Raw genomic sequence first — 48,237 nt, 5'->3', positions numbered from 1 at the left:
TACTTGGCCGCCCTCCATCTCCGCGCCTCCATCATCTGGATCAAGGACCTCGCACGGGCCACTCAATGATCACGACCCGATACACGCCCTAGGGGGCTCACGCCCACTTCTGGTTCGCGGAGCCGCCGCAGGTCTGCAGGCGGAGCGGTTCCTTGGCCGCCGCGTGGGTCAGGCACAGGGCGGTGGCCCCGGCGGGGCGGATCGTGGCGCCGGTGCGGACGAACTTCTGGTTCGTGCCGCCGTGGCAGTTCCAGATCTCCAGGGCGGTACCCGCCTTGTAGGTGCTCGCGGGCACGTCGAGGCAGCGGTCCTGGGTGAGGCCGGTGATCAGGGTCTGCCGGGTGGAGTCGTACCACCAGGTCTGGTTGCGGGTGCCCCCGCAGGTCCAGCCGAGCACGCTGGTGCCGTTGGCGCTGGCGGAGCTGTCGACGTCCAGGCAGTTGCCGGTCGCCGCGTTCGTCAGCGGACGGTACGCGTCGTCCCAGGCGAGCGGGAACAGGGTAGGCGTGCCCGAGGAGTTGACGTCCGCGCAGCTCGCCTCGCGCAGGCCCGAGTTGTAGAGCTGGGTCAGGCAGGACGCGAAGGCGGCGTGGCCGCGGGCGTTGGGGTGGAAGGACTGGCGCACCGAGTTCTCGTCCGGCGTACCGGGCTTGGTGACGTCGATGAACAGGCCGCGGGCCCAGGTGTCCTCCATGCAGACCTCGTGGCCCTGGAACAGCCGCGAGTTGTCCAGGTAGCTCGCGCCGGTGTCCTCGGCGGCCTTGCGCATGCCGCGTTCGAAGGCGGGGACGGCGGTGTTACGGCCCCACGCGGTGTCGGAGTCGTAGCCCAGGCCGCCGCAGACGAGCTTGCCGGGGAAACTCGGGTTGTCGTGGAAGTCCGGGCCGATCGGGCTCGGGTAGCCCATCACGACGAGCTTGTAGTCGCCGTCCGCGTACCCGGCGCCGCGCATCACGGTGCGCAGGTCGCGCACGCTCTGCTCGACCTTGGGGACGAGGCCGTCGACACGGGCCTGCCAGCCGCCGGAGTACTTGGGCTCGCAGGCGCCCTGGGAGAGCAGATAGCGCTCGACGCAGTCGGTCATGACCGGGCCGAACTGGAGGTCGTCGTTGGCGCCGGCGACCAGCAGCACCATCTTGATACGGGTGTTGCGGGCCTTGACGGCGAGGCTGTCGCTCTGGACGAGTTCGTCGGCGTACTGCTTGCTGCCGCCGATGCGGATGTTGCCGGTGTAGGCGCCGGAACAGGCGACGTTGTACGTCTCGTCGGCCGGGATGCCGGTGCGGTGGATGGCCGAGTCGGGTGACCGGTGGCACCAGTTGTCGGGGCCGTTGGTGCCCGGCTCGTAGGTGCCGACGCCCTCGCCGGAGATCTCGCTGTCGCCGAGGGAGATCAGGGCGGTCTTGCGGTCGGCGAGGGGCCGCTCGGCCGGGTCGCCGTACAGGGCGGTGCCCTCCGCGGCCCGGATGCGTTCCAGGTCGGGCGAAAGGGGTGTGGAGGCCAGGGGCTGACGGCCGGTCGGAGCCGCGTGGGCGGCGGGGGCCGCAAGGCCCGCGAACACGGTGGCGGCTGCCGCGACCGCGACGGCCGTGCCTGTGAACCTGGATCTGAACCGGTGCATGACGCCTCCCCGAAGCAGGTGTTACCCACGGTTTTACTGGCGAGTAGTCCAATGCGAAAGAGGCGTACATGAGAAATGTTCATCTTTTCTGGGAGCCTCCGCGAGGCGTCCCCAAGAGGCGTCTTCGTGAAGCGCCTTGGCGACGGGCGCGGGACGCGGGTCGCCCGTGAACGGCGTGCGAACGTTTCCGGCCACGTGCCCGGAACCGTGACCGGCATCGCAGCGTCGTATGTCCACGGCACCTAAAATCTGTCCATGACGGACGACGGAGCGGTGAAACGAGTGGACGCGAGCCCTGCGACGTACTGGACCCCCGGGAGCCGGATCCTGTGGCGGTACCGGGAGAACGCGGGTGAACACGTCCACATCGCACGGCCCGTCACCGTGGTCCGCGACGACGCCGAGCTGCTCGCCGTATGGCTCGCGCCCGGCACCGAATGCGTCAAGCCCGTCCTCGCCGACGGCACCTCCGTGCACGGGGAGCCGCTGGAGTCCCGCTACACCAAGCCCCGTACGGTGCAGAGGGACCGCTGGTTCGGCACCGGCGTGCTCAAGCTGGCGCGGCCCGGCGAGCCCTGGTCGGTCTGGCTGTTCTGGGAGCCGGGCTGGCGGTTCAAGAACTGGTACGTCAACCTTGAGCAGCCGTTGGTCCGTTGGGCTCACGGTGTGGACTCCGAGGATCACTTCCTGGACATCTCCGTACATCCGGACCGCAGTTGGCACTGGCGCGACGAGGACGAGTTCGCGCAGGCCCAGCGGGACGGGCTGATGGACGCGGAGACGGCCGAGCAGGTCCGGGCGGCCGGCCGGGCCGCCGTGGAGGCGATCCTGGCCTGGGGTCCGCCGTACGCGGACGGCTGGCAGCACTGGCGCCCCGACCCGTCCTGGCCGGTACCGCCGCTCCCCGAGGACTGGGACCGTACGCCCGCGCACATGTCCTCATGAGACCCTTGATGCGCCCCCGGACCACAACCGTAGGATCGTCCTCCGCAAGGGCGCCGAGCCGTAACTTCCGGACCATGCGCCGGGCTTGACCGAACGTCACCGAGGGGCGGCAGGACGTGAGCGAGGGGTACGAGGGCAACACCACGGCGGACCCCGAGGGGTTCGGCACCGGCACAGGAACAACCTCTGACCACGCGGGAATTCCGTTCCTGGGGCACGTATTCCGGGTATCGGGATTTCGGCGGGACCAACTGCGCGCCGGGCGCGCAGACCCGGACGGACGGATGCGACTCGCGTGACGGAGCAGCCCACCTCCTACGAACGCCCCCAGCCGGGCGTCGACCCCGCGGATGCCCGCGGGGCGCTCCTGCGTACCCCGAAACCGCTCGGCCCCCCGGGCCTGCCGGCCCAGGCCCGCGCGGACGGCACTCCCTCAGGCCCGGGGACCACCACCCCCTGCGGCAAGGGGAACAAGGGGAAGGAGCCCCAAGTCAACGGCCCCGAGCACTCCCAGCCGGCCGCCGCGGAGCCGGGCACGCACCGCCCGCGCCCGGCAGAGGCCATTCCACCGCAGCCGGGCGCCGAGGAACGGACGCCGGACGGCCAGGAGCGCCGTACCGGGCGGGGCCTGCCGCCGGGGCGGCCGATGCCGATGCGCCGGGACGGGGACCGGCTCAGATTCGTGGGCGCGGCGACCCGCCGGATCGCCCGCGGTCTGGATCTGGACGAGATCGTGATGGGACTGTGCCGGGCCACCGTGCCGACGTTCTCGGACGCGATCCTGGTCTATCTGCGCGACCCGCTCCCGGTCGGTGACGAGCGGCCCACCGGCCCGGTGGTGCTGCGGCTGCGCCGCGCCGACCGGATACCCGACGAGCGGGACACCGAGGGCCTGTTGCCGCCGCCGTTCCCCGAGCCGGAGCCGGATCCCGACGGCCTGCCCGCATTCTCCGGGCCCTCGGTGCTGACCGCGGAGCTGTGCGAGGTGCGGCCCGGCGGCGCGCTCAACGAGGTGCTGCGCGGGGTGCGGCCGGTGTTCGCCGACGCACCCGGGGCCCGTGCCGCGCTGCCCGAACTCCTCGGCGAGAACGGCGAGACGCTGGTGCCGGACGGACAGCACGCGATCCTCGCGCCGCTGCGCGGCCGGCGCCGGGTGATCGGCGCGGCGCTGTTCCTGCGCCGTCCGGAGCGGCTCGCCTTCGAGGCGGACGACCTGCTGGTGGCGGCCCAGTTGGCCACGCACAGCGCGCTCGGCATCGACAAGGCGGTGCTGTACGGCCGCGAGGCGTACATCGCGGACGAGTTGCAGCGCACCATGCTGCCCGAGACGCTGCCCCGGCCGACGGGCGTGCGGCTGGCCTCGCGCTATCTGCCGGCCGCGGAGACCGCGCGGGTGGGCGGCGACTGGTACGACGCGATCCCGCTGCCCGGCAGCAGGGTGGCGCTGGTCGTCGGTGACGTCATGGGGCACTCCATGACGTCGGCGGCCATCATGGGCCAGCTGCGCACGACCGCGCAGACCCTGGCCGGGCTCGACCTGCCTCCGCAGGAGGTGCTGCACCACCTGGACGAGCAGGCGCAACGGCTCGGCACCGACCGCATGGCGACCTGCCTGTACGCGGTGTACGACCCGGTCACGCACCGGATCACCATCGCCAACGCCGGTCATCCACCGCCGGTCCTGCTGCATCTGGGCGGCCGGGCCGAGGTGCTGCGGGTCCCGCCGGGCGCGCCCATCGGGGTCGGCGGGGTCGACTTCGAGGCGGTCGAGCTGGACGCGCCCGCCGGGGCCACGCTGCTTCTGTACACCGACGGTCTGGTGGAGTCCCGGCTGCGGGACGTGTGGACCGGCATAGAGCAGTTGCGGGAGAAGCTGGCCGCCACCGCCCAGTTGACCGGCCCGGACCATCCGCCGCCGCTGGAGGCCCTCTGCGACGAGGTGCTGGACATGCTCGGGCCGGGCGACCGGGACGACGACATCGCGCTGCTCGCGGCCCGCTTCGACGGGATCGCGCCGAGCGATGTGGCGTACTGGACGCTGGAGCCGGAGGACTTGGCCCCCGGCCGGGCCCGCAGGCTGGCCCGCGGCGCGCTGTCCCGCTGGGGTCTGGAGGAGCTGTCGGACTCGGTGGAGCTGCTGGTCAGCGAGGTGGTCACGAACGCGGTGCGGTACGCCTCACGGCCGGTGACGCTACGGCTGCTGCGCACGGACGTGCTGCGCTGCGAGGTCGGCGACGACGTGCCCCAGCTGCCGCGGCTGCGGCAGGCCCGCGCCACCGACGAGGGCGGCCGGGGCCTGTACCTGGTCAACAAGATGGCCCGGCGCTGGGGTGCGACGCGGCTGAGCACCGGCAAGGTGGTCTGGTTCGAGCTGCACCGAGGCTGAGGCGACGGCCCGCTGGGCGGTCCGGCTCCGGCAGACGTGAAGGGCGCCCGGCGTGTGCGGGCGCCCTTCACGTGTGGGCCCTTCAGGTGCGTGCCTTTCAGATGCCCGGTGTTCCCGTGCCCGGTGTTCCCGTGCCCGGTGTTCCCGTGCCCGGTGTTCCCGTGCCCGGTGTTCCCGTGCGCGGTGTCACTGACCGGTGGGGGCGAGCGGGTTCTGCGGTGTGGTGTCCGTCTTCGGCACCTCGGTGGTCGGCGTCTGGGTCGGTGTCTGCGTGGGCGGGGTCGGACTTGACGGTGTCCCGGTCGGAGTCCCGCTCGGTGTCTCGGTCGGGGTGCCGGACGGGGTCTCGGACGTCGGCGGTTCGCTGGTCGGCGTCTGCGACGGCGTCTCGGTCGGCGACTGGCTCTGCGTCGGCGTGTCCGTCGGGGCGACGGCGGCACCCTGCCGGGTGTCCAGGTCGAAGCGGGCCGCGGAGGTCACGCCGAAGGTGTAGGCCGCCCAGATCTTCGCGGGCGGGCCACCGCCGTTGACACGGCCGCCGCCCATCGCGCCGGAGAGCGAGACATGGGCGTACTTCTTGATCGGCGTGCCGTCGCAGTCGGTGCCGCCGGCCTTGGCCGCCTCGCCGAACAGGCCGACGGAGGTGACCAGGTCCGGGGTGTAGCCGGTGAACCAGGCCGAGCGGTTGCAGTCGGAGGTACCCGTCTTGCCGGCCACCTGCTGGCCGTTGCGCAGCGGGTTGTGCGCCACGGACACACTGGCCGTACCGTCGTCGACCACGCCGGTCAGCACGGAGGTCACGGTGTCGGCGGCCGTGCGGCTGATCACCTGGTCGCCGACCGGGTCGGACATCTCGACACTGCGGTCCTTCTGCTCCGCCGACTTCACGATGCCGGGAGTCACCTTGTCGCCGTGGTTGTCGAAGGTGGCGTAGATGCCGGCCATCTCCAGCGGGCTGGCCCCCATCGAGCCCAGGGTCTGCGCGGGCACCGCCTGCATGCCCGCGGTGTCCATGCCGAGCTGCTTGGCCGTCCCCATGACCTGGTCCATGCCCACGTCCACGCCCATCTGCGCGAAGACGGAGTTGACGGAGTTGTTCATCGCCCTCTGGACGGTGACCTTCCCGTAGTCGTGGCCGTCCTCGTTGGGCGGGGCGAAGCCGACCTTGGTGCCGTGGTCGACGACCGGCCGGCCGCTGGTGCCGTCGTAGACGGTGTCGGCGCCGATGACCTGGCCGTTCTGCGTGGTGGCCTGGTGCTCCAGCGCGGCGGCGAGGATGACCGGCTTGAACGTGGAGGCGGGCTGGTAGTCCCGGCGGGTGGCGTTGTTCGTGTAGTGGGAGAAGTAGTCCTTGCCGCCGTACAGGGCGAGGATCCTGCCCGTCTTCGGGTCGACGGACACGGCGCCGGCCTGGACGTCGGCGTCGACCTTGCGGTTCTTCGGATCGAGCCTGCTGGTCAGTTCGGCCTTGACGGCCTTCTCCAGCGCCGCCTGCTTCTTGCGGTCGATGTTCAGGGTGATGGTCCAGCCCTGGTCCTCGACCTTGGCCTCGGCCTCGGACCTGGACAGGCCCTCGTCCTTCATCAGCTGCTGTTCCAGCTGGGCGTTGGCGAGGGAGACCAGGTAGCCCTTCTGGCCCTCCATGCCGGGGGCGCCCTTGGGCTCCTTGGGGTAGGGGAACCGCAGGCCCTGGCGCTCGGTCGCGTCGAGCCAGCCCTCCTTGACCATGTTGTCCAGGACGTAGTTCCAGCGGGCCTTGACCAGGCGCTTGCCGACCGGGCCGGCGGCGGACCAGTCGTACTGGCTCGGTGCCTGGAGCAGTGCGGCCAGGTAGGCGCCCTGCTGGACGCTGAGGTCCTGGGCGTCGACGTGGTAGTAGGCCTGGGCGGCGGCCTGGATGCCGTAGGCGCCGCGGCCGTAGTAGCTGGTGTTGATGTAGCCCGCGAGGATCTCGTCCTTGGACTTCTCCCGCTCCACCTTGAGCGAGATGACCAGTTCCTTCAGCTTGCGGGTGACGGTCTGGTCCTGGTTCAGGTAGTAGTTCTTGACGTACTGCTGGGTGATCGTCGAGCCGCCCTGGGTGCCCTTGCCCGACAGGGTGTTGACCAGGCCGCGGGCCATGCCCTTGAAGTCGACGCCGGGGTCGCTGTAGAAGGACTTGTTCTCGGCGGCGACGAAGGTCAGCTGGACCTTGCGCGGCACCTTCGACAGGTCGACGATCTCCCGGTTGACCGTGCCGGCGCGGGCGAGGAGCGTGCCGTCGCTGTACTTGTAGACGTTGCTCTGGCGCTGGGCGGCCACGTTGCCGGCCGGGACGTCGACCGTCATGTACAGGACGATGAAGCCGCCTATGCCGAGCAGGCAGAAGCCGAAGAACGTGCCGAGGATCTTCTTCCAGGTGAAGAGCCGGCGTATTCGGCCCTTGGCAGGCCTCGCGGGCGCCGCGCGGTGGCCGCCGCGCCGGCGCGCTCGTCTCTCGTCCGCTCGTCCCATGGGTCCTGTGGCTCCGCTTCCGTCTCGGGGTCGGCTCCGAAAACTAACACCCGGCACCGTGACAAAGACTGTCCGATCCGCTCTTTTACGGACGTGAGAATGAGCACCCGTCCTAAGGGAACCGACCGATCCGGAGGGCTCCGGGTTGCCTGACGCGAGGATTCCGGTTGGCCGCGCAGGAGCCGTACCCGATCCGGCCGGCTGTTGCGGAGCCATGACACCGGGACCTATACACACCGCGTATACACCGTGTGTAGAGTGCCGTCATGTCCATCGGTCACACCCTTCTAGGACTCCTGGAGTCCGGCCCCCGGCACGGCTACGACCTGAAGCGGGCCTTCGACGAGAAGTTCGGTCACGACCGGCCGCTGCACTACGGCCAGGTCTACTCGACGATGTCCCGGCTGCTGAAGCACGGCCTCGTGGAAGTCGACGGCATCGAGGCGGGCGGCGGTCCCGAGCGCAAGCGCTACGCCGTCACCGACGCCGGTGTCACGGACGTCGACCGCTGGCTCGCCACCCCGGAGAAGCCCGAGGAGTACCTCCAGTCGGCCCTGTACACCAAGGTCGTCCTCGCGCTGCTCACCCACCGCGACGCGGCCGACATCCTCGACACCCAGCGCTCCGCGCACCTGCGCAGCATGCGCGTCCTGACCGACCGCAAGCGCAAGGGCGACCTCGCGGACCAGCTGATCTGCGACCACGCCCTGTTCCACCTGGAGGCGGACGTGCGCTGGCTGGAACTCACCGCGGCACGGCTCGACAAGCTGCGCACGGAGGTGACCGCATGACTCCGCCGCCCAGGACTCCCCCTCCCACGGCTCTCCCTCCCACGCCTCCCCCGCCCGGCTCCCTGCTCGCGGCAAAGGACCTGCGCAAGGCCTACGGCCCCACGCCCGCCCTCGACGGCGCCGCGTTCTCCATCCACCCCGGCGAGATCGTCGCCGTGATGGGCCCCTCCGGGTCCGGCAAGTCCACCCTGCTGCACTGCCTCGCCGGGATCGTGCGCCCCGACTCCGGCTCGATCACCTACGCCGGACGCGAGCTGGCCGGCATGAGCGACGCCGAGCGCAGCGCGCTGCGGCGCGGCGAGTTCGGCTTCGTCTTCCAGTTCGGGCAGCTCGTGCCGGAACTGACCTGCGTGGAGAACGTCGCGCTGCCGCTGCGGCTGAACGGCGCCTCCCGCAAGGACGCCGAGCACACGGCACTGGGCTGGATGGAGCGCCTGGAGGTCGACGACCTGCGGCGCAAGCGGCCCGGCGAGGTCTCCGGCGGCCAGGGGCAGCGCGTCGCGGTGGCGCGGGCGCTGGCCACCGGGCCCCGGGTGCTGTTCGCCGACGAGCCGACCGGCGCGCTCGACTCCCTCAACGGCGAGCGCGTGATGGAGCTGCTGACCGACGCGGCCCGCTCGACCAACGCGGCCGTCGTCCTCGTCACGCACGAGGCCCGGGTCGCCGCCTACTCCGACCGCGAGATCGTCGTACGCGACGGGAAGTCCCGGGACATGGAGCACGCCGTATGACCCCGCGCCAGTGGGGCCGGGATCTGGCCATGGGGGCCCGGTTCGCCGTCACCGGCGGGCGCGAGGGCTGGATCCGTACGATCCTGACGGCGGTCGGCGTCGGCCTCGGCGTGGCCCTGCTGCTGCTGACGACCGCGCTGCCGAACATGCTGACGGCACGCCACCACCGCGAGCAGCAGCGCCAGGACCTCACCTTCGGCGTGGCCGTGCCGCCCAGGGGCGAGAACACCGTGCTGGTCGGCCAGAGCGACACCATGTGGCACGGCCGGGACGTCCGGGGCCGGCTGCTCCAGCCCGAGGGGCCGCGGGCGCCGCTGCCGCCGGGCGTCGGCCACATGCCGGCCAAGGGCGAGATGGTGGTCTCGCCCGCGCTGAAGGAGCTGCTCTCCTCGGACGGGGCGAAGCTGCTGCGCGAACGCCTCCCGGACCGGATCACCGGCACGATCGGCGAGGCCGGACTGGTCGGCTCGCACGAGCTGGCCTACTACGCGGGCGCCGAGGACATGGCGGTGTCCCGGAGCAGCACACGTGTGGTGCGCATCACCGCGTTCGGGGACCCGCACCCGACGGCCGAGCAGTCCGACCCGGTGCTCGTCCTGCTGGCCCTGGTCCTGTTCGTGGCACTGCTGATGCCGGTGGCCGTGTTCATCGCGGCGGCCGTACGGTTCGGCGGCGAGCGGCGCGACCGCCGGCTGGCCGCGCTGCGCCTGGTGGGCGCCGACAGCGCGACGACCCACCGGATCGCGGCCGGCGAGGCACTGTCCGGCGCACTGCTCGGGCTGCTCGTCGGCGCGGTGCTCTTCCTGCTCGGGCGCGAGGCGGCGGGCTCGGTCGAGGTCATGGGCGTGAGCTTCTTCCCGAGCTACGTGAACCCCTCCCCCGCGCTGGTCGCCCTGGTCGCCCTCGCCGTGCCGGCCGCCGCCGTGCTGGTGACGCTGCTCGCGATGCGCGGGGTGGTCGTCGAACCGCTCGGCGTGATGCGCACCGCCAAACAGCCCCGCAGGCGCCTGTGGTGGCGGCTGCTGCTGCCCCTCCTGGGACTCGCGATGCTCTATCCGATGACCGGGAAGGGCCGCTCCCACGGGTACTTCAACCAGAACCTGGTCGTCGGCGGCGTGCTGCTGCTGCTCGTCGGCGTGACCGCGCTGCTGCCCTGGCTCGTCGAGGCGGTCGTCGCCCGGCTCGGCGCGGGCGCGGTCTCCTGGCAACTGGCCGTGCGGCGGCTCCAGGTGAGCAGCGGTACGGCGGCCCGCACGGTCAACGGCATCGCGGTGGCGGTGGCCGGGGCGATCGCGCTGCAGATGCTGTTCGCCGGGGTGGACAGCCAGTACACGAAGGACACCGGCAGGGACCCGGACCGGGCGCAGATGCAGATCGACCTCCCCGACCGCGCCCACACCCCGGCCGCGGGGCGGGAGTTCGACCGCACCAGGGGCGTACGGGCCGCGGTGGCGATCTCCACCGGCTCGCTCGGCGACCGGCGCGTCGAACCCGCCGCCCGGACGGACGTCACCATGGGCGACTGCGCCGCGCTGCGCGAGCTGGCCCACTTGCCCTCGTGCCGGGACGGCGACGCGTTCCTCGTCCCCTTCACGGCCGACGACGCCGCCGTGCGCGCCTTCCTGCGGCCGGGCCGGCACGGCTTCATCGACCCCAGCGACGAGGGCGCCGGCCGCGGGCGCGAGATCCCCTGGACGGTGCCGGCCGGTCTGCGGACGGTGACCGCCCGCAAGGACGCGCTGCAGAGCGGGATCCAGGGCCTGCTCGTCACCCCCTCCGTCCTGCCCGCCTCGGCCGGCCCGACGATGTACGGCCACGTCTTCGTCCGTCTCGACCCGTCGGTGCCGGACGCCGAGGAGTACGTACGGAACACGGCCGCGCGCCTCGACCCCCTCGCCAGCCCGTGGAAGTGGTCGGCGACCGAGCAGACCGACAGGTACGCCTCGCTGCGCACCGGTCTGTTCGTCGGCGCGGCCTGTGTGCTGGCGCTGATCGGAGTGAGCCTGCTGGTCTCCCAGCTGGAGCAGTTGCGCGAACGGCGCAAGCTGCTGTCGGCGCTGGTCGCCTTCGGCACCCGGCGCCGCACGCTGGGCCTGTCGATGCTGTGGCAGACGGCCCTGCCGATCGCCCTGGGTCTGCTGCTGGCGTCGGCGGTGGGCGTCACCCTCGGCGCGGTGCTGCTGCGGATGACGGCGACACCGGTGACCGTCGACTGGGCGAGCGTGCTGTCGCTGACCGGCGCGGGCGCGGCGGTGGTCCTCGCCGTGACCCTGCTCAGCCTGCCGCCGCTGCTGCGGCTGATGCGTCCGGAGGGGCTGCGCACGGAGTAGCCCGTCCGCGCACCGGGCAGTGCACCGGGCAGGGCGTGAAGGGCTCCGAGGGCGTCATGGGCCCCTCCCCGCAGGTCAGGCGTCCAGGTCGAGCACGCGCACCGGCAGCGCGCGCATGGCCTCGCGCAGGGCTGCCGCCAGTTCCCGGTACTCCGCGCCGCGGGCGGCGCCGGTGCGCATGGCGAGGGCGATCCGGCGGCTCGGGGCGGGTTCGGCGAAGGAACCGGTGAGGAGCTGGCTGCTGCGGGTGGTCTCCAGCTTGAGGGCGGTGCGCGGCAGCAGCGTGCAGCCGAGGTCACCGGCCACGAGCTGGACCAGCGTGGAGAGTCCGGCGGCCGTGGTGGTGACGGGCGCGTCCGCCCGGCCGGCCTCCCGGCAGATCTCCAGGGCCTGGTCGCGCAGGCAGTGCCCCTCGTCCAGGAGCAGCAGGTTCAGTTCCTTCAGCGCCTCGCGCGGGATGCCCTCGCGCCCGCCGAGCCAGTGGTCCAGCGGCGTGACGAGCACGAAGTCCTCGTCGAACAGCGGGAGTTCGACGACCCCGGGCACCCCGAGCGGCACGGCCAGCAGGAGCAGGTCGAGCCGGCCGGCGCCGAGGCCCTCGACGAGGCGCGCGGTCTGTTCCTCGTGCACCTGGAGGTCGAGGTGCGGGTAGCGGTCGTGGACGAGGCGCAGCACGGTGGGCAGGAGGTAGGGCGCGACGGTCGGGATGACGCCGAGCCGCAGCGCTCCGGTGAACGGCGCGCGGACCGCCTCGGCCTCCTCCATGAGCGCCCCGACCTCGTCCAGCACCGCCCTGGCCCGCACCGCCAGCCGTTCGCCGGCGGGCGAGAGCAGCACCTTGCGCGTCGTACGCTCGATGAGGGTGACGCCCAGGACCTCTTCCAGAGCCGAGACCGCGCCGGACAGTGCGGGCTGGCTCATGCCGATGGCGGAGGCCGCGTCCCGGAAGTGCAGATGCTCGGCCACGGCCACGAAGGCCCGCAGCTGGGAGAGGCTCGGCTGCCTCCGGGTTCCACTACTGACAGTCACTGATAGCTACCTCCGATCAACGCGACCTAGTGTAGCTATTTCACTAATCAATGCACCTTGTGCCAGCATCAACAGCGTCCAACCCAAGGGAAGCACCCTCAAAAGGGGTTCTTCCTCGCTGCAAGGAGAGCACGTGCTCACTGTCGGTGACAAGTTCCCCGAGTTCGAACTGACCGCCTGCGTCTCGCTGGAGAAGGGCAAGGAGTTCGACACGATCAACCACAAGACCTACGAGGGTCAGTGGAAGGTCGTCTTCGCGTGGCCCAAGGACTTCACCTTCGTGTGCCCGACCGAGATCGCCGCGTTCGGCAAGCTGAACGACGAGTTCGCCGACCGCGACGCCCAGGTCCTCGGCTTCTCCGGTGACTCCGAGTTCGTCCACCACGCCTGGCGCAAGGACCACGACGACCTGCGTGACCTGCCCTTCCCGATGATGGCCGACTCCAAGCACGAGCTGATGCGCGACCTGGGCATCGAGGGCGAGGACGGCTTCGCCAAGCGCGCCGTCTTCATCGTCGACCAGAACAACGAGATCCAGTTCTCCATGGTGACCGCCGGTTCCGTCGGCCGTAACCCCAAGGAGGTCCTGCGGGTCCTGGACGCCCTGCAGACGGACGAGCTGTGCCCGTGCAACTGGAGCAAGGGCGACGAGACGCTGGACCCGGTCGCGCTGCTGGCCGGTGAGTGACCCATGTCGCTCGACTCGCTGAAGTCCCGCGTCCCGGACTACGCCAAGGACCTGAAGCTCAACCTGGGTTCGGTCATCGGCAACTCCGACCTGCCCGCGCAGCAGCTGTGGGGCACGGTGCTGGCGACCGCGATCGCCTCCCGCTCCCCGATCGTGCTGCGTGAGCTGGAGCCGGAGGCGAAGGCGAACCTCACGCCGCAGGCGTACACCGCGGCGAAGTCCGCCGCCGCGATCATGGCGATGAACAACGTCTTCTACCGCACCCGGCACCTGCTGTCCGACCACGAGTACGGCACGCTGCGCGCCGGCCTGCGGATGAACGTCATCGGCAACCCGGGCGTCGAGAAGGTCGACTTCGAGCTGTGGTCGTTCGCGGTCTCCGCGATCAACGGCTGCGGGCTGTGCCTGGACTCGCACGAGCAGGTGCTGCGCAAGGCCGGCGTCGAGCGCGACGTGATCCAGGAGGCGTTCAAGATCGCTTCCGTGGTGCAGGCCGTGGGCGTCACGCTGGAGGCAGAGGCCATCCTCGCCGAGTAGGAGTACGGCCCTGCCGAGTCGTCCGGCCGTATCGAGTCGTCCGGCCCCACCGAGCAGTCCGGCCGTGTCGTACGGGAACCCCGCTCACCCTCCGTGGGCGGGGTTCTCGGCGTTCACGGGGCCCTCGCCGAGGACCGCGTCCCCGGATCCCGTACCGTCGCGGACGGTCTCGTCCTCCGGCGCACCCGCGGGGGGCGCCACGACCGGGGCCGGCTGCCGCTGCACGCCCGCGGCGAGGAGTTGCCGCTCCAGCGAGTACTGCCGCAGATAGCCGACCACCGAGTTCGTCACCGCCACCAGCGGCACCGCGACCACCGCGCCGCCGATGCCGGCCACCAGGCCGCCGGTGGCGACGGTGAGGACCACCGCGAGCGGATGGACGCGCACCGCACGGCCGAGGATGAACGGCTGCAGGACATGCCCCTCGATCTGCTGGACCAGCAGGACCACCGCGAGGGTCATGACCGCCGTGAACACACCCTGCGTCACCAGCGCCACGATCACCGCGAGCGCACCGGAGGCGACCGCGCCGACGAGCGGGATGAACGAGAACAGGAAGATGAACACGGCCAGCGGGACGGCCATCGGCACATCCAGCAAGTAGATGCCGACACCGATGCATATGGCGTCGATCAGGGCCACCAGCACCGTGCCGCGGACGTACGCCGTCAGCGTGCCCCAGGCACGCGGTCCGGCGCCGGCCACCCCCGGGCGGGCGGCGGCGGGCACCAGCTTGAGGAACCACTGCCAGATGCGCTTGCCGTCGTAGAGCAGGAACAGCGTCGAGAAGAACACCAGCAGGATGCCGGTCAGGGCCTCGACGACGACCTGAACTCCCTCCAGGCCCGCGGACGTTATCTGGTCGGTGTTGGCGCCGATCGCCTCGCGCAGATTCTTCGCTATCTGGTTGATCTGCTTGTCGGTGACGTGGAAGGGGCTCTTCAGCAGCCAGCTGCGCAGGTCGTCGATGCCGCTCTGGATCTGGGTGGAGAGGCTGTCGATGTTCTCCATGACCTGCCAGGTCACGAACCAGCCCATCAGCCCGATGACCACGAACCCGGAGATCGCGGTGAGCGCGGTGGCCGGACCGCGCGGCACACCGTACCGGCACAGCCGGGCGACGGTCGGCTGGAGCAGCGCGGTGATCAGCAGGGCGATGACGAAGGCGAACACCACCAGTTGGACGGCGCTGATGACCCGCATCAGGACCCAGACGGTGCCGGCGAGCACCAGCAGACGCCAGCCGGCCTCGGCGGCGACGCGCACACCCCAGGGAATGGCCTGCGCGGGGTCCGGCCGGGTACCGGGCGGCGCGGGCGGCGATGCGACGGCGGCCACGGGCTCGCCGGCCAGGTCGGCGGCGACCGGCTCCGGAGGGCCGTGCTCCTTCTCGACCTCCGCACGCCGCTCGTCAAGGCGCGCGCTGACCTCGGTCAGCCCGGCACCGATCCGGCCGAGCCACCCTGGCAGTCGCGACATGATCCGTCCTCTTCCCCCGCGTCCCCGGGTGTTCGCCACCACTCCCCCCTGGAGTCGTTCGCGTACGACCGTACAGGGCGAAAGCCCCTCCCCCTAGGACGGGGAGGGGCTGCGCGAGGTTGAGTCGGCCAACCGGCGGATCTAGTACCAGTGGTTGGCCTGCCAGAACGACCACGCCTCACAGGGGCTGCCGTACCGGCTGTCCATGTAGTTGAGGCCCCACTTGATCTGGGTGGCCGGGTTGGTCTGCCAGTCGGCGCCGACGGACGACATCTTGGAGCCCGGCAGGGCCTGGAAGAGGCCGTAGGCGCCGGAGGAGGCGTTGACGGCCCGGTAGTTCCAGCTGGACTCGTGGTCCACGATGTTGCTGAAGCACTGGAACTGGCCGGAGGCCACCATCTGACGCGCCATCGCCTGGATCTGCCCGACCGAGTAGCTGCTCTGGGTGGGGAAGCTGGAGGAGTCGCGGATGCTGTCACGGCTCGCCGCGGCAGCCTTCGCCTCGGCACGCGCCTTGGCGTCCTTGACGGCCTGCTCGGCGGCGGCCTTCTTGGCGATCGCGGTCTCCGCGGCGGCCTTGCGGGCGGCTGCCTCGGCGTCCTTCTTGGCGCTCGCGTCGGCGGCGATGGCCTGCGCGTCGGCCTGCTGCGTCAGGGACGCGGTCTGGACCTGGGCCTGCTGACCCGCGGGTATGTCCGCGAGGAGCGTGGTGTCGGCTGCCGTCGCCTCGGCGTCGGGGTTGTTCTGCGCAACGCTGCCCGAGGCAACGCCGACGACGCTTCCGACGGCGGTGACCGCGGTGGCCGAGACCACTGCGAATCCCCGGACCGAAATCCGGCTCACACGATTTCCTTCCAGCATCGCCCGCTTCGGTGACCCTGGCGGACGCAATCGTGCCCCTGGCACTGGCCTCCCAACTGCGGGGTCACGGGAGGCACGGGCCCGGTGGGCAACTCCCCCGAAGGGAGCGCCGCGTGGTGCTCGGGCGGCATACGACGTCAGCTATGGAGTTTGCTGTGATGCTTGTTGTTCTATACCGCTGGGGGTACAGGTGTGTCGTATGCGGGGCCTGACAGGAGTGAGACTCTGCCGCAACTGGACGCCGCGTGGCAATTCTGCGTTGCGTGTGAAAGCTCACATCCCTTTTGTCCCTGGGGATTTCAGGAAAGCTGCACATGCCGAGGCGCCGCCCGGTTAGGCTCTTGGCCTTTACCGGACGGCGCCCAAGAAGCGCCATATCAAGGGCAGATACTACGGATGGCGCGGATACCGCGGAACCCGTAGATACCGCGGATGCCATAGATGCCGTAGATACCGCGGATGCCGTAGATACCGCAGTTTCGGCTGATGCCCGTCAGATGTGGCCGTCCTCCAGCATTTCGGTCACAAGCGCCGCGATCTGGGACCTCTCGGAGCGCGTCAGGGTGACGTGCGCGAAGAGCGGATGTCCCTTCAGTTTCTCCACGACGGCGACGACACCGTCGTAGCGACCCACGCGCAGATTGTCCCGTTGCGCCACGTCGTGCGTGAGAACCACCCGTGAATTGGCGCCGATCCGGGACAGAACGGTCAGCAGGACGTTCCGTTCCAGGGACTGCGCCTCGTCCACGATCACGAACGCGTCGTGCAGCGAGCGACCGCGGATGTGGGTGAGCGGCAGGACCTCCAGCATCCCGCGCGCGGTGACCTCCTCGATGACCTCGCGGCTGGTGACCGCGGACAGCGTGTCGAAGACCGCCTGGGCCCAAGGGCTCATCTTCTCGGCCTCGCTGCCCGGCAGATAGCCCAGTTCCTGCCCGCCGACCGCGTACAGCGGCCGGAAGACCATCACCTTCTGGTGCTGGCGGCGCTCCAGGACCGCCTCCAGGCCCGCGCACAGGGCGAGCGCCGACTTGCCGGTGCCGGCCCGGCCGCCCATGGAGACGATCCCGACGTCCGGATCGAGCAGCAGGTCCAGCGCGACGCGCTGCTCGGCGCTGCGGCCCTTGATACCGAACGCCTCCCGGTCGCCGCGCACCAGACGGACGTTCCCGTCCGCGGTGACACGGCCGAGCGCCTTGCCGCGCTCGGACTGGATGGTCAGTCCCGTGTGCACGGGGAGGTCGGAGACCTCCGGGACGTACACGTGCCCCACCTCGAAGAGGATGTCCACCTGTTCGCCGGAGAGCGCCAGTTCGGACATTCCGGTCCAGCCGGAGTTGCCCGTGATGGCGAGTTCGGCGCGGTACTCCTCGGCCAGCAGGCCGACGGAGGAGGCCTTGATTCTGAGCGGAAGATCCTTCGAGACGACGGTGACGTCGTACCCCTCGGCCTGCAGGTTGCGGGCCACCGCGAGGATGCGGGAATCGTTGTCCCCCAGGCGGTAGCCGGTGGGCAGAACGCTGGGGTCCGAGTGGTTGAGCTCGACACGGAGGGTCCCGCCGAGTTCCCCGATCGGGATGGGGGCGTCGAGGCGACCGTGCTTCACCCGGTAGTCGTCCAGCAGGCGCAGGGCCTGGCGGGCGAAGTAGCCGAGTTCAGGATGGTGCCGTTTGGCCTCCAGTTCCGTGACCACGACGACGGGGAGCACGACCTCGTGCTCGTCGAACCGGGTCAGGGCGTTCGGGTCGGCCAGCAGGACGCTGGTGTCGAGAACATAGGTGCGCCGGTCGGGCTTGTGGCGCTTTGTGCTGGTCACCACGGAAGGACGTACCCCCTCGGATGAGGTCGGGGAGCGACGAAGTGGAAGCCGGGCCGGGAGGGTCGAGGCATTGCGGCCGGTCCCTGGCCCCCGCGTAGGGCGGGCCGGACACCGGCCCTCCGCGGCTGCTTCCGTGCAGTGACCGCACGGTCGGGCTGGTGCAAAGGGCCTCCCGGGCGGACGGCCACGTGCCGCCCGCTGAGATCCGACGCCCGTGGTTCGGGCGTCGACCTGCTTGGCTTATGCCCTCGAACATGCACCGCCATGCAAAAGCAGCCATCGGCGCCCCGGTGAACTCCTGGTGACATCCGCCCCAGGAGAGCCGCACGGAACGCCCCGCCTCAGGAGTGAGCGACGGGGCGTCCGGATGGGTGACGGCATGGGCATACGACCTGGCGTACGGCGTGGGTGTACGGCGTGATGTACGGCGTGGGTGTACCGAGCGGGTGTACGGCGTGGGTGTACCGGGCGGGCGTACGGAGCGGGCGTGCGGAGTTGGTTCAGCCTCCGAAGCGGCGGTGGCGGGCCGCGTAGTCACGCAGGGCGCGCAGGAAGTCGACCTTGCGGAAGGCCGGCCAGAAGACCTCGCAGAAGTAGTACTCGGAGTGGGCCGTCTGCCAGAGCATGAACCCGGACAGCCGCTGCTCGCCGCTGGTGCGGATGACCAGGTCCGGGTCGGGCTGGTCACCGGTGTAGAGGTGACGGCCGATCATGTCGACGTCGACGGAGTCGGCGAGGTCCTCCATCGGGACACCCTTGTCCCGGGCGTCGAGGAGCATGGAGCGCACGGCGTCGGCGATCTCCTGGCGACCGCCGTACCCGATGGCCACGTTGACGAGTATGCCGTCGACGTGGGCGGTCTCCTCCTCGGCCTCCTTGAGGGTGCGCTGCATCCCGGACGGCAGCAGGTCCCGGGTGCCGACGTGGTGCACCCGCCAGCGGCCGTCGGAGGCGAGGGTACGGACGACGTCCTCGATGATGCCGAGGAGCGGGCCCAGCTCGTCCTGCGGCCGGTCGAAGTTGTCCGTGGACAGCAGCCACAGGGTGACGACCTCGACGTCGGTCTCGGAGCACCAGCCGAGGAATTCCTCGATCTTCTCGGCACCGGCGCGGTGGCCGTGCACCGTGGTGGAGCCGGCGGCCTTCGCCCAGCGGCGGTTGCCGTCCATGATGACGCCGATGTGCTTGGGCACCTGAGCGTGGTCCAGGTGGCCTTCCACCCGGCGTGCGTAGAGCCTGACGAGCAGGCCGCGCAGCTTGTCGCGCAGGTTCACGGGACCCTCCGGGGGTTGAGCGGCGGTTGAAGCGTACCCCTGCCAGGGGTGTGGCCGGGGTAGGAGTTCGGGGAGCTGTTCGGGTGTTCGTGCGGGCGCCGTGGGGACCGGCGGGGGACCGAGGGCGCGCGGTGCGGGCCGGTCGTACCCACGCGACGGAGGCCGGGCGCCGGGCGCCGCCTCGCGCCCCTTCGGGCGGGGACAGCGCCCCTTCGGATGGGGACGACCGACGGGTGCGCGGCGGTTCCGCATGATGCGCGCTTCTCGGCCCCAAGAAAAAACGGGCCGGTCCGTGGGGGGGGAGACGGACCGGCCCGAGGGGGGGTTTCCACCATAACCCTTCGTAAGTGATGGTGCGTGCACCGGCGCGGCACAACTACGCAGCGCAGTCGCCCGACGACGCCAGGGTGGGAGCGGAACGATGCATTCAGGGGCGTTTCATGGCTTGTTCACAGCGGATTCTCAGGTAATCCGGGCGGAACAGGATGCATTAAGAGGGTTTGGGCCGTCTTGGTGATCGCTCGGCGAGTTGTCCGCGCGTCCCTCTGGTGGGCGACCCGGCGGGTGAACGGTGACTTGACCGCCCCGTCACGAGAGTTCACTGAGATCACAGCACCGCGCAGCCCCCTCCACTGCGCGGTGCCGCCCGCACAGCTTTGCTGACGCGAATTACCTTGGTCTGAACTTACGTGACGGGTGGGGCGCATGTGAACCGCGGAGGATAACAATGTGGAAACTCCAGGGAAACGGCGAGTGAACACGAAATCAGTTCAATCGCATTTGCCCACATTCACCCCATTCGGCAGACAGGTGGCTTCATTCGTCAGGCGGCCGGTTCCGGGATGTCGTCAGGCGGCCGGTTTCCGGATGTCGTCAGGCGGCCGGTTTCCGGATGTCGAAGAGATGCCGGGTGCTGTGCGCCACGAAAGCGCCCTCCTTCTCGATCCGCTCGTGCAGATCGCGCAGTTGGGGCTCGTACGCCTCGACGGTGAAGCCGGGGACCATCCAGATCACCTTGCGCAGGAAGTGGACGACGGCGGCGATGTCGTGGAACTCCATCCGCAGCCGCTCCGCCCGCAGGTCCACGACCTCAAGGCCGACCGCCTCCGCCCCGGCGCGCTCACGGTCGGGGTGCCGGACGGTGCGCCGTTCGTCCGTCTGGGGGCCGACGAACCGCTCGACCAGCTCGTACGCGCTGCTCGGCCCCACGTGCTGGGCGAAGTACGTGCCGCCCGGCCCCAGCACCCGCGCGATCTCCGTCCAGTGCGCGCTCACCGGGTGCCGGCTGAGCACCAGGTCGAAGGCCTCGTCCGCGAAGGGCAGCGGCGCGTCGTCCGGAGCCGCGACGACCACGACGGCGCGGGGCCGCAGCAGCGCGGTGGCCTTGGCCACGTTCGGCGGCCAGCCCTCGGTGGCGGCGAGCAGCGGCGGGCGGGACGGGGCGGCCGTGGCCAGCGCGAAGTCGAACACCTCACCGCCCCCGGTCTGGATGTCGAGCGCGGCCTCGGCACGGGCCAGCCGCTCCCCCGCCGACCGGGCGTACCCCCATGAGGGCCGCTCCTCGGTGGCCCGCCCCTCGAACCACGAGAAGTCCCACCCCTCGGTGGGCACGGCGGCCCCCTCGGCCACCAGGTCCTCGAACGTGCGCTCATCGGCCATGCGCACCATGGTTCCAGGACGTTGTCAGCGGCTCCTGCTAATTTCCGCGGCCATGACGAACCCCGAGGCCGGCGGCACCGCCGACGCCGAGAAGGACATCCTGCACGCGAGCCTGAACCGCCACCGGGACGCCGTGCTGTGGAAGCTGAACGGACTGGACGACGAACAACTGCGCCGGCCGCTGACCCCGACCGGGACGAGCCTGCTCGGCCTGGTGAAGCACCTCGCCTCGGTCGAGTACGGCTGGTTCGTCCAGACCTTCGGCCGCGAACCGGAACCGCTGTGGTTCGACCCGTACGAGGGCGAGGACATGTCCGTCACCGTCGACGAGACGACCGAGCAGATCATCGCCTTCTACGGCCGTGCCCGCGCAGCCGCGGACCGCACGATCAGCGAGCTGCCCCTGGACGCGAGCGGTCGCCCCGCGTGGCGGGAGAACACGGTGTCCCTGCGCTGGACCCTGGTCCACATGCTCACGGAGACCGCGCGGCACGCCGGCCATATGGACATCGTGCGCGAACTGATCGACGGCGCGACGGGCGATCCGCCGCCCACGGTCGCCGGCTGAGGGCCGGTCACCTGGAACCCTCCCGTGCCCGGGGGCTCTCCTGCGCCCGGGAATCCTCCTATGCCGCGGAGCTCTCCTGGGGGAGCATCAGCAGCACGTGCCCGTCCTCGTCCAGGCCGAGGCGCTCGAAGCCGTGTCTCTCCAGCAGGGCGACGGACGCGGCGTTCCCGGCGTGCGGGTCGGCGTACAGGGGGCGGACCGGATCCAGCTCCAGGAAGAGGCCCAGGGCCCGGGTGCCGACGCCCCGGCCCCAGTACGCGCGCCCCAGCCAGTACCCGACGAACCGCCGCCCGTCCTCCGCCGTCCACGACCCGACGTTCCCGGCCACGGCCCCGTCCACGGTGACCGTCCGCGACAGACAGTCGGGGTCGGGCAGCACCCGCTCCCGCCAGTGCGAGAGGAAGGCCGCCTTCGGCCGGGGGGTGAACTTCGACCGGCGGACGGCTTCCTCGTCCTGTTCGTAGGCGTGGAGGACGAGAAGGTCGTCCTCCACCACGTCCCGCAGACTCACATCACTGGGTGTTCGGGTCATACGGGGAGTGTGGCATCCGCCACTGACAACGCCCCGGCGCCGGACCCTGCGCCCGGACCCGGCCCACGGCACGGCGGGCGCTGCCGCACTGCGGGCGCTGCGGCACGGCGGGTGCTACGGCACCAGGGGCCGGACCTCCTCGGCGGCGAAGCGCACGAAGCCCTCCATGTCGGGCTCGTCCGCGGTCGGCTGGAGGACGACCGTGTCGGCGCCCGCGTCGGCCATCCGCCGCACCGCGTCCGCCACGGCGCCCGCGTCCCCCGCGACACCGAGGCCGGACACCGACTCCAGCCCCTCGGCGACGAGTTCGGCCCGCAGCCGGACAGCCGCGTCGGGTCCCGTGGCGGCCAGGAGATAGACGACGACCCGGTGCGGCTCGCTCCGCCCCGCCTCCGCCCGCGCCTCCTCGATGATCCGGCGGGCCTGCCGTACGCCGTCCGGCGGGGTGGCGGCGGTCAGCAGGGTGCCGTCGGCGCGGGCACCGGAGAGGGCGAGGGTACGGGGGCCCGTGGCGCCGGCGAGGACCGGCAGCGGGGCGGCCGGGGCCGGTCGAGGCCGACGTCGTCGAGGGTGACGTACCGGCCGCGCACGCTGAGCCGCTCACCGCGCAACAGGGCGCGCAGCGCGTCGAGATACTCACCGAGCAGGGTCAGCGGCGAGGCGGCCCGTACGCCGACCTGTCCCATCCAGTCCTGGACGCCGTGCCCGACGGTCAGCACGGCCCGCCCGGGGAACATCCGCTCCAGCGCGGCGGCCTCCATCGCGGCGACGGCGACATTCCTGAGCGGCACGGGCAGCAGCCCGATCCCGACCCGCACCCGCTCGGTCCAGGCGAGCGCGGCTGCGGCCGTCGACACCCCGCCCTCCAGGAAACAGTCCTCCCACAACCACAACTCCTCCAGCCCCACCGCGTCCGCGACCCTGGCGACGGCACGAAGCCGCTCGGGAGGAAGCTGCGGACGGAAGACGACACCGAGTCCAGTCATGGGGCCTTCCTAGTGCGCCGGGAGGGGTGGGACAACACGCTGACGTTTACGTGGGTGCGTGTCGGGACACTGCGAAGGCTGGGGCGGAGTGGAAGTCCGGGGCGGGAACGGAAGTCTGGGGGCGTCGGGGATGACTCGGTGGCGGGACGGGCGCGGAAGGCTGATGGTCCGCCATGCCGGCGAGGGGGCGCAGGAGGCGCAGGACGTCGCGGTGGTCCCCCTGGAGATCGCGGCGTCGTATCGGGCGCGTACCAAGGGGCTGTTGGGCCGTGACGGGATCGACGGAGCGATGCTCCTCTCCCCCGCGAACAGCGTGCACACCTTCCGTATGCGTATCCCCATCGACGTCGCGTACCTCGACCGCCGCCTCACCGTGATCGCCGTCCGCACGATGAGGCCGGGCCGCCTCGGCCTGCCCCGGATCCGCGCCCGCCATGTGCTGGAGGCGGAGGCCGGTGCGATGGCGGGGTGGGGGCTGGTCGCGGGGGCGCGGGTCGTGGTGGAAGGGTCGTAGGGGCTGGGTTGTAGAGGCTGGGTCGTAGGGGCTGGGTCGTAGGGGCTGGGTTGTCCGGCTGGTGGGTGTTGGGTTGCCGGCTCACTGCCCGGTGCGCGGGAAGGTGACCTCGACCCGGCGGTTCTTCTTCCGGCCCGCTTCCGTGGAGTTGTCGGCGATCGGGTACTGCTCGCCGTAGCCGCGTACCTCGAAGGTGATGTCCGGGTCGTTCAGGTCCTGGTCGAGGACGGCCTGTACGGCGTTGGCGCGTTGCTTGGAGAGGATGTCGCCGTGGGCCGAGGTGCCGAGGTCGTCGGTGAAGCCGAAGACGCGGATCTGGGTCGCGTGCTGCTTCCTGATCTCCTCGGCGATCGTCGCGATACGGGCCTTCGCGGCTCCGCCGAGCTTGGCGCTGTCCTTCCCGAAGAGGACCTCTGCCTGCAGGGCGAACGTCACGTCCGCGTTCGTGTCCTCCCTGCGCTCGTCCCCGCTCTGGTCCTCCACGACCGACTTGATGTCCAGCACCTTCGGCCCGGCGAGCGTCGCCCCCTCGGGAAGCTTCAGGTCGGGATCGGTGGGGTCGATCTTCACGGGGGCGGCGGCGGAGGGGGCAGTGCCGGGACCGGGAGGGGCGGTGGGGGCGGCGTGGGCGAGGGTCGGGTGCGTGGTGGCGAGGAGGGCGGCGGCGGCCACGGCGAGAGGGAGGCGACGTGTGGTGGTCACGGCGCCCTCACCCGGAGATCGTGATGTCGGCCGATGCGAACATCGGCATCTGGAAGGACACCGCGGACGTGTCGGCGGGCGGGGCGGGGAACTGCATGAACACGGGGATGGACTCCCCCGACTTGATCGTCGAGATCCCTGTTGTCGTAAGAGGGCGGCCGTCGGTGTCGCGGAGGACGTAGTACCGCTTCTTACCCTTGGGATCCACCAGGGTGGCTCCGCCGAGCGAGTGGCCGTTCCTGATGATCTCGGTCTCGTTGCCGCTCAGCTGGGCGGGAATGGTGAGGATGTTGCCACCGTCGTTCTTCAAGGTGCCGTTGACCGTGACGAACCCACCGGAGTCCCGATCTGCGGAGGTGATCTGCAACAGCAGCCCGTTGGGTCCCTTCAACTCGGCCTGCGGTTCCTGCGACTGGCCTTCGTCAGCGCTTGGCGCGGACCCACCCGCACTGGATGCGGCAGCCGACTCCTTCGGATTCTTGCCGTCGTCGCCACCGCCGCCGCAGCCGGCCGCGCCGACGCCCAGGCACGCCGCAACGGTCAATGCGACCATCCCCCTGCGGGCCTTCGCAGTGAACCGCATGCTCATCGCTCCGCTTCCTTCATCATTGGTGGTTCGCTTCTCCATCGGCCAGATGGACATCGAAGAGGTCGCCCGGTCCGGGAAGACTGCCCTCGTCGTCCGGGTTCGGGTCCCACGTCTTGTCGTCCCTGCATCTGAGCTGGGGCAGCGCGTCGCTTTTCGCGCCCTCACCCGTACTCTCGAACGTGCAGAGCGGTTCGATCACCGCGCTCGCGGACTCGGTCGACCTGATGTTTTCCGTTCCGGGTACGACCGAGTCCCCGACCGCCCTCTTGGTCCGGACCTCGACGGTGTACCTGAGCAGCCCCGGCACACAGGATGTCAACGTGGCGTCGTTCTGAGCGGCAAGTTGCCCCGCTCGCCAGCACGCGTTGTCCGCACCCTTCCCGTGGAAGACGTCCTGCCACTTGGTGGGGTCGCCCAGATCGTCCAGCCACATGCCGGCGAGTTGGTCCCGTGTCTTCTGAGCGGCCGCGAGCGCGGCCGCGTCCGCCGCCGTCTGGGCACCACTCCGGTTGACCGCCGCCTGGCCGACTGCGAGATAGGCAAGCGCAAGAAGGAGCAGGCCCGCCACCACCGTGATGTAGATGGGGAAGGCCTGCCCTGCGTCGTGGTGTCTACGGGGCCGATTCAGCTGCTGGTGACTTCGGTGATCTTGTCGACGATCGCGTTGTAGATCGTCTGCCCGATGTCCGTTCCGGTGATCGCCAGCACGATCGCCACGACGACCGCGATGATGCCGAGGTACTCCACCGCGGTCTGCCCCCTGTCGTTCCGGGCAGCGCGAGCCTGCAGGTACGCGACAGTGGTGTTGAACCATTTGCTCACGGCTTCGCCCTCCAGCTTCGCCTCCGATCCGCCCAACGTACGGCGACCGGCCGGGGCTTCCGGAGGGTCCCAGGACCCAACCCCAGGCCCAATCGTTCCCCCGGATCCCCACTTCAAGCCACCCCCAGCCACTTCGCCGCCGCCTGTGCCCTGTTGGTGCTGTGGAGTTTGGCGAAGATGCGGTTGATGTGGTTCTTGACGGTCTTCTCGCTGATGAAGCACAGGGCGGCGATCTGCTGGTTGGTCATGCCGGACGCGATGAGGTCCATGATCTCCGCCTCCCTGGCGCTGAGTTGGAACCGCGACCGGAACGACTGTCCCACAGGTGATTGCATGTGCGAAAGGGTTTTGGCATTAACGTGGTTGACCGGTAAGGGTTGTTCCGGTTCTGTGTGTGCAGATGCACTCTCGCGCAGCTCCGTCAGCAACGCCTTCGCCGCGCCCGGCGTCACATGCGGTCGCCCCTCGCTGACATCCCGTACGGCCCTCACCAACTGCTCGGTCGTGAACTCGCCGTGCACCAGGTATCCCCCCGCCCCCAGCCGCAGCGCCTCCCGCACGGTCTCCGTCTCGTGGCTGTAGGTCAGCATCATGACCGGGGCCAGCCCGACGAGGTGCGGCAATGCGGAGATTCCGTCGACGCCGGGCATGCGGACGTCGAGGAGGATGACGTCGGGGCGGTGCTCAAGTGCCGCCTCGTAGGCCTCGCGGCCGTCCGTCGCCTCCGCCACGACCGTCGTGTCCTCGCGGTCGGAGAGGAGGGCGGTGAGGCCCGCGCGGACGACGGGGTTGTCGTCGGCGATCACGAGGCGCAGCGGGGCGTGAGGGGTGGGGGGTTGCATCGGTTGCTGCCTCCTTTCGGGTCGGAGCGGGTGGGTCGGAGCAGGCGGGTCACAGCAGGGCACTCAGGGGAAGATCCACCCGGACCTCCGTGCCGGGGGTGTGGTCGTCTCGGCCGATGTGGATGCGGGCTCCGGCCGAGGCGGCGCGTTCGACCATGCCGAGCAGGCCGAAGTGGCCGGTGTGGCGCAGGTCTTCGAGGGTGGTGCCGGGGGGCAGGCCCTGGCCGTCGTCGTGGATCGTCAGGCGGAGCCGGTCGCCGTCGATGCCGGCGGTCACCTCGACCTGGGTCGCCCGCGCGTGTCGGTGGGCGTTGTCCAGGGCCTCGGTGGTGATGGCGAGGAGGTGGCGGGCGAGGGGTGGGGGCACGGGCGGGAGGGTGGTCGTGCCGGTGGGGTGGTAGGTGGCCCGTAAGCCCGTGCGGGTGGTGAAGTCGGCGATACGGGCTGCCAGTTCCGTCCAGAAGTCGCGGCCGGAGGCGTCGGCGGTGGTGTCGCCGCGCAGGTCTGCCAGGAGTTCCCTGGACTCGGCCGCGGCTCTGCGCGCCGAGCGGGACACGAGTTCCGCTTGGCGGCGGACGCGGGCCGGGTCGGGGGGCTCGGAGGAAGCGGTCGTCGCGAGGCCGTCGGCCGCCAGGGCGACTCCGTGCAGGGTCTTGGCCACCGAGTCGTGCAACTCCCGTGCCAGCCGGGCCCGTTCCCCGTTCACCGCCTCCGTCGCCGCCAGGCGGGCCCGGACCTCCGTGAGCGCCTCGGTCGCGGCCCCGAAACGGAGCATCAGGTTGCGCAGGGTGGAGCCCATCGCGCCGGTGATGACGCACAGGCCGGGCAGGATCAGTGACTCGGCGAGGCCGGTGTGACGGTCGGCCTTCAGGGTGGCGTGGACGAGCAGGAGTATCAGCGACTGCAGGGACGCGAAGCAGGCCGCGCCGCGCCAGCTGTAGAGGAGGCCGGCGAGGAGAGGGGTGCAGACGGAGACGTAGGCGAGGGTGGTGTCCGGGCCCGCCGAGATGAGGAGGAGGGAGCCGAGGAGGGTGTCGGCGGCGAGGAGGGAGGGGTGGCGCAGGAGGAGCGGGCCGAAGCGTTCCCAGTCGCGGAAGAGGACGTACGAGACCATGAAGGTGATGACCAGGGCGGCGCCGACGAGGCGGGCGCTCAGGCCGGGGGCGGCGTTGAGGAGGGCGGAGGGGGCGGCGAGGGCGAGCATGGCGAGGCGGAAGCCGAAAGCCTGCCGGCACAGGGCTTGGAGGGCTCGGAGCTGGAGTTTTTCTGGCGCGGGGTCCCCTGCGGGTGCGGGTTCCCGTGCGCGTGCGGGGTCCTGTGCGCGTGCGGGGTCCCGTGCGGGTGTGTTGGGGGGCATCCGGCCTTCGGCCGGATTTGTGATCCCACCCGCACCATCCGTGCGGGTTTCGTCGTCCGGTGCCGGTGGCCCCTGTGGGGTGGTCTCGCCGTCGGCGGCCGACCGTCCGCGCCAGGGCCAGGGCCCACGCCGCCAACCCATCACCTCCCCCGTCCCGTCCCCCATCCCCGCCACCCCGCCCCGCCTACTTCCCCGTGAGTGAGGTGAAGTTGACGCCGGAGCCCAGGATCAGGCCGGCGCCCAGGAGCAGCATCGTGGCCGGGACCATGAAGGTAGTGATCATCAGGGTGGCCTTGGGGACGGCGCGGGCGGCCTTGCGGCGGGCGTTCTGGGCGTCGGTGCGGCGCATGTCCTTGGCGAGGGAGACGAGGGTGTCGACGATCGGGGCGCCCAGTTCCTCCCCCTGTTGCAGGGCCGTCACGAACATGGCGACCTGTTCGGAGTCGTTGCGGTGCCGTAGTTCCGCGAAGGCCTGGCGGCGGCTCATGCCCAGGTCCATCTGGCGCAGGGTGATGCGCAGTTCGTCGGCCCAGGGGCCCTCGTAGCGGGAGGACACCCGGTCCAGGGCCTGACGGAAGCCGAGGCCCGCGCTGACCACCACCGCCAGCACGTCGAGGAAGTCGGGCAGGGTCCGTTCGATGACGTCCTTGCGGACGCGGATCGCCGACCAGATGCCGACCTCGGTCCACAAGGCGCCGAAGAGCAGCAGGAGCAGGGCGACGAACCACTGGCCGCGCAGCAGGAACACCAGGAAGCCGATGCCGCCGAGGGCGCCGTAGACGGCGCGGCGGGCGGCGTAGCGGTCGATGGTCAGGCCGCCGGGGTTGCCCGCGAGGTCGATCCTGCGGCGGTACTTGGCGACGAGGCGGGGGCCCATCAGGCGCAGCACCGCGGGGGCGTAGCGCATGCCCAGCCGGTCGATCAGGGAGTTCGCGGCGCCGGTGCGGGTGGCGCCGACCTCCAGGGCGATGGCGAGGTCGGCGGGGAGTTTCGCGTCCGCGCGGTACATCCGGATGCCGGCGAAGACACCCCAGACGCCCAGGGCCATCAGCAGCGCGAGCAGCACAGCGGTCATCTGTTCGGGCATGTGGTCAGTCATCCGGGCGGCCCCTCACACGTCGATCCGGCTCATCCGGCGGATGAGCACGAAGCCGACGGCGTACAGGGCGAACGCGATGATCACGCAGGCCTGGCCGATCGGTGAGCCGGTCATGCGGTCCAGGGCGCCGTCCTTGACGCCGTTCATGAGGAAGAGGGCGCCGACGCCGAGGACGGGGACGGCGTACGACGTCATGGTCACCTGGGAGAGCTGGGTGCGGATCTCCCGTCGGGTCTCCTTGCGTTCCTCCAGGGTCTCGGTCAGGTTGCGCAGGGCCGAGACCACCTGGCCGCCGGCACGGTTGGAGAGCACCAAGGTCGTGACGAGGACGACGAGTTCGCGCGAGGGCAGCCGCTCGGCGAGTTCACCGAGGGCGTCCTCCATGGACTGGCCGATGGTCAACTGATCGGCGACCTTCGCGAGTTCCTCGCCGGCCGGAGCTTCCATCTCCTCCGCGGCCATGCCGATGGCGGTGCGCAGGGCGAGGCCGGCCTGGGTGGCGTTGGCCAGGATGCGGGCAAGTTCGGGGAGTTGGCCGATGAAACGCTCGATGCGTTTCTGCCGTTGCCAGTTGAGGAACTGGACGGCCGCCCAGATGCCGAGGAGGCCGGCGATCGGGCCGAAGAAGGGGGCGAGGGTGGCCTGACCGACGATCCAGAGGGCGGCGACCACGGCGAGCATGGCGGCGAAGAACTCGCCCGGAGTGACGTCCAGGCCCGTGGCCGCCAGCCTCAGTTCGAGTCCCCGGCCGAGTGCCGTACGGCGCAGCCGGCGGTCCAGGGTGCGGAAGCGGCGACGGCGGCCGGTGCCGGGCGCGGGCCCGGTGTGCGAGAGCCGGTCGATGAGGGCCGCGCGACGGGCGCGGCCGGAGGCGTAGACGTACAGGCCGACCACGGCCAGGGCGCAGGTCAGCAGCGCGATGCCGAGGGTGAGCCGGACGAGCGTGTGGAGTTCCATGGTCGTTGGTCCGTCCTACCTGGCTTCTCGGGTGGCGAGCTGGTCCGCGGAGTGGGCGACGCCGAAGGCCTGCGGGAGGGGCTGGCTCGCCATGTAGAGGCGGTCGGCGGTGCGGCGCGGCAGGGGGAAGTGCGCGAAGGCGCCGTGCACGCGGCCGTCGGAGGTCATGGGCTCGGCGGCGAACCGGGCCACGGTCGCCAGCCGGTACGGCTCCCCGCCGTGGCTGTCGAGCAGTGCGATCTCGGTGATGCGGCGGGCGCCGTCGGCGAACCGGGTGAGCTGGACGAGGACGTCGACAGCGCTGTTGATCTGGTCGTGCAGGGCGACGAAGGGCACCTCGACGTCGGACATGGAGGCGAGGGTCTGCAGGCGGGTGAGGGCGTCCTCGGCGCTGTTGGCGTGGACGGTGGCGAGGGAGCCGTCGTGGCCGGTGGACATGGCCTGGAGCATGTCGAGGGACTCGCCGCCGCGGACCTCGCCGACGACGATCCGGTCCGGGCGCATGCGCAGCGAGTTGCGGACGAGGTCGCGGATGGTGACCTGCCCCTTGCCCTCGACGTTCGGCGGCCGGGCCTCCAGGCGGACCACGTGGCTCTGCTGGAGCTGGAGTTCGGCGGAGTCCTCGATGGTGATGATCCGCTCGTGCGCGGGGATCAGTCCGGAGAGGGCGTTGAGCAGGGTCGTCTTGCCGGTGCCGGTGGCGCCCGAGACGATGATGTTGAACTTCGCCTGCACCAGGCCCGCCAGCAGGAACAGCATGTGCTCGTCCAGCGAGCCGAAGCCGATCAGTTCCTGGAGGGTGAAGGAGCGCGGGAAGCGGCGGATGGTGAGGGTGGGGCCGGTCAGGGACAGCGGCGGGATGATGACGTTGACGCGCTCACCGGAGGGGAGGCGGGCGTCCACCATGGGGTTGGACTCGTCCACCCGGCGGTTGACCGTCGACACGATCCGTTCGATGGTCTGCATCAGCTGGTCCGCCGACGCGAACCGGAGGGGCAACTGCTCGACCCGGCCGCCTCGTTCGACGAAGATCGCGTCGGGTCCGTTCACCATGATCTCGGTGATCGACGCGTCCTCCAGCAGCGGTTCCAGGATGCCGAGCCCCAGTGCCTCGTCCACGACCCGGCGGATGAGCTGGGCGCGCTCGGCGGTCGACAGCACCGGGCCCTCGCGGCTGATGATGTGCCCGAGCACCCGTTCGAGCCGGGAGCGGCGCTCGGCGGCGGCCAGCGAGCTCATCTCCGCGAGGTCGATCTCCTCCAGCAGCTTGGCCCGGTAGGCGGTGACCAGGTGCCCGTCCTCGCCCCGGCTGCCGTGCTCCTCCGGAGTGCTGATGCGTGCGCGCAGGCTCATGGGTTCGGTCCTCGTCGGTCAGTGGTCGAGGGCGGCGTGGTGGCGGTCGTCCGGGTCGTCCGGGTCATCCGGTTCATCCGGGTCGCCCAAGTCGGGTTCGCAGGCGGCATGGTGGCGGTCGTCCCCGGTCAGTGGTCGAGGGGCATGGTGGCGGTCTTCTCGGCGGGGTCGAAGTGCCAGCCGGGGACGATCGAGGGGATGGAGACGCGGGCGGTGACGGTGACCGAGCCGGCGCCCGGCGCGGACGCGCAGTTCACCGTCAGGCCCCCGCTGACGGCTTGCGCGCACGCCTCCTGGGCGGACTGCTCCAGTGACGCGGCCCGCGCCCCGGCCCTGGCCGCCGTACCGGCCTGTTCGGCCGCGTACGCGACGGCCCCGATCTGGAACCCGGCCAGCCCGACGAGCAGCAGGACGGGCACGAAGCCGAGGTACTCGATGGCGACTTGACCCGCGTCGCGGCGACGGCGGCGGCGGTACGGCACGGACGGCGTGGCCCGCATGGACGGCGTGGACGGCACCGACGACGTTGACGGCGTTGACGGCGTTGACGGCATCTCAGTCCTTCACCTCCTCCACGGCGCCGGCGTGGCCGTGCACCGTGACGGGGAAGTCGATCGAGCCGGGGAAGAGGACGGGGACCTTCAGCGCGACGTCCGCCGTCACGTAGCCGGTGCCGCCGCACCGTTCCACCCTGGCCCCTCCCCGCCACGCCCCCGACAGGTGTTTCAGCGCGGCCTGTTCGCAGACGCCGAACCGCTCCTCCCGGTGCGCCGCCGTCCCCGCCCGCACGCCTTCGTCGGCAGCATTCCCCGCGAGCGTGTACGCGTACCCCACGAGCACGCACTGCCACATCAGCACCAGGGTCAGGACGATCAGCGGGGTCATCCCGAGGAATTCGACGGCCACTTGGCCCCGGTCGTCACGGAGGCCGCCCCGGCCGTCACGCAGGCCTCGGCCGTCACACAGGCCCCGGCCATCACGCAGGCCCCGCAGGCGTCCCCTCACCTCCCTCGCTCCCCTCAGCCCCCTCACCCCCTCACTCCTTCCGCCGCCGGAAGCCGGCCGTGCCCCGCTCGCCGCGCAGTCGTCCGCCGGCGCGGTGGGTCGCGCTCGTGCCCTCGGCCGCGCGCACCAGCCCCAGTTCCCCGGCGAGGCTCCACAGGGCCTGTTTCACCGTGCTTCTGCTGTCGAGTTCGTGCAGGCGTCCGGCGTCGACGACCCCTTGCAGTTCCTTGAAGTTGGCGGGGATCGCGGTGCGGGCCAGGGCGGTGCCGGTGATGCGCTGGACGAGGGCCGGCTGGATCTCCGTGCTGCGGGTGTTCCGGTTGACGACGACGGTCGTCTCCTCCCCCTTGCGGATCTGCAGCCGGTCCCACATGCGCACGGTCCGCTTGGCGGCGCGTACGGCGACCACGTCCGGGGTGGTCACGAGCAGTGCGGTGTCGGCGGTCTCGACGGCGGCCGCGCTCGCCGCGGTGAGCTGGGCGCCGCAGTCCACGACGACCACTTCGTAGCGGGCGCGCAGGGCGCCGATGATCTGGCGGGCGGCGCGGTCGGTGACCTCCTCGCCGCGTTCGCCCTCGGCGGGGGCGAGGAGCAGGTCGAGGCCGCTGTCGTGGCGGAAGACGGCCTCGGCGAGGATGCGCGGGGAGATGTCGGTGATGGCGGCGAGGTCGACGGCCGAGCGGCGGAACTGGACGTCCAGGTAGGAGGCGACGTCGCCGGTCTGGAGGTCGAGGTCGGCCAGTGCGGTGGTGTGCCCGGACGCCTGCGCGGCGAGCGCGAGCTGGATCGCGGTGAGGGTGGCGCCGACGCCTCCCTTGGCGCCGCTGACCGTGACGACCCTGCCGCCGGCGCCGCCGAGGACGAGCGCGCTGCCGTGTCCGAGGTGGCGGCGTACGCCGGTGGACCACTGGCCGACGGCCTGGACGCGGTGGGCGAGTTCGTCGTACGACAGCGGGAGCGGGACGAGGCCGCGGGCGCCGGAGTCCATGGCGGCGGCGAACAGGCCGGGGCTCGTGTCGGTGGTGACGAGGATGACGCCGACGGCCGGGTGGCGCAGGGCGATCTCGCGGATCAGTTCCAGCGCGGGGACGGGTCCGATGCGTTCGTGGACGACGACGACTTCGGGGAGTTCGTCGACCGATTCGGCGGCGAGCCGGGCCAGGAGGTCGACCAGTTGGGTGGAGTCGGTGACGGGCGGCTGCGGTTCGACGCCGGGGAGCTGGCCGAGCAGTGTGGTCAGGGCGCGGACGGCGTCGGGGTCCGCACCGGCCGGGAGGATTCTGGTGGGCATGCGGGCCGCCTCTCACTTGTCCGTCGCGAGTTCGTACGTGCGGTCCTTGTCCGGCACGCTGGTCTCGCTGCCCGGGGCCACCAGTGCGAGCCGGACCCGCTGGGCGAAGGACTCGGCGTAGGTGATGCGCTGGGCGTCGAGGGTGGACAGCGCGAAGGTGATCGGGACGGCCTCGGTGGGCTGCTGGTTCTTGCTGTTGTCGGGGTCGAGGGCGGTGATCCGGCCGACGTCGAGGACCCGGGCGTCGGTGACGATGATCTTCGACTGGTCGGGGTCGCCGTCCTTCTGCCCCTGGAAGGTGGCGAAGACGTTGACCCGCGACCCCGGGGTGATCTTGCCGGCGACGCCGGTGGCCGCGTCGATCATGATGGCGACCTCCTGCTGACCGGGCTGGAGGGCCGGCCGGTCGACGATCATGTCGGTCTGGAGCAGGGATCCGGCGCGCAGTGTCGTCACGGCGATCTTGCCGCGGATCTGCTGGAGGTCGGTGACGGCGTTGGCGGACAGCCACCGCCGGGGCATGTCGATCTTCTCGAACTGGCCGGTGTCCAGGGCGGTGTACGGCTTCACGTCGGACCTGACCCGGTAGGCGGTGACCTCGGGCCCGACCTTGGACTGCACGTCGTGGACGACGGAGAGCACGCCGGCGAACGCGCCGAGAGCACACAGGACCGAAAGAATCAGGAGTATCACGCCGCGGCGCTGACGGGAGTTCATGAACCGTGCAACCTCATTGGGGGAATCGGTCGAGCGGGATGTGAGTCAGTCTTCACGCAGGTCGGGCCGTGCGGGGCGCGGTCAGGCGGGCGTTCTCTGCTCCAGCGCGCGCGGGGCGGGGGGCTGGTGCGCGGGCGGTGGGGTGGCGGAGCAGAAGACGCAGCGGTCGCCGATGACGTCGAGGCCGCACCAGTGGCAGCGGGACTGCCGTACCGAGGTGACCAGTTGGTAGAGGACGGAGAGGTCGGCGAGGTGGCTGCAGTACTCGACGAGCCGCCCGGTCCCCCACCACACCGGCGACTCGGCGGGCAGCGGCGCCTCGTGCAGGCCGTGCACGTTCCACTCCGCGGCGAGGCCCGCGATCCAGTCGCTCTGCAACTGCCCCTTGGCGACGAGCATCCAGGTGCCGAACTCGGGTCCCTTGAGCGTGGCGCCGGGGGCGATCCTGACGAGCTGCGGCTCGGGGTGGGCGGCGACGGCGAACTGGCTGCCCGGTACCCACGACTTGGCGTGCTCCCGCAGCCCGACCGGCACCCGGTCGAGCCGGGCGACCGAGCCGAGGACGGCACCGGCGTGGATGTAGTGGGTGAGCAGCCGTCCCGCCGAGGCGAGCACGCCGGGGCTCAGGTCGCAGGAGGCGAGCTGGCGCAGCTGCCGGGCGAGGACGGCGACGCCGAGCGGGGGCAGTTCGGGCCGGAAGAGGGCGATCCGGTCGCTCTCTAGCAGGGAGCGCAGGGTGTGCAGCCGTCGTACGACGCTCTCCGGGGTGGCCTGCGAGCAGACGACGACCAGGTACCCGTGCTGCTCGGTCAGGGTGTGGAGTTCGGCGAGGGTCTGCTCCAGCGGTCGCTGGTCGAGGTCGCGCAGCACGACGCCGGGCATGGTCCGGTCGTCCTGCGCCGGCAGCGCCATGTCGGCACTCGTCACGGCGACGGCAGTTGGCACGCGCAGCTCCCCGCTCTTCACACCCTCCGGCCCACCGGTGTGCACTCCAATGCGCCAGGACGACTTCATTGCGTGACTACGTGAGCACTGTATCCACGGCCCATTGACCGGAGAACAGCGTTTGTGAAGCTCTTATGGAAGCCTTCGGTCACAACTCCCGGCAAACCTGGACAGGTTGAGCGCGACGCCGGAAACAACCTTGGCCTGGACCTCTTGACGCCCTGAGGAGCCCGAGCACGGCGTGCGGGACCGGGTGGAGCTGTGCCGGGCCCTGGTGGTCTCAGCCGCCCAGCACCAGAGGGCCCTCGCCCGCGAGGTGATGGCCGACACACCTCTGCCCCGGTGATCACATATACCCGCCGGCACCTGGCCGGTCCCGGTCTGGGCGTTGAGTCCATCGCCGGCAGCGGATCATCGACAAGCGGCTGGAAGGGGCGCGCCGCCCGGCGCTTCCCGAGGCGGCCACCCCCCATCGTCTCCGTCGGTCGTGCCCAGGGGGTGTCCAGCCACGTGCACGGCACCCGCCGTTTCGGTGCAGGCGACGGTCTCAGCCCGACCGACTGGCGCCGCCCGGGCCACTCGCAGTGCCGCGCACCGGTTCTTCGGGGGCCGGAGGCGTCGGCAATGTGCGACGTGAGGGGCGCTGGAGCCGCAGCATCAACCGGTCCGGATGGATCACGGCCAGCGGCACCGGCCGCACGGGGCGGTCCTCGGCCGGGCGCAGGCTCCAGTCCTTGAGGATCACCGCAAGGATGAGCAACATCTCGGTCATGGCCAGGTCGTCCCCGATGCACTTGCGGGTGCCTGCGCCGAAGGGGATCCACGCGTTCCGCTGCGGGAGTTCCTGAGCGGACCAGCGTTCGGGGCGGAAGGCGAGCGGGTCCGGGAAGAGGCCAGGGTCGCGGTGCAGGGTGGCCAGGCTGTACGCGAATTCAGTGCCCGCCGGATGGTCCGTACCGGCGATGCGTACGGGGGCGACACTGCGGCGGGTCAGGAACCATACCGGGTGGTGAAGCCGCAGCGACTCGTGGAGGGCGTCCGTCAGCCGGGGCAGGTCCGGCAGGTCGGCGACTGTCGGCAGCCGGCCGCCCAGCGTGCGGTCGAGTTCGTCCCGGATCGCGGCCTCGGCAGCCGGGTTGCGGGAGAGGGCGTGCAGGAACCAGCTCATGGTGGCGGTGGTGCTGTCGCTGCCTGTCAGCAGCAGAGTGACAATCTGATCGATGATCAGCTCGTCCGCCAGCGGTCGGCCGTCCTCGTCCCGCGCGGCCAGCAGGCCGGAGAGCACGTCGTCGTGGGCGCCGTCGCCGCGCCGGTAGTCGTCGAGGGTGCGGCCGACGGCGGCGCGCAGGTCGGCTGCGGCACGGTCGTAGCGGCGGGTCGCCGGGGTGGGGATCCGATTGAGGAACTCGGCGGGCATCAGGGTGCGGCGCATCACCCCCCGGATCAGCAGCGGCAGCGAGCGGTGCATCTGCTGGGCCACGTCCTCGGTGCCGTCGGCGGCGATCATGATGCCGCCCATCACGAGGACCGTGATGCGCCGCAGTTCCGCCCGCATGTCCAGGATCTGCCCCTCCTGATACCCGGCGGTCTGCTCGGCCGCTTTGCGTGCGATCGCCGGTGCGTAGCGTGCCACTGCCTGGCGCTGGAAGGCGGGCTGCAGCGTCCGGCGCTGACTGCGGTGCTCGGATCTGGGGCAGGTGAGCACGCCGTTACCGAGGAACGGCCCGAGGTTGTCGAACATCGGCCCCTTGTCGAAGTGCTCACCTTGGGTCACCAGCACCTCGTGGATCGCCTGCGGCGAGTTCAGCACGTACAGGCGCCGTCGGCCGACGGCCACCTCGACGACCTCGCCCACCTCGCGCAGGGTCTGCAGGTAGGCGGTGCGCCGAAGGGCGAGCGGCAGGGCGTTGCCGAGCAACGGGAGGCGGTGGGGGGCTTGGGCTACTCGCATATGGCGGTTCCTCGATAGCGGCTGGACTCCAAGTGCCAGCGGTGGCTGCCGGTGATCCAGCGGTGCGCGCCCTCGGCGAACAACGCGGCCGGACCGTTGGGTTCGGCGGTGCGCAGCAGGAGGTGGCGGCGGTGGAAGTCTCCGGTGCGTTCAGTGATCATCTGCTCCGCGAGCGCCAGCGCCGCAGATCGGGTGAGGCCGCGCTCGTCCTCGATTACCGCGACGAGGTTGTTGCGCTCACCGCAGGCGGTCTCCTTGTCGTACGAGAGCACGTCGTTGGTCCAGCAGATGACGTCGTTCGCTGCCTGGCGTAACTCCCGAACTGCGGACAAGTCGGCCAGGGCGGGGGTGAGACGGGCCCGGGAGTCGAGTTCCAACAGGTCCAGGCAGGTTTCCACGGCTCCGCTGTCGCGCCGCAGTTCGACGTAGGAGGTCATCGACGGTGCCCGCCCGCCCCGGGCCTGGGCCGCCTCTGTGTGGTAGCTGCGGACGTATGCCTCGACGTGGCCGCGGAATCGGTGGCGCAGGTGGCCGGGCATCGCGGCGGCCAGCTCGGGCCAGAGTCCGGCCAGTGCCATGGTGAACGGTGATCCGGGTGCGGGAGTGGGTTCCAGGGGGTCGGCCGGCATGAACCGCAGCACACCTTCTGCGGTATCGGAGGCCTCGCCGCCGTCCTCGTCGAAGTGGTCGTCAAGCATGAACAGCCAGGACAGCCAACGCGCTTGGAGCGTGAGCTGCGGGCCTCTCCCGTAGACCAGCTCCGCCAGCCTGCCGAACCCGGCAGCGGTGAACCTCTGCTCGGCCTGTTCGTCCGTCAGCAGGCCGGACGAGCGAGCCCAGGCCGTCAACTCCCAGTCCGGTCCGGGCTGTCGAGGTAACTCCGCCATCCTGTCGACCGGCTCGACTGCGGCGATTGTCGTCGCCGGTTCCCCTGTTCCCGTCGGGTGCGCGCATGGCGCGGCTCCACCCATTTTTTTCTCCTGCTCCGGCTGGTAACGGCGAGATACGACGAGGTCAGAGTAACTTTGCCGCACCGTCATCCACGCACTCCAGACCGCAGGGGATTTGACTGTGAGTGCACGGCCGGCGCGTTCTCCGGCACCGGGGGGGCAAGCAGCCTTCACCGTGGGACAGGGCGGAACAATAACGGCCAATCCATGTGTCCACCGCCCGGATACGGTCCTTCTGGACAGAAAGACGGAGACCTGCCGCCGTCCGTAGATCCCGGGGAGAACAACAGATGCGCCCACACCTCATCGGTCACGAGCACCGCCCGCTGTGCCCACGTCTCGAGTTGATCCAGGTCCGGGCAAGCGCTCACACGGTCGCGGACAGCTTCTGTCACGGGGACGCCGCGTGACCTGAGAATGAGGAAGACCAGTTCCCAGAGCTTCTGGCGTCCTTGCTCCAGCCCCTCCTCAAGTCCTTGCCCCAGCCCCTGCTCCAGCCCTTCCGAGCGCCCTTCTTCTCGTACCTGCTCGGCCAGTTGGTGTCGCCAGAAGTACTGGGTCGCTGTCATCAGGTCCCTCCAGATCTGCTTCGCCTGAGGGCCGGTCAGGCACGAGTCGATGAACTGGACGACTTGATCAACGAGCTACGCGGCGTCAAGTTCGCACCACACGAACTTCCCCCGCTTCCCGAACCGGGCCGACGGCTGCCAGCCCCACACCTCCGCACACGCCCGGACCAGTGCGAGGCCCCGCCCTTCCTCCTCCAGTTCCGCGACGTGGTCGAGTGGCCGTGGCGGTTCAGGTGGTGCGGGGTCCGTGTCCCAGGCGCCGATCCAGATCACCCCCTCCCCCGTCCGGCGGACACGGAGGGCGGCCGGCCCCTTGGTGTGGCGTACGGCATTGGCCACCAGCTCCGTTGCCAGGAGTTCCGCCGTGTCGACCAGTCCGATCAGGCCGTGCAGCGTCAGGATCAGGCGCAGGGTGCGGCGGCATACCGTGACGGCTCTGAGGTCGTTGGGGATGTAGAGGGTGTAGTCCCAGGTCTCGTTCTCGGGCATGCGTCAGCAACTCCGTTGGCGTGAGGGGGGTTCGCGTGCGGTGGCGTTGCCGCGGCTGCCAGGGCGCGGCAGGGCGGTGCACTTCCGCTGTGTGTGCGTTGCGTCACCGACAGTAGGGCCACAATTTGGGACCCTGCAAGTCGTTCCCGTAATCTGCCCCTCGAACGGGGTGCTGCCCCACAGTGGTTGGACGCAAGGAGGAAGGCATGGCGCGCAGGAAAGAGCCCACCGCACGCCAGCTGCGGCTCGGTGTCGAGCTGCGCAAACTCCGTGAGGCCGCAGGGCTCAAGGGGCGAGAGGCCGCCGCGCGGCTCGGGACCGACTCGGCTCAGATGAGTCAGATCGAGTTCGGTACGGCGGGTGTCAGCGGAGAGCGGGTTCGGCGACTTGCCGCGCACTACGCCTGCGAGGACGTCGAGTTGATCGAAGCTCTGGTCACGATGGCCACCGATCGCACGTGCGGCTGGTGGGAGGAGTACCGGGGCTCGCTGCCCAACTCGTTCCTGGACCTCTCAGAGCTGGAACACCATGCAAGTCACCGGTGGGACGTGGATTTCCTGCACGTTCCTGGCCTGCTGCAGACCAGGGACTACGCTCGCGCCCTCTTCTCGTACGTGAACCCTGGCTTCCCCGAGCCCGAGCTGGAGTGCCGGGTGGAGCACCGCATGAGGCGGAGAGCCATCATCGAGCGCCCCGATCCGATCCCGTACGACGCGGTGATCCATGAAGCGGCGCTGCGTATCCGGGTCGGTGAGCGTGCCGCGGCGCGGGCTCAGCTCGCGCGCATCCTGGAACTGTCCGAAGCCGAACATGTCACCGTACGCGTCGTCCCGTTCGATCTGGACGGCTTCGCGGGCGCGGGGAGCGCCATGGTGTACGCGAACGGTCCCGTTCCCGAGCTGGACACCGTGGTGCGTGACGGTCCACACGGCACCGTCTTCATTGACGCCGAAGCTCAACTCGGGCAATTTCGAACGCTCTTCCATAGAGTGGAAGCGGTGTCGTTCGGGCCCGAGCGCTCGCGTGACTTCATCCATCAGCTGACCAAGGAGCTGTGAGGCGGACCATGCCCGTCCCCGACACATGGCAGAAGTCGTCCTACTCAGGCGGCGGCGACGGCAATGCCTGTGTAGAGGTCGCCGACCGTCGGACCCACATAGCCATCCGTGACTCGAAGGCCCCCGCCCGAGCCACCCTGACCTTCCCCGCCACCGCCTTCGCGCCCTTCCTCGCGGCCCTGAAGCAAACCGTCGACGCGGAATTGCAGATCCACTCGGTGGAGAGGCAAAGCCCGGGGGCCGCGACATGCATCGTTCGATGCGTGGGCGGGGTCGCACGTGCAGGACAGCGGTTCGGCGTCGGGGCGGGCGGCGGCACGGGAGGAGACGCGCCCACGATGGCCCTTGAGGAGATCCTGCTCTACGAGCGGCCCGTGGACTTCGTTGATCCGCCCCACAGCGCCAAAGTCCAACTGGCGGGCGAGGCTGTCCGCATGCTCGGGCCAGGCCGGATCATCACCTCTGTGGGAGCCGGGGCCCAGCCCCTCTGAAACAGCCTTAGGCGCCTCGCCTACCATGACCAGGCAAGTCACGTTGCCGCAGACGGCCGTACGTTGAAGAGGGCAGACATGTCGTTCGGTCCGCCACCCGCAGGGTTCGGGCCTGCGATGCCGCCGGCCTCCACGCCGCCGTCGGGGTGGGCGCCGCCCGTCTGGACTCCGCCCGGTGAGATCGAGCGGGCGTTGGCGGAGGCGAAGGCGCGGGAGGACTGGGCCGCGTACTTCGGCGTGCTCGCGGACACTCGGCTGTACTTCGAGGTTCGGCGGGACGGGGCCGATGCCGAGCCGAGCAGGACGATTCCGGTGTTCGGGCACGATCCCCGGGTCGTCGGCGGGCGGATCTGGGCCGTGTACACGGAGGGGATGCTGCCGGTGCCGGACCCGCAAAGGGTGCTGGACTGGCAGCCCCTCGGGTGGTTCGCGCGAGTGTGGGCGCCGAGCGATCCGGCCATGATCGTGGTGAATCCGGGCACTCCGTGCGAGGCGTTCCTGCCCTCCGCCCCGCCGCACTCCGCCGCGTGGTCGCAGTACCGGGCGGAACGTCCGCTGAACCGGACGCGGGTGAGCACGCTGCGGGTCGGCGGGCCTCTGGAGGGACCCGTCGCGCAGGGACTCGCCTGTGGCGCGCTGCTGGTCGTACGGCACGGGTTGCCCTGGAACTCGATGGCGTATCACGGCAACGGCTATCCGATGGAACGCAAGACACTGCGGGAGTGGTGGGGGGTCACGAGCCGGGAGAAGTGGCAGGTACAGCAGAGTGCCCTGCTCGATCCCGAAGGGGGCAACCCTGTCTGGGAGTTCGCTCTCGGTCTGCGGCGCACCATCGCACGGGACTTCGGCGGCCACGTCGACACCGCCTACTGGCGGGACGCGGTCGCCCGGGTGCTGCGCGACCGCTCGGAGGGCGAGACCGTCATCACGCCGGACGGGGTCACCACGACGCCCACCGTGCCGGAGGCGGAGACCGAGGCGCGGATCAAGGGCGTTCAGCATCTCGTCGGGCGCATCACCCGGTACGAGGCCCGGTTCCGCGCCGACGGCATTCTCGACGAGAACCGGTACGTCAGTTCCGTGGACGCCTGGAACTTCGGGCGGGCCTCCGGCATGGCCCGCTGGGGGCTCGGCTCCCGGTACTGCTCGCTGCAGGAGGCCGAGAACGCCGTCGTGGAGGCGGGGCGTGCTTCCGCGCGGTCGTACAAGTCGTGGCAGGACTTCGCCGCCGGGTACATCCTCGGGCGCTGTCTCCACTTCGACGACGAGGAGTTCGGGAACTGGTACACGGAGATGGTGGACGTCCACCGGGTCCTGATGTCCGAGCCCGACAGTCCCTGGCTCACCGTTCCCTTCAAGTAGGAGAACGGCGCCGGGAGGAGAGCGGCGCGAGGCGGAGAACGGTGCGAGGAAGAAAAAGCCCCGGCCGCGGTGCCGGGCCGTCAGAGACGGGGCTCGGCGCACGCAGCCGGGGTTCGGGGTTCCGCTTCGGTCAGTCGGTCTCGAAGTAGGCGTCCAGCACCGCGTCCAGCTGTGACTCCCACTCCTTGAAGCTCGCCCTGGCCGTCGCCTCGATCTCTATCGGGAACCAGCGACGGTCGGGCGTGTGCACCGTGACGGTGAAACGCTTGCCGAAGCGGGGGGACTCCGTCTCGACCGCGGCGATCTCGCTCCAGAGGAACTCGCAGGCCTCCTCGTCCAGGCTGAGACGGACCCCCTCACGGTCCGCGACGATCTTCGCCCGGCGGTCGGAGGCCTCGAACACGGGTCCTCCGTCCTGGTCTTCGGAGGCCCCGGAGGCGTCGGCGGCGCCGGAAGCTCCAGAGGCCTCCGAGGCTTTGACTTCGTCCTTGGACGCGTCCGTCGACTCCGTCGGCTCCGCGTCCCGCGGTTCGTCCGCCGCCGTGGTCGTCGGTGCGGTGATTCCCGGGATGAAGGCCGGGTCGAATCCGGCGCCCGTGACGGGCTCGCCCTTCACCGGCTGGCTGTTCGATCCTATGCGCTGCTCCACGGCGGCAGTATGGACGACTTTGCTGTGCCGGAACCAGTCAGCCCGCCCACGAACCCCCGCACGGCCCCTACCCGACCGGGCTCGGCGCGCCTACCCGAACAGGCTCAGCACGCCTATACGAACAGACTCACCACGCCGGCGACCGCGAAGCCCGCCACCGACAGCACCGACTCCAGGACCGTCCACGTCTTCAGGGTGTCGCGCTCCGTGATGCCGAAGTACTTGGCCACCATCCAGAAGCCGCCGTCGTTGACGTGCGAGGCGAAGATCGAGCCGGCGGAGATGGCCATGATGACCAGGGCGACGAAGGCCTGCGAGTAGTGCCCCTCCGTCAGCAGCGTGGCCACGATGCCCGCCGTCGTCACGATGGCGACCGTGGCCGAGCCCTGGGCGACCCGCAGCACCAGCGAGATCAGGTACGCCAGGACGATCACCGGCAGGCCCACGCCGTGGAACGTGTCCGACAGGGCCTGGGCGACACCGCTCGCCTTGAGGACGGCGCCGAAGACCCCGCCCGCGCCGACGACCAGCAGGATGTTGGCGACCGGCTTGAGGGACGAGGTCGACACCGTCTCCAGGGACTTGCGGGACCAGCCGCGCCGGATGCCGAGGAGGTAGTAGGCGAGGAACAGGGCGATGGTGAGGGCGACGAAGGGGCTGCCGAAGAACTCCAGCACCGAGCGGCCCGGGGACGGGTCCAGGGCGATGGAGGAGAAGGTGGCGGCCAGGATGAGGATCAGCGGCGTACCGATGATGGCGAGGACGGTGCCGAGCGGGACCGGGCTCTCCTGCGGCTGCACGCCGGCCTTGCGCTGCTCCTCGGCCACCGCCCGCTTGGCCTCGTCGGCCGCCTCGACCATGTCCTGCGGTACGGCGACGAAGATCCGCTTTCCGACCCAGGCGGCGTACGCCCAGGCGGCGAGGACGGCGGGGATGCCGCAGACGATGCCCATGAGGATGACCCAGCCGAGCTGGACGTGCAGGAGGCCGGCGGCGGCGACCGGGCCGGGGTGCGGGGGCAGGAAGGCGTGGGTCATGGACAGGCCCGCCAGCAGGGGCAGGCAGTACAGCAGGATCGACTTGCCGCCGCGCTTCGCCGCCGCGTAGACGATCGGCGCGAGGACGAAGATGCCGACGTCGAAGAAGACCGGGATACCGAAGATCAGGCCGGTCAGGCCCATGGCGAGGGGCGCGCGGCGCTCGCCGAACAACCCCAGCAGACGCGAGGCCAGTACCTCGGCGCCCCCGCTGACCTCAAGGATCGCACCCAGCATCGTGCCGAGGCCGATGATGATCGCGACGTGGCCGAGGATGCCGCCCATGCCGGACTCGATGGTGGAGACGGCGTCCGAGCGCTGCACGGTGCCGAAGAGTTCCGTGACCGAGAGGCCGGAGAGCAGGCCGACGGCTATGGAGACGACGAGCAGGGCGACGAAGGGCTGCAGCCGGGCCTTGATGATCAGGAAGAGCAGGAACGCTATGCCGATGCCGGCGACCGTGAGGAGTCCTGCGGTGCCGTCGAGGAGGAGGAGCAGGCCTCCGGTGTGGGGTGGCGCGGCCGGGGCGGGGGCGGGAGCGGCGAGCGGGAGGGTCACGAGGGGGTCCTCTGGGTAAGGGCATGGTGCTTTCGGGCAGGGGGGATCGCGGCACGGCACCCCGGAGGGCGCCGTGCCGTGCGTGTGCGAGTGCGTCGTAGGCGTGCGTGTGCGAGTGCGTCGTAGGCGTGCGTGTGCGAGTGCGTCGTAGGCGTGCGTGTGCGCGTGTGCGTGTGCGTGTGCGTGTGCGTGCCTAAGCGTGTGCTTGCGCTTGCGCTTGCGCGTATACCTTTGTGCGCTACGCGAGTTGAGTGGGCGTCAGCCGAGGACGGCGAGCGCGTCGATCTCGATGAGGAGGCCGGCCGGCAGGCCGACGTAAACCGTCGTGCGGGCGGCGGGCGGGGCGGTGAGGCCCTGCTCCTCGAAGTAGGCGTTGTAGATCTCGTTCATCTCGGCGAAGTGGTCGACGTCCGTGAGGTAGACGCGGACCATCATCACGTCGTCCCAGCTCGCGCCGCCCTCTTCGAGGATCGCCTTGACGTTGGCGAAGGTCTGGAGGGTCTGCTCGCGCAGGTTGGGGCCGACGGGCGTGGGGGGCTTGCCCTCCTCGGCGGGCAGGAAGCCGACCTGGCCGGCGACCTGGAGGATGTTGCCCTTCCGCACGCCGTGGGAGAACTTCGCCGGCGGGGTGGTGTGGGCCTTCGGGGTGAGCGCGATCTTGTCGGTCATACGGGGTCCTCCGTGGGGGCCTTCACTGGGGTTCTTCCGGAGTACTCGCCGCTGATCGCGTCCGCGGTACGGCGGACCTGCGGGAGCAGGGTGAGGAGTTCGTCGGCGGTGACGACGACGTTCGGCGCGGAGACCGACATCGCGGCGACCACGCGGCCGTCGGCGCCGCGGATGGGGGCCGCGACGCAGTTGATGGACTCCTCGTGGCCGCCGAGGTCGGTGGCCCAGCCCTGTTCGCGCACCTTCTCCAACTCCCGCACGAACGCTGCGGCGTTGGGGGTGGAACGGGCCGTGTACATGGGGTAGTCGAGCTTGTCCGCGATGGCGCGGCGCTCGTGTTCGGACAGGTCGGCGAGGAGGAGCTTGGCGACGGCGGCGACGGTGATGGCGACCGGCTTGCCGATCCGCGAGTACATCCGCACCGGGTAGCGGCTCTCCACCTTGTCGATGTAGAGGACCTCGCCCTCCTCGTACACGGCGAGGTGCACGGTGTGGCCGCAGCTCTCGTTCAGCCGGGCCAGGTGGGGGTGGGCGATCTCGCGGATGTCGAGGTTCTCCATCGCCTCCTGCGCGAGGGCGAAGAGGCGGGCGCCGAGGCGGTAGCGCTGGTCGGACTGGCGGTAGACCAGGCCGTGTTCGTGCAGCGTGCGCAGCAGGCGCAGCGCCGTGGACTTGTGGACGCCGAGCCGGTCGGCGACCTGCCCGAGGTCCGCGGGGCCCTCCGCGAGCAACGGCAGGATGCTCAGGGCGCGGTCGACGGTCTGACTCATGGGGTGGTCGCCTCCTCCGTGGCCTGCTCGGCCGTGGCGCGCCCGGCCTGTGTCCAGCCGGGGCCGAGTCGAAGTCTCCCCCATGCGTCGTCGTCCAGGGCGGTCAGGCGGTCGGCGTGGCTCCGGGAGGGAGGCAGGCCGAGGTCGCCGGGGGTGGTGAGGGTGGCGGCGGCCGTGAGGTGGCCGTGCCGGAGGCGGTCGCGCATCGGGAGTTCCCGGAGGGTGGCGGAGAGGAATCCGGCGGCGAAGGCGTCACCGGCTCCGATGTGGGCGACGACGTCCACCTTCGGGGCGCGGACGGGCGTGGCCGTACCGTCGGCGTCCTCCATGCCCTCGGTGTCCTTGTCGAAGGCGGTCGCTCCGCCCTTGCCCTGCTTGACGACGACGATCCCCGGCTCGGGCAGCGCCTCGACGATGGACGACGCGCCGTGCAGCCCCCAGGCGTCGCGTGCCTCGTCCGCGCCCACGAACACGATGTCGGCGCGCCGTGCCAGTTCCAGCAGGACCCGCGGCCCGTCGGCGTCGCGCCACAGGCCGGGGCGGTAGTTGACGTCGAAGGAGATCAGGGGGCGGCCGGGGCCGGGTGCCGTCAGCTCGCGCACCAGCTCCAGGCAGTCCGGGGACAGCGCGGCGGTGATGCCCGACAGGTGCAGGATCCGGCAGGCCCGTGCCGCTGCCAGGTCCACGCTGTCCACGGCCATCGCGGAGGCGGCCGAGCCGGCGCGGTAGTACGCCACCTCGTGGGCGTCGGTCGCGCGGTCGGCGGCGGTGCGGAAGTAGATGCCGGTGGGGCGGGTCGCGTCGCGGCGGACGCGGGTGACGTCGACGCCGTACGCGCCGATCGCCTCGACCAGGTGGTCCCCGAAGCCGTCGGCGCCCACCCGGCTCACCCAGCGCGTCGTGTGCCCGGCGGCGGCCAGGGCGCAGGCCACGTTGGACTCGGCTCCGCCGATGGCCCGGTCGAAGGAGGGCACGTCGGCGAGGCGGCCGGAGCGGGTGGGAAGGAAGGTGACCATGGACTCGCCGAGCGCGACGACATCCACCGCGTCCACCGCATCCACGACATCCACCGAGTCCGACACGTCCACCGCATTCGCCACGCCCACGGCATCCACCTCGCCCACGACATCCGCGGTGTTCACGGTGTCGGGTTCGGCGCTGAGATGTCCGTCGGCGGTCACGATGGTGGTGGCTCCTCGTCCAGTGCCGGGGCGGCGGTTCCGTTGACCCCGTGTTGGCCGAGATGTTAGACAGCAGTAAGCGATATACGCAACGGACGTTGCACATGACGCAACGCACCAGACCAGGAGGTCCGCATGGCCAGCGACACCGGCACCGAAGCGCTCGCGCGTCTCGCCGAGGAACGGGTGGACCACCGTTTCAAGGGCCTCCCGCCGGACGCCGCGGGCCTGACCGTCGCCGAGCTGACCGCCGAGCGCCGCAACCTCTTCACCGACGGCTTCACCACCCCCGTCCTCGCCCTGTCCGCCGAGCGCCTGGAGCACAACCTCGCGCTCATGGAGACGTACACGACACGTCACGGCCTCGCCTTCGCCCCGCACGGCAAGACCTCGATGGCCCCGCAGCTCTTCCAGCGCCAGATCGAGCACGGCGCCTGGGGCATCACGCTCGCGGTGCCGCACCAGGTGTGGGTGGCCCGCGCCTTCGGCATCCGGCGGATCTTCCTGGCCAACGAACTGGTGGACCCGGCCGCGCTGCGCCGCATCGCCGCCGACCTGGCCGCCGACCCCGGCTCCCGTTTCATCTGCTACGTCGACTCCGTGCGCGGCGTCGAGCTGATGGACGCGGCCCTGAGCGGCGCCGTCCGTCCCGTGGACGTCGTGGTGGAGCTGGCCGGCGGCGAGGGCGCCCGTACCGGTGTCCGCACGGAGGCGCAGTGCGCGGCCGTCGCCGACGCCGTGGCCGCCGCGGAGCACCTGCGGCTGGTCGGCGTCGCCGGGTACGAGGGCGAGGTGCCGCAGGCCGACACCGAGCGGGTGACGGCGTACCTGCGCCGGCTCGTCTCGATCGCCGCCGCCTTCGACAAGGACGGCCGGTTCGCGGGGACGGACGAGATCGTGGTGAGCGCGGGCGGCAGCGCCTGGTTCGACGCGGTCGCCGACGTCTTCGCGGAGATCCCCGAACTGTCCCGGCCGGTGCTGAAGCTGCTCCGCTCGGGCGCGTACGTCTCGCACGACGACGTGCACTACAGCAAGCTCACCCCGTTCAACCGGGTGCCCGAGGAGGGCGCGCTGGAGCCGGCGTTCCGGCTGTGGGCCCAGGTGGTCTCCCGCCCCTCCCCCGAGCAGGCCTTCGTCAACGCGGGCAAGCGGGACGCCGCCTACGACCTCGACCGCCCGGTGGCCCACGTGGTGCGCCGGGACGGCAGCGAGCGCCCGGCGGCCGGCATCGAGGTGACCGCCCTGTCCGACCAGCACCTGTGGCTGGCCACCGGCCCGGAGGCGGACGTCGAGGTCGGCGACTGGGTCGGCTTCGGCCTGTCCCACCCGTGCACGTCCTTCGACAAGTGGCAGCTGATCCCGGTGGCCGAGGCCGACGGGACGGTCGTCGAGTACATCCGCACGTTCTTCTAGTCCGTACGTTCCCCAAGTCCGTCTTCCAATCCGTCCTCTAACTGATCGTTTCAGAATGAGTTGCGCTGCGGGCCTTGTGCTCGACGATCTTGGTCGGCAGGGTGTCCGGAGTGCGTGCTGATCTTGTTCCTGACGACCTGTGGGAGCGGGTGGCCCCGCTGCTGCCGC

Annotated in this window: 44 protein-coding genes and 2 pseudogenes; 13 read left to right on the top strand and 33 right to left on the bottom strand. The window is 70.7% G+C overall.

What is annotated here, in order from left to right; genetic code table 11:
* Nucleotides 1-97: 97 nt before the first annotated feature.
* Nucleotides 98-1,621 (bottom strand): ricin-type beta-trefoil lectin domain protein, encoded by a 1,524-nt coding sequence (locus ACGFYV_RS34345; protein ID WP_393882447.1) that lies wholly within the window; start codon nucleotides 1,619-1,621, stop codon nucleotides 98-100.
* Nucleotides 1,622-1,876: 255 nt separating this feature from the next.
* Here ACGFYV_RS34345 and ACGFYV_RS34340 point away from each other — a divergent pair, with 255 nt between their 5' ends.
* Both ACGFYV_RS34340 and ACGFYV_RS34335 read left to right on the top strand, forming a co-directional pair.
* On the top strand, nucleotides 1,877-2,566 hold the full coding sequence (locus ACGFYV_RS34340; RefSeq protein WP_393882446.1) for a DUF402 domain-containing protein: 690 nt from the start codon (nucleotides 1,877-1,879) through the stop codon (nucleotides 2,564-2,566).
* A 295-nt stretch (nucleotides 2,567-2,861) separates the two neighbouring features.
* The gene (locus tag ACGFYV_RS34335; RefSeq protein ID WP_393882445.1) at nucleotides 2,862-4,952 is read left to right on the top strand and encodes a SpoIIE family protein phosphatase; all 2,091 of its coding nucleotides are present in this window, start codon (nucleotides 2,862-2,864) and stop codon (nucleotides 4,950-4,952) included.
* A 186-nt stretch (nucleotides 4,953-5,138) separates the two neighbouring features.
* Here the strand turns inward: ACGFYV_RS34335 and ACGFYV_RS34330 are convergent, their stop codons facing one another.
* Entirely contained in the window at nucleotides 5,139-7,445 is a 2,307-nt protein-coding gene (locus tag ACGFYV_RS34330) for a transglycosylase domain-containing protein (protein WP_393882444.1), read from the bottom strand.
* A gap of 266 nt (nucleotides 7,446-7,711) precedes the next feature.
* On the opposite strand from ACGFYV_RS34330, the gene ACGFYV_RS34325 reads away from it, so the two are divergent.
* The 3 genes from ACGFYV_RS34325 to ACGFYV_RS34315 are packed head-to-tail and all read left to right on the top strand — an operon-like array spanning nucleotide 7,712 to nucleotide 11,297.
* Nucleotides 7,712-8,236 carry a PadR family transcriptional regulator gene (locus ACGFYV_RS34325; RefSeq protein WP_393882443.1) on the top strand — a complete coding sequence of 175 codons (525 nt, stop codon included), beginning with the start codon at nucleotides 7,712-7,714 and terminating at the stop codon, nucleotides 8,234-8,236.
* On the top strand, nucleotides 8,233-8,967 hold the full coding sequence (locus ACGFYV_RS34320; RefSeq protein ID WP_393882442.1) for an ABC transporter ATP-binding protein: 735 nt from the start codon (nucleotides 8,233-8,235) through the stop codon (nucleotides 8,965-8,967). The genes ACGFYV_RS34325 and ACGFYV_RS34320 overlap by 4 nt, the downstream gene beginning before the upstream one ends.
* Nucleotides 8,964-11,297 carry an ABC transporter permease gene (locus ACGFYV_RS34315; protein WP_393882441.1) on the top strand — a complete coding sequence of 778 codons (2,334 nt, stop codon included), beginning with the start codon at nucleotides 8,964-8,966 and terminating at the stop codon, nucleotides 11,295-11,297. Before ACGFYV_RS34320 ends, ACGFYV_RS34315 begins: the two co-directional genes overlap by 4 nt.
* A 75-nt stretch (nucleotides 11,298-11,372) precedes the next feature.
* On the opposite strand, the gene ACGFYV_RS34310 is transcribed toward ACGFYV_RS34315, so the two are convergent.
* Complete coding sequence (locus ACGFYV_RS34310; RefSeq protein WP_393882440.1) at nucleotides 11,373-12,326, bottom strand: LysR substrate-binding domain-containing protein; 954 nt, start codon at nucleotides 12,324-12,326, stop codon at nucleotides 11,373-11,375.
* Nucleotides 12,327-12,459: 133 nt separating this feature from the next.
* Here ACGFYV_RS34310 and ACGFYV_RS34305 point away from each other — a divergent pair, with 133 nt between their 5' ends.
* Complete coding sequence (locus tag ACGFYV_RS34305) at nucleotides 12,460-13,014, top strand: peroxiredoxin (protein WP_393882439.1); 555 nt, start codon at nucleotides 12,460-12,462, stop codon at nucleotides 13,012-13,014.
* A 3-nt stretch (nucleotides 13,015-13,017) separates the two neighbouring features.
* A complete protein-coding gene (locus tag ACGFYV_RS34300; RefSeq protein ID WP_393882438.1) occupies nucleotides 13,018-13,551 on the top strand; it encodes an alkyl hydroperoxide reductase in 534 nt (177 codons plus the stop codon).
* A gap of 84 nt (nucleotides 13,552-13,635) precedes the next feature.
* Here the strand turns inward: ACGFYV_RS34300 and ACGFYV_RS34295 are convergent, their stop codons facing one another.
* From ACGFYV_RS34295 to ACGFYV_RS34275, 5 genes are all read right to left on the bottom strand, one after another.
* On the bottom strand, nucleotides 13,636-15,030 hold the full coding sequence (locus ACGFYV_RS34295) for an AI-2E family transporter (RefSeq protein WP_393882437.1): 1,395 nt from the start codon (nucleotides 15,028-15,030) through the stop codon (nucleotides 13,636-13,638).
* A gap of 141 nt (nucleotides 15,031-15,171) precedes the next feature.
* Entirely contained in the window at nucleotides 15,172-15,891 is a 720-nt protein-coding gene (locus tag ACGFYV_RS34290; RefSeq protein WP_393882436.1) for a transglycosylase SLT domain-containing protein, read from the bottom strand.
* 493 nt (nucleotides 15,892-16,384) lie between these two features.
* On the bottom strand, nucleotides 16,385-17,710 hold the full coding sequence (locus ACGFYV_RS34285; RefSeq protein ID WP_393882435.1) for a PhoH family protein: 1,326 nt from the start codon (nucleotides 17,708-17,710) through the stop codon (nucleotides 16,385-16,387).
* A 500-nt stretch (nucleotides 17,711-18,210) separates the two neighbouring features.
* The gene (locus ACGFYV_RS34280; RefSeq protein WP_393882434.1) at nucleotides 18,211-18,984 is read right to left on the bottom strand and encodes an isoprenyl transferase; all 774 of its coding nucleotides are present in this window, start codon (nucleotides 18,982-18,984) and stop codon (nucleotides 18,211-18,213) included.
* 873 nt (nucleotides 18,985-19,857) lie between these two features.
* Nucleotides 19,858-20,643, bottom strand: coding sequence for a methyltransferase domain-containing protein (locus tag ACGFYV_RS34275; RefSeq protein ID WP_393882433.1), 786 nt, complete (start codon nucleotides 20,641-20,643; stop codon nucleotides 19,858-19,860).
* A 52-nt stretch (nucleotides 20,644-20,695) separates the two neighbouring features.
* Between ACGFYV_RS34275 and ACGFYV_RS34270 the strand changes: the two genes are divergently transcribed.
* Nucleotides 20,696-21,211 (top strand): DinB family protein, encoded by a 516-nt coding sequence (locus tag ACGFYV_RS34270; protein ID WP_393882432.1) that lies wholly within the window; start codon nucleotides 20,696-20,698, stop codon nucleotides 21,209-21,211.
* 58 nt (nucleotides 21,212-21,269) lie between these two features.
* On the opposite strand, the gene ACGFYV_RS34265 is transcribed toward ACGFYV_RS34270, so the two are convergent.
* The 3 genes and pseudogenes from ACGFYV_RS34265 to ACGFYV_RS34255 form a co-directional block, all read right to left on the bottom strand.
* Nucleotides 21,270-21,743 carry a GNAT family N-acetyltransferase gene (locus tag ACGFYV_RS34265; RefSeq protein ID WP_393882431.1) on the bottom strand — a complete coding sequence of 158 codons (474 nt, stop codon included), beginning with the start codon at nucleotides 21,741-21,743 and terminating at the stop codon, nucleotides 21,270-21,272.
* Nucleotides 21,744-21,857: 114 nt separating this feature from the next.
* Nucleotides 21,858-22,025 (bottom strand): hypothetical protein, encoded by a 168-nt coding sequence (locus ACGFYV_RS34260; RefSeq protein WP_393882453.1) that lies wholly within the window; start codon nucleotides 22,023-22,025, stop codon nucleotides 21,858-21,860.
* A gap of 96 nt (nucleotides 22,026-22,121) precedes the next feature.
* A pseudogene (locus ACGFYV_RS34255) lies at nucleotides 22,122-22,729 on the bottom strand (LLM class flavin-dependent oxidoreductase); the annotation flags it as partial.
* Nucleotides 22,730-22,859: 130 nt separating this feature from the next.
* On the opposite strand from ACGFYV_RS34255, the gene ACGFYV_RS34250 reads away from it, so the two are divergent.
* Entirely contained in the window at nucleotides 22,860-23,243 is a 384-nt protein-coding gene (locus tag ACGFYV_RS34250) for a DUF192 domain-containing protein (RefSeq protein ID WP_393882430.1), read from the top strand.
* Nucleotides 23,244-23,324: 81 nt separating this feature from the next.
* Here the strand turns inward: ACGFYV_RS34250 and ACGFYV_RS34245 are convergent, their stop codons facing one another.
* From ACGFYV_RS34245 to ACGFYV_RS34165, 17 genes are all read right to left on the bottom strand, one after another.
* Nucleotides 23,325-23,945 carry an OmpA family protein gene (locus tag ACGFYV_RS34245; RefSeq protein WP_393882429.1) on the bottom strand — a complete coding sequence of 207 codons (621 nt, stop codon included), beginning with the start codon at nucleotides 23,943-23,945 and terminating at the stop codon, nucleotides 23,325-23,327.
* Nucleotides 23,946-23,952: 7 nt separating this feature from the next.
* Nucleotides 23,953-24,534, bottom strand: coding sequence for a hypothetical protein (locus ACGFYV_RS34240; protein ID WP_393882428.1), 582 nt, complete (start codon nucleotides 24,532-24,534; stop codon nucleotides 23,953-23,955).
* A 16-nt stretch (nucleotides 24,535-24,550) separates the two neighbouring features.
* Nucleotides 24,551-25,162, bottom strand: a complete 612-nt coding sequence (locus tag ACGFYV_RS34235; RefSeq protein ID WP_393882452.1) for a pilus assembly protein TadG-related protein — start codon at nucleotides 25,160-25,162, stop codon at nucleotides 24,551-24,553.
* Complete coding sequence (locus tag ACGFYV_RS34230) at nucleotides 25,159-25,356, bottom strand: Flp family type IVb pilin (RefSeq protein ID WP_393882427.1); 198 nt, start codon at nucleotides 25,354-25,356, stop codon at nucleotides 25,159-25,161. The genes ACGFYV_RS34235 and ACGFYV_RS34230 overlap by 4 nt, the downstream gene beginning before the upstream one ends.
* A gap of 113 nt (nucleotides 25,357-25,469) precedes the next feature.
* Nucleotides 25,470-26,198, bottom strand: a complete 729-nt coding sequence (locus tag ACGFYV_RS34225) for a response regulator (protein WP_393882426.1) — start codon at nucleotides 26,196-26,198, stop codon at nucleotides 25,470-25,472.
* 49 nt (nucleotides 26,199-26,247) lie between these two features.
* Nucleotides 26,248-27,696, bottom strand: a complete 1,449-nt coding sequence (locus ACGFYV_RS34220; protein ID WP_393882451.1) for a sensor histidine kinase — start codon at nucleotides 27,694-27,696, stop codon at nucleotides 26,248-26,250.
* 43 nt (nucleotides 27,697-27,739) lie between these two features.
* Nucleotides 27,740-28,642 carry a DUF5936 domain-containing protein gene (locus ACGFYV_RS34215; RefSeq protein ID WP_393882450.1) on the bottom strand — a complete coding sequence of 301 codons (903 nt, stop codon included), beginning with the start codon at nucleotides 28,640-28,642 and terminating at the stop codon, nucleotides 27,740-27,742.
* Nucleotides 28,643-28,666: 24 nt separating this feature from the next.
* Complete coding sequence (locus tag ACGFYV_RS34210) at nucleotides 28,667-29,611, bottom strand: type II secretion system F family protein (protein WP_393882425.1); 945 nt, start codon at nucleotides 29,609-29,611, stop codon at nucleotides 28,667-28,669.
* Between the two features lie 15 nt (nucleotides 29,612-29,626).
* A complete protein-coding gene (locus ACGFYV_RS34205; protein WP_393882424.1) occupies nucleotides 29,627-30,964 on the bottom strand; it encodes a CpaF family protein in 1,338 nt (445 codons plus the stop codon).
* Nucleotides 30,965-31,092: 128 nt separating this feature from the next.
* Nucleotides 31,093-31,464, bottom strand: a complete 372-nt coding sequence (locus tag ACGFYV_RS34200) for a TadE/TadG family type IV pilus assembly protein (RefSeq protein ID WP_393882423.1) — start codon at nucleotides 31,462-31,464, stop codon at nucleotides 31,093-31,095.
* A gap of 55 nt (nucleotides 31,465-31,519) precedes the next feature.
* Entirely contained in the window at nucleotides 31,520-31,849 is a 330-nt protein-coding gene (locus ACGFYV_RS34195) for a pilus assembly protein (protein ID WP_393882449.1), read from the bottom strand.
* Nucleotides 31,850-32,000: 151 nt separating this feature from the next.
* Nucleotides 32,001-33,260 carry a CpaE family protein gene (locus tag ACGFYV_RS34190; RefSeq protein WP_393882422.1) on the bottom strand — a complete coding sequence of 420 codons (1,260 nt, stop codon included), beginning with the start codon at nucleotides 33,258-33,260 and terminating at the stop codon, nucleotides 32,001-32,003.
* 12 nt (nucleotides 33,261-33,272) lie between these two features.
* The gene (gene cpaB / locus ACGFYV_RS34185) at nucleotides 33,273-33,977 is read right to left on the bottom strand and encodes a Flp pilus assembly protein CpaB (RefSeq protein WP_393882421.1); all 705 of its coding nucleotides are present in this window, start codon (nucleotides 33,975-33,977) and stop codon (nucleotides 33,273-33,275) included.
* Nucleotides 33,978-34,058: 81 nt separating this feature from the next.
* Nucleotides 34,059-34,922, bottom strand: coding sequence for a hypothetical protein (locus ACGFYV_RS34180; protein WP_393882420.1), 864 nt, complete (start codon nucleotides 34,920-34,922; stop codon nucleotides 34,059-34,061).
* Nucleotides 34,923-35,469: 547 nt separating this feature from the next.
* Complete coding sequence (locus ACGFYV_RS34175) at nucleotides 35,470-36,873, bottom strand: cytochrome P450 (RefSeq protein ID WP_393882419.1); 1,404 nt, start codon at nucleotides 36,871-36,873, stop codon at nucleotides 35,470-35,472.
* Nucleotides 36,864-37,760, bottom strand: coding sequence for a hypothetical protein (locus ACGFYV_RS34170; RefSeq protein ID WP_393882418.1), 897 nt, complete (start codon nucleotides 37,758-37,760; stop codon nucleotides 36,864-36,866). Before ACGFYV_RS34170 ends, ACGFYV_RS34175 begins: the two co-directional genes overlap by 10 nt.
* Nucleotides 37,761-38,467: 707 nt before the next feature.
* Nucleotides 38,468-38,881: an ATP-binding protein gene (locus ACGFYV_RS34165; protein ID WP_393882417.1), complete on the bottom strand. Its 414-nt coding sequence runs from the start codon at nucleotides 38,879-38,881 to the stop codon at nucleotides 38,468-38,470.
* Nucleotides 38,882-39,087: 206 nt separating this feature from the next.
* Here ACGFYV_RS34165 and ACGFYV_RS34160 point away from each other — a divergent pair, with 206 nt between their 5' ends.
* From ACGFYV_RS34160 to ACGFYV_RS34150, 3 genes and pseudogenes are all read left to right on the top strand, one after another.
* On the top strand, nucleotides 39,088-39,939 hold the full coding sequence (locus ACGFYV_RS34160) for a helix-turn-helix transcriptional regulator (RefSeq protein WP_393882416.1): 852 nt from the start codon (nucleotides 39,088-39,090) through the stop codon (nucleotides 39,937-39,939).
* Between the two features lie 8 nt (nucleotides 39,940-39,947).
* A pseudogene (locus tag ACGFYV_RS34155) lies at nucleotides 39,948-40,127 on the top strand (DUF397 domain-containing protein); the annotation flags it as partial.
* Between the two features lie 420 nt (nucleotides 40,128-40,547).
* On the top strand, nucleotides 40,548-41,792 hold the full coding sequence (locus ACGFYV_RS34150) for a DUF1266 domain-containing protein (RefSeq protein WP_393882415.1): 1,245 nt from the start codon (nucleotides 40,548-40,550) through the stop codon (nucleotides 41,790-41,792).
* Between the two features lie 130 nt (nucleotides 41,793-41,922).
* On the opposite strand, the gene ACGFYV_RS34145 is transcribed toward ACGFYV_RS34150, so the two are convergent.
* The 5 genes from ACGFYV_RS34145 to ACGFYV_RS34125 all read right to left on the bottom strand — a co-directional run bounded on the left by ACGFYV_RS34145 (nucleotide 41,923) and on the right by ACGFYV_RS34125 (nucleotide 46,563).
* The gene (locus tag ACGFYV_RS34145) at nucleotides 41,923-42,441 is read right to left on the bottom strand and encodes a hypothetical protein (protein ID WP_393882414.1); all 519 of its coding nucleotides are present in this window, start codon (nucleotides 42,439-42,441) and stop codon (nucleotides 41,923-41,925) included.
* A 113-nt stretch (nucleotides 42,442-42,554) separates the two neighbouring features.
* Nucleotides 42,555-44,036 (bottom strand): GntP family permease, encoded by a 1,482-nt coding sequence (locus ACGFYV_RS34140; protein ID WP_393882413.1) that lies wholly within the window; start codon nucleotides 44,034-44,036, stop codon nucleotides 42,555-42,557.
* Nucleotides 44,037-44,294: 258 nt separating this feature from the next.
* A complete protein-coding gene (locus ACGFYV_RS34135; protein ID WP_393882412.1) occupies nucleotides 44,295-44,705 on the bottom strand; it encodes a RidA family protein in 411 nt (136 codons plus the stop codon).
* Entirely contained in the window at nucleotides 44,702-45,475 is a 774-nt protein-coding gene (locus tag ACGFYV_RS34130) for an IclR family transcriptional regulator (protein WP_393882411.1), read from the bottom strand. The genes ACGFYV_RS34135 and ACGFYV_RS34130 overlap by 4 nt, the downstream gene beginning before the upstream one ends.
* Nucleotides 45,472-46,563 (bottom strand): sugar kinase, encoded by a 1,092-nt coding sequence (locus ACGFYV_RS34125; protein ID WP_393882448.1) that lies wholly within the window; start codon nucleotides 46,561-46,563, stop codon nucleotides 45,472-45,474. The genes ACGFYV_RS34130 and ACGFYV_RS34125 overlap by 4 nt, the downstream gene beginning before the upstream one ends.
* 228 nt (nucleotides 46,564-46,791) lie before the next feature.
* Here ACGFYV_RS34125 and ACGFYV_RS34120 point away from each other — a divergent pair, with 228 nt between their 5' ends.
* Nucleotides 46,792-48,069 (top strand): amino acid deaminase, encoded by a 1,278-nt coding sequence (locus tag ACGFYV_RS34120; protein WP_393882410.1) that lies wholly within the window; start codon nucleotides 46,792-46,794, stop codon nucleotides 48,067-48,069.
* Nucleotides 48,070-48,237 lie beyond the last annotated feature (168 nt).

The sequence above is a fragment of the Streptomyces sp. NPDC048297 genome (genome assembly GCF_043201585.1).
In the GTDB taxonomy this organism is placed as follows: domain Bacteria; phylum Actinomycetota; class Actinomycetes; order Streptomycetales; family Streptomycetaceae; genus Streptomyces.
This window is presented reverse-complemented; position numbering and strand designations above follow the sequence as displayed.

Excerpts from the sequence above, each read along its gene's own strand:
- ACGFYV_RS34340 (WP_393882446.1), top strand. The coding sequence starts at position 1,877 with ATGACGGACGACGGAGCGGTGAAACGAGTGGACGCGAGCCCTGCGACG.
- ACGFYV_RS34270 (WP_393882432.1), top strand. The coding sequence starts at position 20,696 with ATGACGAACCCCGAGGCCGGCGGCACCGCCGACGCCGAGAAGGACATC.
- ACGFYV_RS34295 (WP_393882437.1), bottom strand. The coding sequence starts at position 15,030 with ATGTCGCGACTGCCAGGGTGGCTCGGCCGGATCGGTGCCGGGCTGACC.
- ACGFYV_RS34290 (WP_393882436.1), bottom strand. The coding sequence starts at position 15,891 with ATGCTGGAAGGAAATCGTGTGAGCCGGATTTCGGTCCGGGGATTCGCA.
- ACGFYV_RS34205 (WP_393882424.1), bottom strand. The coding sequence starts at position 30,964 with ATGAGCCTGCGCGCACGCATCAGCACTCCGGAGGAGCACGGCAGCCGG.
- ACGFYV_RS34300 (WP_393882438.1), top strand. The coding sequence starts at position 13,018 with ATGTCGCTCGACTCGCTGAAGTCCCGCGTCCCGGACTACGCCAAGGAC.
- ACGFYV_RS34175 (WP_393882419.1), bottom strand. The coding sequence starts at position 36,873 with ATGCGAGTAGCCCAAGCCCCCCACCGCCTCCCGTTGCTCGGCAACGCC.
- ACGFYV_RS34165 (WP_393882417.1), bottom strand. The coding sequence starts at position 38,881 with ATGCCCGAGAACGAGACCTGGGACTACACCCTCTACATCCCCAACGAC.
- ACGFYV_RS34225 (WP_393882426.1), bottom strand. The coding sequence starts at position 26,198 with ATGCAACCCCCCACCCCTCACGCCCCGCTGCGCCTCGTGATCGCCGAC.
- ACGFYV_RS34200 (WP_393882423.1), bottom strand. The coding sequence starts at position 31,464 with ATGCGGGCCACGCCGTCCGTGCCGTACCGCCGCCGCCGTCGCCGCGAC.
- ACGFYV_RS34220 (WP_393882451.1), bottom strand. The coding sequence starts at position 27,696 with ATGGGTTGGCGGCGTGGGCCCTGGCCCTGGCGCGGACGGTCGGCCGCC.
- ACGFYV_RS34240 (WP_393882428.1), bottom strand. The coding sequence starts at position 24,534 with ATGAGCATGCGGTTCACTGCGAAGGCCCGCAGGGGGATGGTCGCATTG.
- ACGFYV_RS34170 (WP_393882418.1), bottom strand. The coding sequence starts at position 37,760 with ATGGCGGAGTTACCTCGACAGCCCGGACCGGACTGGGAGTTGACGGCC.
- ACGFYV_RS34135 (WP_393882412.1), bottom strand. The coding sequence starts at position 44,705 with ATGACCGACAAGATCGCGCTCACCCCGAAGGCCCACACCACCCCGCCG.
- ACGFYV_RS34250 (WP_393882430.1), top strand. The coding sequence starts at position 22,860 with ATGACTCGGTGGCGGGACGGGCGCGGAAGGCTGATGGTCCGCCATGCC.
- ACGFYV_RS34190 (WP_393882422.1), bottom strand. The coding sequence starts at position 33,260 with ATGCCCACCAGAATCCTCCCGGCCGGTGCGGACCCCGACGCCGTCCGC.
- ACGFYV_RS34275 (WP_393882433.1), bottom strand. The coding sequence starts at position 20,643 with ATGGCCGATGAGCGCACGTTCGAGGACCTGGTGGCCGAGGGGGCCGCC.
- ACGFYV_RS34320 (WP_393882442.1), top strand. The coding sequence starts at position 8,233 with ATGACTCCGCCGCCCAGGACTCCCCCTCCCACGGCTCTCCCTCCCACG.
- ACGFYV_RS34150 (WP_393882415.1), top strand. The coding sequence starts at position 40,548 with ATGCCGCCGGCCTCCACGCCGCCGTCGGGGTGGGCGCCGCCCGTCTGG.
- cpaB (WP_393882421.1), bottom strand. The coding sequence starts at position 33,977 with ATGAACTCCCGTCAGCGCCGCGGCGTGATACTCCTGATTCTTTCGGTC.
- ACGFYV_RS34130 (WP_393882411.1), bottom strand. The coding sequence starts at position 45,475 with ATGAGTCAGACCGTCGACCGCGCCCTGAGCATCCTGCCGTTGCTCGCG.
- ACGFYV_RS34345 (WP_393882447.1), bottom strand. The coding sequence starts at position 1,621 with ATGCACCGGTTCAGATCCAGGTTCACAGGCACGGCCGTCGCGGTCGCG.
- ACGFYV_RS34120 (WP_393882410.1), top strand. The coding sequence starts at position 46,792 with ATGGCCAGCGACACCGGCACCGAAGCGCTCGCGCGTCTCGCCGAGGAA.
- ACGFYV_RS34325 (WP_393882443.1), top strand. The coding sequence starts at position 7,712 with ATGTCCATCGGTCACACCCTTCTAGGACTCCTGGAGTCCGGCCCCCGG.
- ACGFYV_RS34315 (WP_393882441.1), top strand. The coding sequence starts at position 8,964 with ATGACCCCGCGCCAGTGGGGCCGGGATCTGGCCATGGGGGCCCGGTTC.
- ACGFYV_RS34215 (WP_393882450.1), bottom strand. The coding sequence starts at position 28,642 with ATGCCCGAACAGATGACCGCTGTGCTGCTCGCGCTGCTGATGGCCCTG.
- ACGFYV_RS34330 (WP_393882444.1), bottom strand. The coding sequence starts at position 7,445 with ATGGGACGAGCGGACGAGAGACGAGCGCGCCGGCGCGGCGGCCACCGC.
- ACGFYV_RS34210 (WP_393882425.1), bottom strand. The coding sequence starts at position 29,611 with ATGGAACTCCACACGCTCGTCCGGCTCACCCTCGGCATCGCGCTGCTG.
- ACGFYV_RS34160 (WP_393882416.1), top strand. The coding sequence starts at position 39,088 with ATGGCGCGCAGGAAAGAGCCCACCGCACGCCAGCTGCGGCTCGGTGTC.
- ACGFYV_RS34195 (WP_393882449.1), bottom strand. The coding sequence starts at position 31,849 with ATGACCCCGCTGATCGTCCTGACCCTGGTGCTGATGTGGCAGTGCGTG.
- ACGFYV_RS34265 (WP_393882431.1), bottom strand. The coding sequence starts at position 21,743 with ATGACCCGAACACCCAGTGATGTGAGTCTGCGGGACGTGGTGGAGGAC.